The organism is Thiofilum flexile DSM 14609, from assembly GCF_000380185.1.
GTDB classification, from domain to species: Bacteria; Pseudomonadota; Gammaproteobacteria; order Thiotrichales; family Thiotrichaceae; genus Thiofilum; species Thiofilum flexile.
Genome location: NZ_KB904759.1, coordinates 1 through 53,090, shown reverse-complemented (window position 1 = coordinate 53,090; position 53,090 = coordinate 1). Strand labels below are relative to the sequence as shown.

Below are 53,090 nucleotides of genomic sequence, written 5' to 3'. Positions count from 1 at the left end.
GCACCATTTCTACCCCATCATCTGCCCCTGCCAAGGTGGCCGCTAGACCCAGTAATAGGATCTCGGGCAGCGGATAGATCACTTTGGCGAGTTGGCGCGGATCGCGTAGGCTTGCCAGATGTTCCATCAGACGGCTTACGGCATTGGCAGGAGGTGGGCATTGGGTAGGGGGGATAGGAGGAGTGTTTGGCATCTTGACGGCTCTCGGAGTAAAAGCCTTACTTATCCTCTATTTATATAGCAGGGTTCAAGCGATTGCCCTGGGGTGAGTTAGTAGGCAGCTAGTGTGATAGAGCCAGATATTGTATAACAGCGGGAATACCTAGGAGGATTTATGACGATTATTCGCAATATTTTAGCCCTTATTGGCCTGTTAACGCTCATGGGGACGGGTTTTGTTTATCTGCAATTGAATGCGGTGGCCTCGCAACCCGATGACATTGATCTAGTAGCAGAAAAAACGGTGCTAGACCAGTTCGACCCTAAAGCCAAAGCGGTTTATACGACCTTCTGGAAAAAGCTCAAAGAGTTCGGCAATGCCGCTGATGCCACTGCGCTGAAATACCCACTCGCGGACGGTGTTTCGCCCGAAGATGCCGAAGAGGCCATGAAGTTGGTAGCCAATGAGCATAATATGAAACTAGTGGGTGAATTATTCCCTTCGCAACAAGTGAAAGTAGAAACCGGCAAGGAACAGCGTTTTCTCAAGATTTATCAATTTTGTAATCCACAAGTTGCAATGAAAATGCTGGATTATAGCGATGCCTTTTCAGCCTATTTACCGTGCCGGATTGCCATGGTGCAGGATAAAGCAGGTAACTATAATCTCTATGCGTTAGATATGGATATGATGATTTATGGCGGTAAGGCTTTACCTCCAGAGTTATTGGCAGAAGTGACTAAAGTACAAACGATTATGACTGATATTATGAAACGGGGGGCTGCGGGGGATTTTTAGGGGTGAGGCAATCTCGCCCCATAGAATAAAGAAATCAAAACGCTACTTGCTGCAAACGCTCTAATGCCAAACCCAAGTGTGTTTCATCGAACAGCTTTACTTTACGCTGTGCCCACTGTTTTCCAGCTGGCCAGTCAGATAGGCTTTTCTGTAAGGCTGTTTTATCAGGCTCCACCCCTGCTTCACTAAGCAACCAATCCACTGTTGCCAGTAGCTCCATACCATATGGCGATTCAAAGCCATCAATGAGGCGAGCGGTCTTCTGAAGCGCAGGCAACCATGCTTTAGCTTCTGTCCTCAGATAGGTTGTTACTGTACGGTGTTTCTCATCATTGAACCAAATCACATCTAGAGGTGCACAGTCGCTGATACGTTTGTCGCTTTTCAGATAACTACCATCAAGACCATCTAGTAAATGTCTCAGGTTATCAGCATAGGGGCCGTAATTATGTGCCTTGAAGTGCAGTTTAAGCGGATTTTCAAGGTGTTCGGAGTTAATAGCTCGATCCAGAAACCATGCCAGCTTTTGGATTTCTAGGAAGCTGCATTCCATACCCAATACCCAGTAAAGGCGTACTAGCTCGGCAATCATAGCTCTAGCAGGCGTAAGTTTTTCAACACCTTTAGTTTTAGATATATTTTGGTATTTTGCGGTAGGCTCATAAATTAGAATATTGACATTTATTAAATCACCTAATATTTTTTCAATATGAGGTTTGACTTCTGCCCAGTCCAAGCCGCCATTACCCGAACCCAATGGTGGAATGGCTATAGAGTGAATATCATTTTGCTCAATAAAACGCCGCAGATCGTCCAACCCATCAATAATCCACTGTATTTGTGAGCGGCTACGCCAGTGTTGTTTTGTGGGGAAGTTGATAATCCAGCGTGGTCCCATCAGCTCTTTGGTTTCAGTAACAAACATTTTACCAGTTTGTATTTGTTGCTTTTTACAAGCTTCAGCATAAGCGGCCATATTAATGGGGAAGCGTTCCTTGAACATTAGTGCGATGCCTTTACCCATCACACCGACCGTATTGACGGTATTAACCAATGCTTCTGCATCAGCATCCAGCAGGTTGCCTTGTGTGTAAGTAATCATGCCTTTCTCCTAAAAATACCAGCTAGCTCTACAATGGATATCTAACGTTATCCCGATTTGTATTGCCTGTTGCTGTAGTTCTTCTTGTACCTGTTTAGTATAGCAAATTGCACCTATTAATATCTTAAGAGGAGCCTGTTGATAAATTAATGCTTCAGCTTGGTAGCGCTCAATTTTTTCAGGATCAGACAGATCACGCTGGAAATTACGCTGCTGCAATCTTGGCCAATCTATTTCGCTTAACTTATCAAGGTCACGATAGTAGTTTGCTGTTGACAGATAGGCATGACGGTCAGTAAACAAAAACATCAAGCCTAGTTCGGCTACTTTGTATAAGCTAGAAACTAGAATAACTATGTCGTTATTGCTTACTGGTAGCACACCGCCGCACCCAGTATGGATGTTGTACATCATGGGTGAGAATGGTGTGAAGTAGAATGGTACGTAGTCATTGAGTGTACCGCCTGGTGGTAAAGGTACCTTTCGGGCTGCCCTTCGGTTAATCAGTTCTTCATTACCAATATTAATCCATGTAGCTGATCTGATTGGGCTGTTGCCAGAATGTAAACCATTCTCAAAAACCCAAGAGAGGTTTTTTCGATGAATTATCCGCCAGATATAGGCATTTTTGGGGTTGAGCTTTTCGTAAAGCATCAAGTATATCCATTTAAAACCAAGACTTTTCTAAGTTTAGAGGGGATTTCATTTAGGTAAAGAGAATTTTTTAGTGTTTGACACTAAAATACCCCCAGCTCCACTCCAAGAGCCACCGCCTCTCCTAATTCCTCCGCATTCTTTAAAAACTCAGGCTGCCAAGCGCCCTTGAATACCAAAGGTTCTTGGATTAACTTCCAACGTAATCCGGTTAAAATTCGTGTCACACTCTGTACCGTACCTGTGCCATCATTACCTGCTCGCACATACAGTGCCACAGGCAAGCCTTGAGTAGACTCTAAACAGGGGTAATAAATGCGTTCAAAAAAATCCTTTAAAGCCCCACTCATATAGCCAAAATTTTCTGTCGTACCCACTATCACCGCCGAGCTTTGCAAAATATGAAAACTATTGGCCTCTAGCGGGCTTAACACTTGAATAGGTACAGTGCTCTGTTGTGCTCCTCGTGCTACAGCTTCGCGCAGAGCGTAAGTATTCGCGGTGGGGGTATTGGCAATAATCACAATAGGTCGCATAGCCTACTCCTAACCTTATGGGTTGCAGGTGTAATAGGGCTAACTCTATCATGCCGTTTTATCACCTTAACTAGGTTAATACTATGTCCCATCATTTACGTCTGGTGAGTTTTAAACTGTGCCCGTATGTACAGCGCAGTGTGATTGTACTCAATTACTGCAAGATTCCTTATGATATTGATTATATTGACATCATGAACCCACCTGATTGGTTTAAAGCCTTATCCCCTTTAGGCAAAGTGCCGATTGTGCAGGTGGATCATGAGCGTGTGATTTTTGAATCGGCGGTGATTATGGAGCTAGTCTCGGAGCTTAATCCACCGCTCCTGCATCCACATGACCCCATCGACAAAGCCTATAATCGTGCTTGGATTGAATACAGTGGTGCGATGTTAGGTACGCAATATGAATTAATGACGACTCCAGATGAGGCTGTTTTTACTAAAGCATTAAGCACCTTAAAAGAGCAAATGGGTTGGGTCGAGCAGCAGATGCACGCCACGCCCTTTTTTAATGGAGAGTCACTCAATCTGATTGATGCGGCCTATGCCCCCTTGTTTATGCGTTTAGCGGTATTGAGCAAGCACTATGATTTACAAGCCTTTGCTCATACGCCTAAAGTGAAAGCATGGGCAGAGCATCTATTAGCCTTAGAAGCGGTTAAAACCTCGGTAGTAGCCGATTTCGAGCCACTGTTTTATCAAATGCTGCATAATCGCAAGTCCTATGTAGCCCAATTTGTTCCGGCTTAAGCTTTTAGGTATTTAAAACCCTAACAGATGAATTAGCGGTGGCAATACTAGTGAGGCTACGAAAGCCGACAATGCCATCGCTAAACCTGCAAAAGCCCCCATTTCGGACGATACTTGAAACGCGCGTGCCGTACCTATGCCATGTGCCGCTATACCCATGGCTATCCCTTTAACACTATCGTCTTGAATCCCTAATAACTGCATTAAGCGCGTGCCCAGCAAGGCTCCGATAATGCCAGTAATAACCACCAATACCGCCGTTAGCGGTGGAATGCCACCGAGTAATTTAGCAATACTCATAGCAATAGGCGTGGTGACAGATTTAGGAACTAAGGACATTAACACAGGTTCAGAAGCCCCTAATAGCTTAGCGGTATAAAGCGCACTTAAGGCTCCTACTGCACTACCACACACTAAAGTAATCACTAGCGGAATAAAGATTTGCTGGACTTTTCTGAGCTGGCGATACAGCGGAATGGCTAACGCTACCGTAGCAGGGCCTAGTAAAAAATGCACAAACTGTGCGCCCGAAAAATAGTCTTGATAAGAAATATGAGTGAAGAGTAATACCGCAATAATCAGGGCTATGGTAGTAGCGACCGGATTACAGAGGGGCGAGGAGCGCGAGGCTAAATACAAGCGATAGGCTATCCCATAGGCCACTAAGGTTAAGGTGAGTCCAAACAAGGGTGAGGCGGCTAAATAGACCCATAGTTGGGAGAGGGAGGATTCTGCTGGGGTCATGATGAGCGTTTAAAATAACGTTGTAGGATTTGCATTAAAAGCGCACTAAAGCCGAGCGTGACTATCGTACTAACGAATACCGCAATAGTAATGGGCAACCATTCGCGAGCAATATAATCAAAATACACTATTAGACCTACTCCAGCAGGTACAAATAGCAAGGATAAATGCATGAGTAAGCCATTAGCTGCCGCATCTAGTGCAGCCGGTACACCACGATAAAGTAAGAGAGCTAGTAATAAATACCCCATACCAATCACGGGCCCCGGAATAGGTAACTGAAACCATACTCCCGTGATTTCACCTGCTAATTGAAAAATTAATAACAGGGTAATGCCATTTAAAAATTGCACATTGCACCTCAAGCTATTAAAGAAAAGACAGTGCCGTTTAGCTAAAAGTGGCTGTTATCTTAGAAACTTAGCCCCTTACTCTAGCACCTTTGGACTATATACAAAGGATAGGTGATGGTTGTCACCATATCCTCGATGCTGAGGTTAAGGAGAATAGCATGGTTTGGAATTTAGTTAACCCATGGTGGTTGACCTTGGTGTTTGCAGTCTTATTGCTCATCACCCTGCGCTTAAGTCGCGCCCATGTCACCAGCAAAGGACTGTTGTTAGTTACTGCTTTAGCCGTATTACTATTTTCAGCTTACTTAGTTTGGCAGACATTTGGTTATGTACCGACCCATTTTGTTGCATGGGTATTAGGGATGATATTAGCATTTTTGGTTAATGAGCTTATTTTACGTTCGCCACGCGGGGTATTTTATGTCACCAATAAAAAGCGCTTTATTTTTCCGGGCAGCTTAGGCCCGTTTTTTTGTGCGTTAGGTTTGACAGTATGGTATTACCTCTTAAAAGTTGGGCAATTAGAGTCCCTACCTTGGTCAAATTGGCCTTATTTAAATTATATAGGCTCATTTGGCTATGGTTTCTGGGGTGGTTATTTCATTGCATTTTTTGTAGAAACCCTACGCGCTCAAAAAGAGCGACCTATTGGGCAAAGTCAATTGTCTAGAGTATATTGGACAGTAGCTAGCTGATTTTATCCCCGTCCTAATCTAATAGGACGAGGATTTTTAAGGTGGCAAGTTCTACGTATTAATGGGTTTCAGAGTGAGTAAACTAACTTTTAGTTACTTGGCATAATAGTGATTTAAAGGGCGGGAAGCCGCTGATAGGGTCTAAATGTTTATCATCAGTTAGCTCATTAATATTGGCATTATTCCAACCGTGAAAACAATGCACCACTCCGGGCTTCATAATATCCGTCACATCGGCATAAAAGGTTACATGACCACGGGGTGATTTCACCTCTACAGCATCACCCGTTTGAATACCTCGCTCTGTTGCATCGGTGGGGTGAATTTGAATACGGGGGCGGGGGTCGTATTTCAGCATGGCAGCCACATTGTGTTGCTGTGAATGAGTAAAGTACTTTTGCCGCCCACCTGAGGTGAGTACGAGTGGATAGTCCTTCCATAGTTCTGGGGTAGACAATGGACTCTCAGCAGGCTCTTTATACACGGGTAAACCGTCATAGCCCTGTGCTTTTAATTCTTCTGAATCAAACTCTACTTTACCGGATACTGTCTTAAAGCCATATAAGCGCCATTGCCGATCCGCATCTAAATAGCCATGCTCGACTAACTCCTCAATAACCGGACTATAGACCACTACACCATCAGGATTGTTATAAGCCTCCTCGCGTATTTCATCCGGCAAGCCTGAGGCCATTTCTGCCCAAGAGGCCTCTAAATTACCCTGCCAGAATAAATCAGGCATACCTAATTTAACCCCTAACTCTAGGAAAATTTGTCCATCTGCTTTGGCCTCGCCGCGTGGTGCTAGGGCTTGATGGCGATACTTGACCTCACCCTGATAGGCACAGCCCGGATAAGCGATGAGGGCAGGGCGCTCTAAATTGGTAGCAGCCGGTAAGACAATATCTGCTTGTAAAGTAGCAGGATTATGGAAAAAGTCGGACACGGCAAAAAAGTCTAATGCGCCTAACGCTTGCTCCATGCGTTTAGAGTTAGCCCACATGGCGGTATTAATACCCATAGCGAGTAATGCACGTAAGGGTTGTGGTTTACCCTCTAAAATACAATCAGGCATTAGCATACTTTGAGCCGCAGGCCAATATTTTGTCCAAATCGGGAAGGATTCATCACCAATACGCGGCGGGAGTTCATTACGGCACTTATCAAATAGCTCAATTGGCTTCGGTAAAACTTTGTCATTAAAAAAGCGATTGCCGCCTTCACGATCAATATTACCCGTAACAGCAGAGAGTAAAATCATGGCACGATGATTTTGAAAACCATTACTGTGTTGCACGGTAGAGGTCGGTGACATAGCAATTTGCGCGGGTTTTGTAGTGGCAAAAAGCTCGACGGCTGCGCGTAGTTTGGCTTCTTCAATGCCACAAATAGACGCTACTCTTTCGGGAGTAAAGGCTTGAATATACTCTATAAAGGCAGGCAGACCATTAGCCCATTCATCCAAAAAAGCCTGATCTTGCCAACCGTTCTTAAAGATTAAATGATGAAAGCCCAAGGCCAATGCACCATCAGTACCGGGGCGAATTTGTAGGTGAATATCGGCTAATTCAGCGGTTTCGGTACGACGTGGATCGACCACAATCATATGTCGATTTTTTTTGCGCCGATTGAGATGATGGGTATCAAACGGGGGAATGGAGCCAACAGCATTGGTCGACCACACCAAAACGCATTTAGTTTTGGGCGATTCAATGGTCGAGGTGGTTTTAATTTTGTGCCCATAGGTGAGTTTTTCTGCCACCATGGTCGCGGAAAAACAGCAACCAGATTCGGTTAAATAGTTAGGACTACCAAACGCGTGAGCAAGGCGTTGTAACTGGGGGCGAGCTTCTTTGGTATAGCCTGCGAAAAAGCCTACTGCAGGAGCACCATAAGTGGCTTTAGCTTTATTCAATTCCTGTGCGATGGTATCGAGGGCTTCCTCCCAGCTAATACGCTCAAATTGCCCCGAACCTTTAGCGCCTACACGTTTGAGTGGGTAGAGTAAGCGTTCGGGATGGTATTGGCGCTCTAGTTGCATTTGACCGCGTGGGCAGTCAGGTCCTTTTACGGCAGTAGCAATCCCTTGGTCATTCACAGTAACATCAAATAAGCAATTAGCATCGCATTCGTAGCAGGTGGTGCGTTTAGTAGTAGTCACGATTTAGTAGTGGTGAGTAATGAAATTGGGGCGCAGTGTAGCGTATTCTTGGTCAGACACGCATTAGGGTTAGTTGGCTCAGGGAATTGGGGATTAGCTCGGTTTTAAACAGGTTCAGAGAATGCTAAATAAACAAACGATAGTAGGGATAATCCTTGCAATAGTGATAGGTGTGGCTTTGGCTTGGGCCGCCGCAGGATGGCTGGCGACTCCACAACTAGGAGCTACTTATCAGACTCAATACAGCCCCTCTTTATTACCAGAAGGGGGCGACTTTACCCTGAACTCTGATCAAGGCGAGGTCAAGCTGAGCGATTTTAAGGGTAAAGTGGTGGTGATGTATTTTGGCTATACGGCCTGCCCCGATGTCTGTCCTACCTCGATGGGTACTATGAAAGCGGCCTTTAATTTATTAACACCTGAGCAATTAAAACAAGTACAGGGGCTATTGGTTTCCATCGACCCAGAGCGGGATACTTTGCAGCAAGTCAATCGTTATGCGCAGTATTTTCACCCGAATATTCGTGGGGTATCGAGTCGGTCGGAGGATTTAGAACAGATTGCGCGACAATATCATGCTTTTTTTCGTAAAGTACCTCTGCCAGACTCAGCCTTAGGCTATATGATGGATCATACCTCTACCCTATATGTTATTGATAAAGAGGGTAAGGTACAGAAACTAATAGAGCACGCTGTACCACCAGCGGAGTTAGCAGCAGCTATTAAAGCACTGCTTTAGCCGAGTCTTTTGGTGTTGTGATTCTCTGACCCATTTATAGCAATACCCATTTTTTATCAGGGATAACAGCTTTTAGCCTTTAAATAGATAGAATCAGCAAACCAAAAAAAGAAAGGATAGTTAGTGAATATGAAATTATTAGAACCGATGCGTTTGGGCGAATTAAGTCTTGCTAATCGTGCCATTATGGCTCCCTTGACTCGCTCTCGTGCCGGGTTGGAGCATGTGCCCAATGCGCTCATGGCTGAGTATTATGCTCAACGGGCCAGTGCAGGGTTGATTATCACCGAATGCACCATGATTCTACCAAATACCTCGGCGTTTATTGCCGAACCGGGTATTTACACTGAGGAGCAAATGCAGGCATGGAAGCAAGTCACCCAAGCAGTACATGCTAAAAATGGTAAAATTTTCCTCCAAATTTGGCATGCCGGACGTTCTGCTCACCCTGATATGTGTAATGGGCAACAACCGATTTCAGCCAGTGCCATTGCGATTGAGGGCGAAACGCACACCCCCAAAGGCAAATCAGCATATGTCGTACCGCGTGCGGTAAGTGATGATGAAATTCCGGGTTTAGTGCAGGCCTTTGCTCAAGCCGCCCGCTATGCCAAGCAAGCCGGTTTTGATGGTGTTGAGATACATGGTGCCAATGGTTATTTAATTGATCAGTTCTTACGTGATGGCTCCAATAAGCGTACGGGTAATTATGGCGGTTCGATGGAGAATCGTGCCCGTTTCTTATTTGAAGTGCTTAAAGCGGTTTCTGCTGAAATCGGTAGCGAGCGTGTGGGTTTACGGTTATCGCTATTAAATAGCTATGGCAGTATGATCGATAGTGATCCGATTGGTTTAGCGCGGTTCTTAGCAGAGCGCCTGAATAGTTTCAAGTTAGCCTACTTGCATATTATGCGTGGTGACGTTTTTGGACTACAAAAAGGTGATGTGCTAACACCAATGCGCGAGATTTATAATGGCACGATTATTGGCAATATGGGCTATAGTGCAGACGAGGCTGAGCGGGCTATTCAAAACGGGCAACTCGATGCGGTGGCGTTTGGTACAGGGTTTTTAGCGAATCCAGATTTGCCGGAGCGCATTCGCACTCAGGCCCCTTGGAATGCACCTAATCCACAGACTTTCTATACACCTGGAGCGACGGGTTATACCGATTATCCTTTTATGAGCTAAGGTGATTTAGCCGCAGACTCTAGCACCTAAGATAAGTTAACCTACTTGTCTTAGGTGGAATAAAACGAATTATTTAAAAGCTTCTCCGGGTTGATAACCCATCTTTTTTAGCAGCAAGGCGAGTGGACAAAAGCCTGTAAAAGCTGATTGTAATAAGTTAAGACCTACGAATATCGTGAGCCAAATCCAGAGCGGATTCACATATGCGGCTAAGGCTACTGACAGCAAAATCATTATGCCTGCAAAGGCGAGTACCATACGATCAATACTCATTGTAAACACCTCCATCCATTATCAGAGACGATAATTATTAGTTCTTAGGGCTGGGGTGTAAAGTATTACCAGAGTGATAGGCTTAGCCGCAGATACCGTTGTCAAAGACCCAGTATTCTGTTGTTTCATTAGGTGTTGCGGGCGTTGAGGTAGCTGTAGCAGTGGCTTCTTCAAGAGCTTTATCAGTGTATAGCTCAAGATCGGTGTCATATTGATAAGTTTGAGTATCCATAATGTCGCGTCTTCGCTGTTTATTACTTCAATGTGTGGCTAGGCTACCTCTATTCTTAAATCTTGAAAAACGATATAATTAGATAATTATATCGGGTTATTTAATATGAAACTTTTTCAACTGCAACTACTCAAGACACTGTATTACAACGGACTCAGTGTCTCTCGTGCCGCAGACCAACATTTTGTAGTGCAATCGGCGGTGAGTCGGCAATTAGCCTTATTGGAAGATGAGCTGGGTATGCCTCTGTTTGAGCGTAAGGGTAAGCGCTTAGTAGGAGCAACACCTTTATGCCAAGCAATAGTACAGCAAATCGATACTATTGATCAGACCATGGAAAATATTCGCGCGATTGCAGATGATTTTCGCATGACTACTAGTGGTGAAATTCGGATTGCGACTACTCACACGCAGGCCAAGTATTTTTTACCCGAAGTGCTGCTCGAATTTCGCCAGCGTTACCCCAAGGTCACTATTCACCTATTACAAGGTAATCCCGCACAGCTCGTGCAAATGCTACGCGATGGGGTGGCAGATATTGCGGTGTGTACCGAGGAGTTAGCGACTGCTCCCGGCTTAGCTAGTGAAAAATGTTATGATTGGAATCATGGTTTAGTCGTTGCGGCGGGGCATCCATTAGAAGAAGGGGTTTTGACGCTAGAGCGCATTGCTCAGTATCCCATTCTAACCTACGTCTTTGGCTTTACCGGACGCGGCAAAATTCAACAAACGTTTCGTGATCAAGGTTATGAGCTAGATGTAAGCTTTGCCGCGACCGATACCGATGTCATTTTGAGCTATGTGCGCTTAGGGTTTGGGGCGGGTATTATTGCTAAAATGGCCTATTCGCATATTCATGATGATGATTTAACCCTACGTGATTTAGCCCATTTATTGCCCGTTTCCACCACACGCGTGGCATGGCTCAAAAATAAGTATTTAAAGCGCTATGTATCGGAGCTGGTTGAATTATTGACGGAATATGGTGCGAGTGAGGAAGATTATGTGTAATAGGATGAAGCAATGAAAAGGAATATAGGGCTGCTAGTGGCTATAGTAATAGCGGGTCTAGTAGCTTGGGGAGTTTTTACTCCTAGAACCACTACGATCACAGTAGAGGATTTACCGTGGCAAATACAAATATCGCCAGAGGGTATAACGCAGGTATTTGGCGTGTCGGTGGGCAAGGTTACTTTGCGCCAATTAGCGGAACAATTGCGTAGTGTGCCGGAGGTAGCGGTATTTGAAACGCCTACAGGTGAACGTACTTTAGAGGGCTATTACGGTAAGAAACGCTTGGGCGTGTTTGAGGCTAAAATTGTGGGCGAATTACAAGCTGATAAGGCGACGATTGAGCGTTTTGTCGAGGCACATACCGAGCGCAAACCACAGCCTACAGGGACTTGGCGTTATGAGTTAGCTGAAAAAAATGTGCTAGAGGCTAATAGTTTTCTGATCAAGTATTTGGTCTATATTCCGGTGGTGGATTACTCCAGTGAGCAAATTCAAACCCATTTTGGCACCCCTATGAATACGGTTAAAGCGGATGAGCGTGTCACTTGGTGGCTGTATCCCGCTAAAAATTTGATTATTATGCAAGATAATCAGGGGTCAGAAGTATTTTATTACAGCACGACCGCAGACTATCCTGCTTTAGAGCAGCGTCTAACTACTATGAAAACGAGTCCAAATACACATGAGTGAATCAAATCTGCCTTGGTGGGAGGCTATACCGCTCTCCGATATGAATCGTGAGCAATGGGAAAGCCTTTGTGATCAGTGTGCTAAGTGCTGTCTAATTAAGCTGGAAGATGAAGACGATGGTACGGTTTATTATACTGATGTGGCCTGTGACCTATTGGAGTGCGAGACCTGCCGCTGTAGCGATTATACCCAGCGTGAGGTCAGAGTACCGGATTGCTTAAAACTCACCCCCGATAATTTAGAGGCTTTATATTGGATGCCGCCGAGTTGTTCGTATCGACTCTTGCAAGAAGGGCATCCTTTGCCGCCTTGGCATCATTTAATTACTGGCGACCCTAATAGTATTCACGAGGCGGGTGAATCCATTAAAGGGCGCTTTGTCTACGCCGCACGCGTAAAAGAGGACGAATGGGAAGAGCACGTAGTGGAGTGGCCACTCCTTCTGAGCCAATCACTGAACAACGCTTAGATAAATGGCTATGGGCAGCACGTTTTTTTAAAACACGAGCGCTGGCTACCGAAGCGATTAGTGGTGGGAAAGTTCATGTCAATGATGAGCGCGTTAAACCCTCCCGCTCGGTACACATGGGTGATCAATTAAAAATCACCCGCGACATGGATACTTGGCTAGTAACCGTGTTGGGCTTAAATGAACAACGCCGTCCCGCTAAAGAGGCGGTATTGTTGTATCAAGAAGATGAGCATCAAAAAGCCGCCCGTGAAGAGCAACAAGAAATGCGCCGTTTGCATGGTGTCATTATGCCTAAACATAAACCGGATAAACATGAACGACGTCAATTGGAACAATTTAAAGAGCAGTGGGGCGAATAGCTTATGCGTTTTGGGTCTCTTATTAGTCAGCTCAACTATTAGGGCTGACTATTTACCCGGCGATTTGCCCGATGAAAATGTGGCTACCCTTGACTATCCCTCTCAGCAAGGTATTAAAGGCGAGACGTATTCGTTTGCTAAATCTAAATATGCCTTAGCTAAACAAGTGTATAGCGATTACTTCATCGATTTTTATGGGGGCTGTCAGTATCAAATTAAAGAAAAGCTATTAGTTCCGGTTTGGAGTAGTTGTGGTTTTACCCCGCGCAAAAATCCCGAACGCGCCAAACGCATTGAATGGGAGCATATCGTTCCAGCCTGGACTTTTGGGCATCAATTACAATGCTGGCAAAATGGGGGGCGGTTAAATTGCCGCAATACTAATGCTAAATTCCGCCAAATGGAGGCGGATATGCATAATCTAGTGCCTGCCATTGGTGAGATTAATGGAGATAGAAGTAATTTTGCCTATGGCATGATTACGGGAGAATCCCGTCCTTATGGCAAGCCAAATGCTGAAATTGATTTTAGTGCTAAATTATTTGAGCCAGATGATAAACGTTTTGGTGATATAGCCCGTGCTTATTTATATATGAGCGAACGCTATGGTTTTAAGCTGAGCCGTGCCGATGAAAATCTAATGATGGCATGGAATAATCTTGACCCAGTCGATGAATGGGAAAAGAAACGTAATACTCGCATTGCAAACATACAGGGTAATGATAATCCCTATATTAGCAACTATAAGCATTTACAGCGTGAAACCAATAGTTCAACTCAGTCAGAGCAAAATACCTTACCGGATAATAAGTTAGGACAAGGTGATTGGTTTGATAAGCTTTATCAATGGGTAGGTGAGCATGAGAAAACATTACCTTTTCCAATAGTATTAATGGTAGCGGTGTTTTATTGGTGGTTTAGGGGGCGTAAAAGTACGAGTAAATCGACTAAGAAAGCGAGTACTTCAAGCAGTAAAAAAAGTACTACTAAAAGCAAATCAAGTTAATAGTGATAAGTAGAGTCTATAAAGTTCTCAGAACATGTCTAACTAGTAAGGCTTTATTGAGAAGGGTAACTATTACCCTTCTTGCATTTCAGTTAAACCCCTAATCCAGCTCTTGGATTAAAAGGTAAGTCTTTTGCCATTAGCTCATAAATTTCTTTAGCTCTTTCTGTATCGGCTGGGGGTAGGGCAATATCGAGTACAATATATAAATCACCCGTTTCGGTTTTTCCTGCTAGTCCCTTACCTCTTAAACGCAGCTTTTTACCGGAGTGTGAATTAGCGGGGATTTTCATTTCTACACTGCCGCCTTGTGGTAAAGGTACAGGTACGGTTGCACCTAAGGCAGCCTCCCACGGTGTAATAGGTAATTTTAAGGTTAAATCACGTTCATTAATTTGATATAGCGCATGTGGGTTAAACTCAATTTCTAAAAATAAATCCCCATTGCCCGCACGTCCGGGAGCACCTTGACCAGAAAGGCGGATTTTTTGCCCTGCTTTAACGCCTTGCGGAATATTGACGGTTAAGGTGCGTGGCGCTTCGTTTCCGGTGCGTAGACTGATGCTTTTCTTGGCACCATTGAGGCTATCCTCAAGATCAATCGCTAACTTGACGGTTTGATCATCACCTTTACTAGGTTGAGCATTGCCACCAAAGCCACCGCCAAATCCGCCAGTATTGCCACCTCTAAAACCACCTCCACCAAATAGGCTTTCAAAGAAGTCACTGAAATCAGCACCCCCCGCACTGCCGCCCGTATAGAAGCCACCACCTGCACCGGCACCACCGCGTGATCCAAATCCACCCCAATCGGGTGGTGGGCGGAAATCTTGCCCATTTTTCCAATTAGCGCCTAATTGATCATAAGTTGAACGCTTCTCAGCATCTTTTAGTACTTCATAAGCCTCGCCGACTTCTTTAAAGCGAGCTTCCGCATCGGGCTCTTTGCTGACATCAGGGTGATATTTACGGGCTAATTTGCGATAGGCCTTTTTAATATCATCCTCGCTAGCACTTCGCTCCACGCCTAAGATTTTGTAATAGTCTTTGTATTCCACCGAATAATCTCCTTTACCCAACGAAAGTGGGCTAACTCCTGATCTGTATGGGGATAAGTATTACGTTTTCAAGTATGGTCTAAAAATAAAAAAAGTAGAAAATTTTTTACAAAAAAGCTTGAAGTGAATCAAGTCGTCCCTATCTTAGTTTCAAGACAATATAACCGATACACTCATTGGAGTTTAACTATGTACGGATCGTTATTAAATTTTGCAGATGAATTATTTTCAAATCTAGATCAATGGCAACGTCAATTAGAAAGCCGGGGCGCTGCCGCTAATATTCGCCAAGTGACACAAAATACCTTTCCACGTATTAGCTTGGGGAGCACGCCTAATTCAGTCGAGGTATTAGCTTTTATACCCGATGTGGATACTAAGCAATTAGCATTAGAAATTGATAAAAATGTTCTAACTCTACAAGGTGAGCGGGTCATTACTCCGCCTAGTAATGAAGAAAGGGCTACAGTCTACGCGCAAGAACGCTTCTCTGGCAAGTTCAAGCGAGTGGTATCGTTACCAGATGATGTGGATGTGAATCATGTAAATGCTATTTATAAGGATGGTGTATTACGTATTTCTATCGCTCGTCGAGAAGAAACGTTACCGAAACGCATTGAAATTCAATAAGGAGAAATAAAATGAGTGTTCAAGTAGTTCAAAAAAATGCTAATGATGGAGTTAAAACAATGAATAAAGCTAATAATCAAGAACGTATACTGACCCCTTTAGTTAATATTATTGAAAATGAAACCGGATTTACCCTAACAGCTGAAATGGCAGGGGTTGCTAAAGAGAATATCCAAGTTAATGTGGAAAATTCTTCCCTAGTTTTAGAGGGTACAGTTACTTTAGATTTGCCGGATAATTTCAAACTTAATTATAGTGAAATGCCAGCCGTGACCCGTTATCGCCGCGTATTTGTGCTTAATCGTGATCTGGATGCCAGTAAAATCGAGGCAGTGCAAAAAAATGGGGTACTGACCGTATCGATTCCTAAGGCCGAACATGCTCAACCGCGTAAGATACAAGTACAAGTCGGCTAGTATTGACTACTAGAGTGCTACCTATGCTGGGGCGGCACTCATAAAATCAAAAAAAGTTAAATAGTGGTGAACCTTTTTGGGGTTCATCATGACTTATCTACCGTGAGCCTTGCTCACGTTTTGTGAAGGATGAGTAGGACAAGGATGTCCGCCTTTTCATCAAATTTCTTTCCCTTTTTTCCCCCTCTAATTTGTTCATCCTCTACCCAAACCTACCTAGAATGCTCTATAGTCCCTAGTAATTACGGTTGAGTGGAACAATGATGCAAAAAAGATTCACAGCCAGTGACTTAATTTTATACCTAATTTTAATCACTTTAGTCGCTTTACTGATAAATCTCATGTACCAAGTGGATCGTCAATGGGATGAATTGAAAACGATTCAAACCACCTTGGCGAATCAAACCAAAGAATTAAAAGCGTGGCGCAGTACCGCCGCTAGTGTGCCTATGACGAGTCCAGCCCAGACAGGCATGGCCTCTAATACAACCATGGCTACAGCACCGTCGCATAAGAATGATTCATTAGCGCCAGCATTCCATCGCGCCTTGGCAGCAACTCAGAAGCCAGATTACGCTCAGGGAGACTGGCAGGTCGATGCCTTTGGGCAAGAGCTAAAAACGCTAACCCCCCTCGTTTCGAGTGATGCCTATGCATCTGAGATTCAAAGCTATATTTTAGAGAGCCTAGTTAATCGTGATCCTGACACTTTAGAGTGGCAGGGATTAATAGCCAAGAGCTGGACGGTTAGCCCTGATGGTTTAACATTCACATTCAATCTGCGTGATGATGTACATTTTTCTGATGGTGTACCACTCACGGCAGAGGATGTTGCCTTTACCTTTGCTTTTATTATGACTGAGGATATTGCCGCAGCACGAGATCGGTCTTATTTGGAAAAAATCGCCACCGTCAAAGCACTGGATAAATACACCGTCGAATTTGTATTTAAAGAACCCTATTTTGAGGCATTTGCGTTGGCAGGTGGGTTAAGTATTCTGCCTAAGCATATTTATGAGCCTTATCTGAAAAAGCCGCTCGAATTTAATGAATCTAAAGCCATTTTAGTCGGCAGTGGGCCGTATAAATTACCGGATAATACGCAATGGTCACCGGATAAGGGTACAGTTGAGTTAGTACGCAATGAGCGCTATTGGGGCTTAGCACCGAATTATGATCGGTTGATGTGGCGTATTATTAAAAATGATAGTGCGCGTTTGACCACCTTCCGCAATGGTGAGGTGGATAGTTATGGCGCACGGCCTAAGGAATATCAAACGCTTAAGGCTGACCCACAAATTATGGCTAAGAGCCAAAATTTTGAATATATGCCACCCGTAGCAGGCTATAGCTATATTGCATGGAATGAATCCATTAATGGTAAGCCGACCCTATTTGCGGATAAGCGCGTGCGCCAAGCCATGACCTTGATCACAGATCGAGAACGTATTATTAAGGATGTGTTTTTAGGTTATGGTGAAATAGCGGTGAGTCCTTTTAGCCCCACCAGTAAGCAACATAATCCTACCATTGATCCTTGGCCTTATAACTTAACTCAAGCTCAAGTACTATTAAAAGAAGCAGGGTTTAAAGATAGCAATAAAGATGGTGTATTGGATAAAAATGGTAAGCCACTGGAGTTTAAGCTTGTTTACAGTGATTCCAATGAAGATACTAAACGTATGGTCTTACTGTTAAAGGATTTATATGCCAAAGCGGGCGTGCGTTTAATCCCCTCACCTCAAGAGTGGCCTGTGATGCAAGAGGCGCTAAATAAACGTAACTTTGAGGCGATTACCCTAGGGTGGACAAGTGGCATTGAAACCGATATTTATCAAATGTTTCATGGTTCACAAACCAAAACAGGGGGCGATAACTTTATTAACTATCAAAGTGCCGCACTGGATAAGTTGATTGATCAAGCGCGGGCAACGGTGGATGAGACCAAACGTATACCGCTATGGCAAGAGGCCGAGGCTATCTTACATGAGGATCAACCCTATACCTTTTTATTTAGGCGCAAGTCATTATTGTTTATAGACAAACGTATTCAAAATCTGCAAATGACCAAGCTAGGTCTGAATGCAGGTTCGATTCCGGTAGAGACTTACGTTCCTAAGCCGATGCAGCGTTATAGCCAATAAGGGAGAGAGTTGGGCATGCTGACCTATTTAATGCGTCGTATTCTATTGATGATTCCGACGCTATTGGGAATTACTGTGGTGGTGTTTGCTGTAATGGCAGCCTCACCCGGCGGTATTTCACCACAGTCACTCATAGAAGGAGCTATGAAGCCCAACGAGAGACAGGCACTACTAGATTATTACAATAAACGTTATGGTTTAGACGATCCTGCCCCAGTGCAGTATTTGCGTTGGCTCAATAATGTGTCACCCATCGGGTTTACACTGAATGAGCAGCATAAGGTGGATGGCTTTTCTTTAACTAAAGGCTCCGATTTAGGTACTAGCTTTACTTATAACCGCCCCGTCTCAGAGGTATTGGCAGAGCGTATTCCTATCACTTTACTGCTAAATGTTATTACTATCCCCCTGATTTATATCGGAGCCATTGTGCTAGGGGTGAAGGCGGCGAATGAAAGTGGCAGTAAGTTTGATGTGAGTTCTAATGTCATTATGCTGGCACTGTGGTCTATCCCGGTAATGTTAGCGGGGGTGTTGCTCTTAGGCTTTTTCGCTAGCGTACAGCATTGGCAATGGTTTCCTACCGCAGGCATAGGGAGCCGCGCCGCGCAGGATATGCCCTATCTGCCGCACTGGGGGTCAGCCTTAGATGCCTTGAAGTTCTTTGGCGGTATGATGCTAGGGACTTTATTGATGATCTGGCTGAGTCGTTGGCCTGAAACCAAGATTCGCATGGCAGTGGCGGCCTTATTTGGTTTGGTGGCTGGGGTTGCGGTGGCACAAGATCATGGACAGCAATCCACTATAGTCTGGGTATTAATGCCCCTATTAGGAGCGCTGTGTGTGGGGGGGATTGCCATGATTGATTATGCTCCGCTACGAACCATGGGCTTAGCCTTATTTGGTTTAATCGTAGGAGGCGCTTTGGCTTATCAAATGCTAGATCAGGGATTTGTGCGCGGGTTCTTAATGGATCGAGCTTGGCACTTAGTCTTGCCAGTGATTTGTTTAACCTATGGCGCAGGAGCAGGGTTGGCTAAAATTACCCGTTCTTCCGTTTTGGAAAATCTACACGCCGACTATGCCCGTACCGCAAGAGCAAAGGGCTTGGGACAAAAAGAAGTCTTATGGACACATGTGTTTCGCAATAGCTTATTACCCTTAATTACCATTATTGCTGGGCTGTTGCCTAGCCTATTAGCTGGCTCGTTAATCGTAGAGAATATTTTTAGTATTAATGGCATGGGGCAATTAGCGATTGAGGCGGTAAAAAATCGCGATCGAGAAATGGTTTTGTCGATTACCTTAATCAGTGGCTTTTTGACTTTAATTGGCTATTTGATTGCCGATATTCTTTATACCTTTGCTGATCCACGGGTGGTGTATGATTAAATTACTCCAACGCTGGCGCAAACCCGCTCCGAAAAAACTTCGCGTCAATCGCCCCGTTTTTGATAAACAAGAACCGATTGCTCAAGTCAAAGTAAAATCTCATGAGACACTAGCACGCCGCATATTCACCAAAGCCTTAGGTGGCATGGGGGTTAAGGTAGGTTTAGTGTGGGTGGGTATCTTAGTATTAGCAGCCGTATTTGCCCCCTTCTTAGCTAATAGCATGCCCCTAGTCATGAGCTTAAATGGGAAGATTAGCTTTCCCGTGCTGGAGTATTTAACGGTTGAGGATTGGGTCGTATTCAGTGCGTTTGTCGTGATACTGCTGATTAGTGTGCTGCCCATTAAACATCATCTGCGCATAGCCTTTATCGTATTGTTAACGGTCTGTACTACGGTTGGGGTCGTGGCGCATCTTTATTTTCCTACCAAACCTTTGGTGGTTTATGATCAATTTCGTGAGGCTCCCTATACAGAGGCCTCATGGCGCATTATGCCTCCCATTCCTTATGCCCCAAAAGATTATTTACGTGATTATGGTGATACCGGACTAGAAGCGCCATTGGCCTCGACTGAGCGTACTCATTTAATGGGGACAGAAGAAAATGGGGCGGATGTGTTGAGTCGTATGATTCATGCCTCGCGTATTTCACTCAGTATTGGGATTGTAGCGACCAGTATTGCCATGATTTTAGGGGTCATTATCGGTGGCCTAATGGGTTATTTTGCTGGCTGGGTCGATATGCTGGGGATGCGCTTAGTTGAGATTTTTGAAGCGATACCGACCTTATTCTTACTATTAACTTTTGTGGCTTTCTTTGGCAGCAGTCTGTATATGATGATGGTGATTATTGGTGTCACTAGTTGGGCCGGTTATGCGCGTTATATTCGGGCTGAGTTTTTAAAGCTACGTAAGCAAGATTATGTACAAGCGGCGGTGGCCTCCGGTTTACCCTTACGCTCTATTTTGTTCCGCCATATGTTACCGAATGGGGCTGCACCATTATTAGTCGCGGCGAGCTTTGGGGTGGCCTCGGCTATTCTAGCGGAAGCGACCTTAAGCTTTTTAGGTCTGGGCTTAGTCGATGATCCTTCATGGGGACAAATGCTAGATCAAGCGGTGAAATCCTCTACCTTTAATTGGTGGATGGCAGTCTTTCCAGGAGGAGCGATTTTTATGACGGTATTTGCTTATAACTTAATCGGTGAAGCCTTCCGTGATGCGATTGATCCTAAAATGTCACGCCGGGCGGGGGTTAATACATGAGCTTATTAACCGTGCGTAATCTACGCACCTATATCAATACCCATCAGGGTAGTGTGCAAGCTGTCGATGGTATTAGTTTCAGCATTAATCAGGGCGAAACGCTGTGTCTAGTCGGTGAGTCGGGTAGTGGTAAGTCGATTACAGCTTTATCCATTTTACAGCTCTTTCCTGAGGGCTTAGTCACTCACCCCACCGGAGAAATTGGTTGGCAAGGTTCCGGGCTGGAAGTGAATACGCTCACGACACCTGAAACCGAACTCGCGGCGAAGCGTTTAAGTTATGCCAAGCGTGCAGTGAGCTATTACCGGAATGAAGACGAGGATAGTAGTGATGCAGCAGAAGATAAGGATAGCGTTGATCTATTGCAATTAAGCGAAGAGCAGCTATGCCAGATTCGTGGCTCACAAATCTCGATGATTTTCCAAGAGCCGATGACCTCCTTGAATCCAGTCTTCACCGTGGGTGATCAAATTGCCGAAACGTTGCTGATTCATGAGCCAACGCTAACACCGCAAGAGGTGAATGAGCGTGTTCTGGAATCCCTACGACAAGTACAGTTACCCGACCCCGAAGAGCGCATGAATGCGTATCCGCATCAGCTATCGGGCGGACAACGTCAGCGCGTGATGATTGCAATGGCTTTGATTTGTAAGCCGCGCCTATTGATTGCCGATGAGCCAACGACTGCACTCGATGTGACGGTGCAGGCTGAGATTTTAAAGCTCATGCGTAAGCTGCAAGCTGAAACCGGCATGGCAATGTTATTCATTACCCACGATTTTGGCGTGGTAGCAGAAATGGCGCATCAAGTCGGTGTGATGCAGCATGGGCGACTGGTGGAGTTGGGGACTAAGGAGCAAGTGCTCACGTATCCCCAACACCGCTACACTAAGCAACTCCTTGCGGCTGTACCCGATAATCTGATTAAGCAAAAATCAGTGGTGGTAGCGTTTAAATCTCCCCAACAGCGTTTGGCACTGGATTTAAAAAAAGCAGCGAATGAGCCAAAGCCGCTAATTCAAGTTAAAGACTTAAGTGTCTGGTTTCCAGTTAAAAAAGGTCTATGGCGGCGCACGGTTGATCATATCAAAGCCGTTGATAATGTTAGCCTCAATGTGGCTCAGGGAAAAATTGTTGCTCTAGTAGGCGAGTCGGGTTGTGGGAAAACCACCTTAGGCCGCGCCATTATTCAATTAGAGCGTGCGACTTCGGGTAAGGTATTGCTAGAAGGGCAAGAGCTAACCGGATTATCTCAGCGTGAATTGCGGCAATGGCGTCCGAAAATGCAGATTGCTTTTCAAGATCCGCAGTCCTCACTGAATCCGCGTCTCTTGGTTGAAACAACTCTGACGGAGCCGATGAAAGTACATCGCATAGGTGCTAATCAAGAGGAGCGGATTGAACGCGCGGCGCAGATTCTGGAGCAGGTGCAGCTAAAGCGTGAGTATTTGTGGCGTTATCCCCACGAGTTTTCGGGTGGGCAGCGTCAACGCATTGGTTTAGCGCGTGCTTTGGTGCTGAATCCGCGTTTTATTGTGTGTGATGAGATTACTAGTGCTCTCGATGTGTCCGTGCAGGCGGAAATATTAGAGCTATTGTTAGCCATACGCGCCCAGCAAAACCTGACTTTATTATTCATCACGCATAATATTGGTGTGGTTGAGTATTTAAGTGATGAAACCGTGGTGATGTATAAGGGTAAAATAGTCGAGCAGGGTGAGACCGCTCAGGTCTGTGGTGCGCCAACACATGCCTATACGCAGACGCTACTTGCTGCTGTGCCGCGCTTAAAATTAGCTTAGGAGGCGATGGATGCGTGTTTTAGTCTCCGTTATTGGCGGGGCATTATTAGTCTTACAGTCGACCCAGAGTATGGCTTGGTATACACCATGGAGCCAAGGTGGATTTGGTGGGTTTAATAGAGCCTCTTCGTGGAGTATGCCTTATTACAATATGCTGAGTCCGTGGGGTAGTGATTTTACTAGCCGGGGCTTTAATGCTTGGCCTAATAGTTCACGGTTTAATGCTTGGAGTGGTTTTCAGCCGTGGGGAGGATTTAATACCTTTCAGCCTTGGAGTAGTGGTTGGGGTGGGGGCAATCCTTGGGGTGCTTGGCAGGGAAATTATGGGGGTAATCCTTATAATTATCCGCATTGGCAGGCGTTTAGCCATCCCGCGAGCTATCAGCAAGGCTATCAGCCCTCTACTAGTGGTTATAATCCATGGGTGAATAATCTGGCGCAGCCAAGTAGTGCCTATGCGGTAGCGGCTGCGATTACTGCCAGTCCGCTGGCTCCACTTTATAACAGTAATATAGCCAAGGTTGTGCAAGAGCATAATGTTGTGGGTAAGTCAGAGTCGGGTTTAATTTATCCCGATGATCTTGGAGAAGGGTCAGCGCAGCCTGCCGTGTGGAATGCTCCGCAGCCGCCAGTGCCGCCTATTGAGCCAAGCTATCAACTACCCGCGCCACCCTTAGCACCTTTGCCGCCGATGGCTCCTAAGCGTCCGCGTTTTCATGCTATGCCGTCTAGTGAGCCGGTTTTACCAGAATCTTCGATAGCGGCGGGTAAGGTTTTTGCGCCGTTTTGATATAACGCTTATCTCAATGCAGCGATTGCGGCTGTCATTAAGCTTGCAATTGTTCCTCCATTTTCCATCGCAAAGCTAGCAATTTCAGTGCTTGTTTTGGTGAAGTCTACTGCTTCTTTAAGGCCATTCCAGACTGTACCTAGCAGGTTGCGTGATTCGGGTTTTTCTGGTGCGGCTAGGGCTTGATTTACTAATGCCACGGCGGGTAAATCGTTAGGGTTCAGTGTTGCCGCATTCTTCAACAGCTCGCCGACGATCATTGATAACTGCTGGCGTTGGTCAGCGCTGATTTCGACAGTGTTATTGTCCGAGTTATTTTTCTGGGTATTATTATTGCCAACGATCACTTGACCATTGGTGACGTTAATATTTCCTGTGCTAGCCATCTTTTTTACCTCTTGGATTAATTGCCCATAATTCTTGATTTGCCCCAACACCTCTACTAATGTTTCGGCGGAGTGTACGGAAAATACCTGCTGATCTAGTACCACGGACGGCACAATCTGCTCTTCTCGCATGCCTTGTCCTTCTAGTAGAACAGCTTTCAGGTTGACTAATAGGGTATTGAGTAGCTCGGATAGGTCTTGCCAATTACTGCCATCTAGTACTAGTTCTACTATGCTTTTGCGTGTCAGGTAGTGAACTACGGCGGAGCTTTCACCTCGGCGCAGGATGAAACCTTGCCGCCAAATGTCTTGTTCATTTTTGATACCATCGGGTGATTTGAATAGTTTTTTGATCAGCCTAGCATGGAAGCCTAATGGTAGGTAGGGTAGGTCGAAACGGACTTTTAGCCCATTTGCTGTTTCCTGAAGGATTGTACTTGCGTCTTTTGGTTCATCCGCTGGGGCTGCATCAGGGAAAAAGTAAGTGGCATCCTCTTCCTCTTGGTCTCTGTTCAGATCACAACACAGCGAACGTGTCTCTAAAAAATCGACTAGATAGCGTGTGTAGTTTCCAAGCAAATCTTCAAATTTGTCCAGCAAAGCATCGAGTGTCAGCACTCCATCGGCATCGCGTAGGATTTTTGAATATAGCACCTTATAGGCGTTATCTACTGCCCATTCTGGTTTTAGACAGTAATGCGCCCTTTTTCTATCTACCTTGACCAAAAAACCTAGCTGCTGCAATTTATCGACAACCACCTTAGGCTCGCTATTGGCATTGCTTTTAATAATATTGCGGAGCTTTGTTGCATCCAGAAATATATCCTGCTGATAGTGCCGTTTCAGAGCTTCATGTACTTTTAGCATTTCTTTCAAGACCATACGTTGACTGTCGAGGCTAGCCTTCTCAAGTGCTTCTACAAATGTTTGAAAATTTGGTTTATCTGGCTCATGACAGGAAAAGTAAAAGAAGCAGTTGGTATCCAGTATATCGGGGAACTCACGTAATAAACGGGTTTCATTCTGGCGAGTTTCACATCCTTCATACCAATTGGTCACTAATAGTACCTTTGTTCGTCCACCTGTTAGGTGTCGAATCTGGTGCAGCCATTCATCTGGGGCTTGTTCATGGCGACTGTCGACCACTAGCACATACACACAGTTTTCATGCAGAAAGGCACTGTGTAGACCGTGGAAGATAGTCTGTCCGCCAAAATCCCATAGGTATAGATCTAGTTTTTTATTTTGGCTCAGGTAATTGAAATTATTGTGTAAATTTAGAGGTTGGTGGTTTAGGTAGTCTACTCCTACGGTAAGCTTTTTTACCAAGTTGACAGGCTTGCCCTGCAAGCGGTCAGCTAGTGAGCTTTTTCCGGCTCCACCTGGGCCTAGTAACAATACCCGCACGGCATGAATAGATTCTCCTTCACCCTCTAGAATGATGCGACGCAGGGCAACAGGGTTGTTGAGTTCAGCCTCGGAAATATTTTTCAGGTAATTGATAGCATGAAGGCCTAATGGTTTGTTTTCAAAAATATTTTTTAAGTCATCCGCTAAGAATTTTAGATCTAGATCTCGTAGTTGTCGATCAAAAGCCTGTTGATCTTGTTTTATTAAGGTTGCTTCACCTACAGCTATTTTTTGCCATAAGGGGTGTTTATACCACCTTGTAGTGATGGGAATATGGTTTTCTTTTAGTAGGTTATAGTCAATCCAAGCAGTGATCGCGTAGTCAGGATTCGCGGTGTTGGTAGCAGCTATCACCGCATAGTCAATATTCGCAGCGGTATTGGTAGCTGCATTTGTGGTATAAATGGCATAGGTGGCCTGTGTGGTATTGTTAGCATTAGCGGCTTTAGTGGCATCAAAAGTGGCGGCATTGATGGCAGTGTTGGCTGCGTTAGCCTCTTTTGGAGCATTTGCCCACTGAGCCAATATCAATGGTACACGACATATTGCCACTACATGCCGCACAGTATTTTCCGCCCAAATGCTCCGGATAGAGCAATGTCCTAAAGCTGGCAAAGCTCGCAATGCATTACGCCATGCATACCATACCAGCGCATCATGTCCTTTTTGATAATAAAGTGCTCTCAGATCTTTTCTAGTAGGAGGTGCTACCATAGCTATTGGGTTTGTGACTGGGGAGAACAATATTCTGACACAAGAAAATTGTAAATGCAGTATATACCTGCAAGCTATTCACCTACACGAACATTATTATGCTGTGCTATCTACTCACTAGTTTCCGCTTTGCGTAAATGCTTACCGACCGCAATCCATGCCCCAATCAAACCCAAAAACACACTCGCCACTAAAATATTAATCGTCATAGAAGGCGCTAAACCACTTAAACTAAACGTACTACCATATTGAGTCGCAAGCTTTTCCACCGGAGCAATTAAAAACATAAAAGCCAACTGCACAATCGCTAAACTCAATACCCCACCAAATAAACCAAACCAAACACCACCATATAAAAAGGGGCGGCGAATATAAGCATTAGTAGCCCCAATTAACCGCGTGACTTTAATTTCCTCTTTGCGATTCTCAATATCCAGCCGAATCGTATTACCAATCACCAGCAAAACCGTAAGACCCAATAACACAGAAACCACCAAAACAATACGCTCAGCAATATTGAGCATAGTACGTAAGCGTTGCACCCACTCTATATCAATCTGAACATTATCCACCTCAGGATAGGCTTTTAACTTACGCGAAAAACGATCTAAAGCCTCATCTGAATCCCCTAAAGTATCTAACTTAGGTGTCACCACTAATACATGTGGCAAAGGATTTTCATCCAGCGTTTCTAAGGTTTCTGCAAACCCCGTGATTTGCCTAAAATCAGCTAATGCCTCATCACGAGTAATCACCTTAACCTGCTGTATCTCCGGTAGCTCTGAAAGTAATTCAGCCCGATCTTTAGCTTGTTGCTCATTAACCGATTTTTTTAAAAATAAAGTAATGGTGGGAATTTCCCGTTTATCATCCGTCAACGTTTCTAAATTTTTTAAAAATAAATGCATGCAAGTTGGTAAAGATAAGGCAATGGCAATAGTTGCTAACGTAATCCACGTAGAAACCGGATTAAACCATAAACGATGTAAACTAAATTGCAGGGCATGTAATTGTTGATTCTGCCAAGCGGAAAAGAACCGTGAACCAGAAGGGCGCGTTTGACGGCGTGGTTTTTTTGTTTCAGGCGTAGTAGTACTAGCAGGAGGCGTGGCAGGAGTAGACTTATTTTGACGTTTAGCCATTTATTGGGCGACCTTTTGCAACACAATGGTGCGTTTTTTCATCCGTTCCACTAACTGATGGTCATGGCTAGCAATCAGGACTGTAGCACCTAACTCATTGAATTGGGAGAAGGTATACATAATATCTTGTGCCAGTTCAGGGTCAAGATTACCCGTCGGTTCATCGGCGAGAATAATCGTCGGGCGATTCACCATGGCTCGTGCAATCCCGACCCGTTGTTTCTCTCCGGCAGACAGCATGAGGGGATAACTGCGCTCTTTATCGAGTAAGCCCACTTTATCTAACGCAGCATGAGTGCGGCGGCGAATTTCTGTTTGACTCATTCCAGAAATCACCAATGGCAATGCGACATTATCGAAGACATTGCGATCTTGTAATAGATGTGGGTCTTGGAAAATAAAGCCAATCCGGCGTCGATAGGCAGGGATATGGCTCGGACGCATTTTGCTTAAAGGCGTATTGCTGACAATAATTTCTCCGGTAGTAGGGCGCTCTAACATGGCAATTAATTTTAACAGCGTACTTTTCCCCGCCCCGGAGTGACCCGTAATAAAGATCATTTCACCCGCGTCAAGTTGCAAATTAACATTATACAATGCCAATTGTCCGGTGGGATAACGCTTGCCTACCTTAGTAAACTCAATCACTTGGTATTAGCTCCAGCGAGTAAAGCTTGGGTAAAATCGGTGGCATCAAAGACCTGTAAATCATCAATACTTTCACCCACCCCAATATAGCGCACCGGAATTTTGAGCTGTTGGGCGATAGCAAATAAAATCCCACCCTTAGCCGTGCCGTCAAGTTTCGTTACCGTTAGCCCCGTGACCCCTAAGGCTTCATTAAATTGCTTGGCCTGTACTAATGCATTTTGCCCAATACTGGCATCTAAAATCAGCATTACTTCATGCGGCGCGTGGGCATCAATCTTTTGCAGCACCCGTTTTACTTTCTTCAATTCTTCCATCAGATTGGATTGAGTATGTAAACGCCCGGCGGTGTCGGCGATGAGTATATCAATATGACGCGCTTTAGCGGCTTGTACGGCATCAAAAATCACCGAGGCCGAATCCGCGCCAGAGCCTTGGGCTATGACCGGAATCTGATTGCGCTCACCCCAGATTTTTAACTGCTCTACTGCTGCCGCACGGAAGGTATCCCCGGCGGCTAGCATGACGGATTTGCCTTCTTGCTGGAATTTTTTAGCGAGCTTGCCGACTGTGGTGGTTTTGCCCGCCCCATTAATCCCCACCATCAGAATTACAAAAGGCTGATGCTCTGCTTTAATCTGTAAAGGTGCTTGGCAGGTTTTGAGTACATCGCTCATGAGCACTTCAAGCGCCTGCATTAAGGCATCCAGATCCGCCAGTTCATTACGACTCACGCGCTGAGTGAGGTTTTTCATAATCGCGCTAGTGGCTTCCATCCCCACATCAGCCATTAAAAGGCGTGTTTCTAACTCTTCGAGTACCTCTTCATCAATCTTCTTTTTACCCAAAAACAGCGTGCCCATGCCTTCGGTAATGGAGCTACCCGTTTTGGCAAGACCGCGTTTTAGACGGGCAAACAGCCCTTCTTTTTTGATGGGTTCCTCGACTTGCGGCGTCGATGAGGCGATACTAGGCTCAATTTCGGGCGAAACTGAGTGAGTTGAATCCTGCTTTTTTTTCTTTCCGAAGCCAAACATTGTACAATCCAGATTAAATTTTTATCCGCTAAACAAGCTAGAATCACAAATGCAAAGAATACTATCACTTGCCAGCGAAAACATTAAGACCAGCGCCCTACTAAGCTCTTTATCCAAGGTAGCTCTAATGATGGGATTAAGCTGGGTGATGCCCCTCTCTCACGCAGCGGAGCGCATTCAAGCGGCTGAGCCAATTCATGAGTTTAACCTTAATAATGGGTTGAAAATTCTAGTAAAGCAAGACAAGCGTGCGCCTGTCGTGGTGTCCCAATTATGGTATAAGGTCGGCTCAAGCTATGAGCATGGCGGTATTACGGGTATTTCTCATGTCGTTGAGCATATGATGTTTAAAGGCACTCAGAAATATCCTACCGGCGAATTCAATCGTATCATTGGTGAGAATGGTGCCGAGGATAATGCTTTTACCGGACAAGATTATACGGCCTATTATCAGGTATTGGCTAATGATCGTTTAGCTGTTGCGATGGAATTAGAGTCGGATCGGGTGAGGGGTTTAACTTTACCCCCCGATGAATTCAAAAAAGAGCTGAAAGTCGTACAAGAAGAGCGGCGTTGGCGTACTGAAGATGATCCGAATGCGCTCACCTATGAGCAATTTATGGCAGCCGCGTTTGTGAATAGCCCCTATCATAATCCGGTGATTGGCTGGATGACCGATTTGGAAAATCTTCAGGTAGAGGATTTACGGGCGTGGTATGAGCGCTGGTATGCCCCGAATAATGCGGTATTAGTCGTGGTAGGGGATGTAGAACCGGCTCAAGTCCTTGAGTTGGCGAAAAAATACTATGAGCCATTAAAGCGTAGTGATCTCTTACCTCAAAAGCCCCAAACAGAAACCGTACAAAAAGGCTTGCGTACCATTCAGGTCAAAGCACCCGCAGAAGTCCCCTATATTATGCTGGGTTATAAAACCCCTGCTTTAATCAACTCTAAACCCGAAGATAGTTGGGAGCCTTATGCCTTAGAGGTATTAGCCAGTATTTTAGATGGGGGCAGTAGCTCGCGCTTAAGTCGTGAATTAGTCCGAGGTAAGGAGTTAGTAGCCTCGGCGAGCGCTTGGTATAACGGTTTTGGGCGTATGCCGCATTTGTTTGTAATGAATGGAACCCCAGCTAAAGATGTGAAAATCGATACCGTCAAGGCCGAGCTATTAGCGCAAGTCGAACGCCTGCGTAAAGAGCCAGTCTCTAAAGAAGAACTCGCCCGGGTTAAGGCTCAGGTGATTGCTAGTGAGATCTATGAGCGTGATTCTATTCAACATCAAGCCACGGTCTTAGGCTCATTAGAAACGGTAGGCTTAGGCTATAAACTGATGGATGACTATGTGGATAAAATCTTAGCGATTACACCAGAGCAAATTCAGCAAGTCGCCACCAAGTATTTCATCGAAGATCAGCTAACGATTGCCGAATTGCTGCCACAACCGATTGATCGATCTAAACCACGTGCTGCACCCAATTTTGTGCGCTAAGTATTGAAGCTTGAGGGCTAAATAATAAATGAAGATGACCAAACTATGGATAGGGATGCTGCTCTTAGTCGTAAATGGGCTAGGTGCTTTCAATGCGTGGGCAGCACCTAAAATCGAACAGTGGACGACTCCAGAGGGGTTAAGAGTTTACTTTGTCGCGGCACCGACATTACCCATGTTGGATTTACGTCTGGTATTCAATGCGGGCTATGCGCGTGATGGCGAGCGTCATGGTATGGCAGGGTTTACCAATGGTATTTTGGATCAAGGGGCGGATGATCTGAATGCCGATCAGATTGCAGATGCCTTTGAGTCAGTAGGTGCTATTGCCAGCAATGGCGCTGGTTTGGATATGGCATGGCTGGCTTTACGTACCATCACCTTACCCGAACAACAACAAAAAGCCTTGGATACGTGGCTGAAGGTATTAGGTAAGCCTACTTTTCCCGCAAAAGAATTTAAGAATTTTCAAAAGCTTACCTTAGTGAGTTTAGCGGCTGAGAAGCAATCCCCAGAGTCTATTACTAGTAAAGCCTTTTATAGTAATTTATATGGTACACATCCCTATGCGAACCCTAAAAATGGTACCGAAGATAGTATTAATGCTTTAACAATTAATGATTTAAAAGAGTTTTATCAGCAATACTATGTGAATAAAAATGCCATTCTAGCGATTGTGGGGGCGGTGACTCGTGAGCAGGCTGAGGGAATCGCGCAACAAGTGGCAGCCGTATTAGGCAAAGGGGAGGCCGCAGCACCGATTCCTGAAGTACCTGCACTCACCGAGGCTAACGCGGTGAAGATCGATTTTCCTTCCGGGCAGTCTCATCTCTTGATCGGACAACTCGGCAATAAGCGCGGTGATGAAGATTATTATGCCATGTATTTAGGCAATCATATTCTGGGCGGTGGTGGCTTTACCTCACGCTTAATGAAAGAGGTGCGTAATAATCGTGGTTTGAGTTATAGCGTGTATAGCTATTTCATGCCCTTAGCGCAATTAGGGCCGTTTCAAGTAGGCTTGCAAACCAAGCAAGAACAAACCGAAGAGGCCATTAAGGTGGTGCGTGAAACCTTAAAACGTTTCCAAGACGAAGGCCCAACCGAGGCTGAGTTAGTTGCCTCCAAGAAAGATATCACAGGCGGTTTTCCGCTACGCACCGCTAGCAATGATGATGTAGTGGAGTATTTAGGCGTCATTGGTTTTTATGGTTTACCCCTAGATTATTTAGATACCTTTACGGATCAGGTGAATGCGGTCACGCGTGAGCAAGTCATGGATGTATTTAAGCGCCGTTTAGATCTAGATAAAATGATCACAGTAGTGGTAGGGCCTCAAGCTAAAGCAGAAGCGGCTAAGCCAGAATCTGCCGCCGAGGCACCGAAATCTGATACGCCGGAATCTAATCCACCTGCTGACGCTAAATCGGAAACACCTAATCCTGAAGCACCTGCTAGTTCAAATCCAGAGCCAAAAGCGGATGAGCCAAAACCAGCCTCCTAAAACCCACGCGGGGGCGCATCAGCTCAGGATTATTGCTGGGCAATGGCGTAGTCGCCGTTTGCCCATTTTAGCGCTAGAGGGTTTACGACCCACACCTGATCGTGTGCGTGAAACACTGTTTAATTGGCTACAGTTCTCGGTGCGCGAGGCACGCTGTTTGGATTTATTTGCCGGCAGTGGGGCATTAGGTTTAGAAGCCTTATCGCGGGGTGCTGCCGAGGTGGTTTTAGTGGAAAAACACCCTAAGGCAGCGCTTACCTTACAGAACAATGTCAACACTTTAAAAACCAGCCAAGCCTATGTTTTGAATCAAGATGCTATCAGCTATTTAGAGCAAGACACCAACCCCTTTGATATTATTTTTCTCGATCCCCCTTTTCATCAGGCATGGCTACCTAAAATATTAGATTTGATTGAACAAAAGCAGCTATTAAAACCCAATGGCTATATTTATCTAGAGTATGAGCGCGAGTTAGTATTGGATTTAAATCATTGGCATTTAGCGATGCACCGTGAATTAAATGCCGGACAAGTACGCTGTGTATTGGCTCATCGAATAGAGTATTAAGTAGACACTCAAAAGTAGTCTGGTATTTCTGGAGCAGTCTTGGCGGCAAGGATGCCGCCTTGTAGCGTACAAGGATGTATTCACAGCGGCTGCGGAAGTAATACCAGACTACTTTTGCTTCAGTACTTAGCGTTTCATACAGGCTTGATAGCGGTTATTGACATTGCTAGCAAATTTTTCTGTGGTTAATATCCGTGAAGTCTTTTCGCTGCTTAATCTAATATTCGGGATCACGGCATTGAGTGGTTTGCGTTTGGTTTGTTTTTGATAAATATTACGCACAGCTTGATAGGTTTGCGTGTCTTTAAAGCTTTGGGATTTTTCTAACATAAGATCACTACGGATTTTCTTTTCTGTTAATCCCATAGCGTATTTTAGATTTAATAAGCGTAAGGCGTTTTCAGTTTGGCTTAGAGTGCCTGTGACTGTACCCGAGGAGCTATAAATTAATAAATCACCGTCGAGTGCTAGTTTTTGTGCGGTTAGCTCACTGATAAGCATCTGAAATGCAGCATTACGGCTGGCATAGCGCCCGGCATTAAAGTCAGCAAAGCGATAGATTTTACGGTTATAGCCGGTTTCATAGCCTAGTAATAATAATGTGCCGTAAAATAGGCCACCTTTGCGCGTATAAAGCTTATCGCGGACTTGATAAACCTCTTCTAAGGTTAAACCTTTTCCCCGGCGTTGTTCCCTTTCATATTGTACCGCAAAACTCACCGCTACCTGCATAGAGCCTATGGTATCAATTTCATTTTGCCCCTCAATTAAATTACGCGCGAGGCTGTTTTTTAATAGAAAGTCAAATTTATAACGTTTGGATAGTTCAGCTACTAAATCTCGATAGGCCAAATCTAGATCACGCTCAGTATGGGCATTGCGAATACGTGTCATAAAGCTTTTTTTCGGGTCGGGAAAGTTATTAAGAAACTTTTCGGCTTGTCCACCTAATAATGGGATTTGATTGAGTTTATTAATCACTGCTTTTTCAGAAAGCTTACCTAAGTTAGGTACGGCGGGATTGGCTACAAAGCCAGATTCTTGATCAACAACGGCAATAATGGAGCAGACATTTTCTTTGCTTTGAGCAAGTCCATGTTGTTTTAAGACGTCGAGCATATCAATCGCCCATGCCTTGGGTTCTGGGCGCTTGGGTTCGGCGGCTTTAATCAGTCCCGTGACTTGATTGAGCGAAATCGCGGGTTGTTGGGGACTATTGGTTTGTTGGGTAGCGGCTAAATGGTCTTTAATAGTGGGATAAGCCCAAAACCCTAGCCCAATAAAACTGGCGCTGAGCACCCATAGGATAATTTTCCTAACCCCTTCAATAAGATCATCTAACATGCGTTCAGCCTATCGCTTTACTTTAATATAGTATGGGATAGGCTAGTGTAGTTGAGTTTGGTTTGAGAGGGAAATTTAGCATGTTTCCCTCCCTATAAAACGCTTAGAAATGAGGCGATGTACTCCGCACTCAGCCATATAAGTAGGCATACCGAAGTCATCGAGTATTTCCTCCGCAGCCGCTGTGAATACATCCTTGTACGCTACAAGGCGGCATCCTTGCCGCCAAGACTGCTCCAGAAATACCCGATTACTTTGGCTCAAGTACTTAAGCGCGTTAGGTTAGTGGCCTGAGTGATGGCAAAATTGCTGAAATCCAGCCGGAGTATTGGGGAAGTTTTTTTGTTTAGCTAATTCCCAAGGACGTTCGCATTGATTAGTGCTAGCACACCAAGCATAGCCAGCACTACTGAGGCAGCCGTGCGCATCACGTGCGCCACCGACTTGAGGTGGTTTGGGAGCAACGGGAGGTTTCTTTGCTGGGCATTCACCCCGAAAGAGTGCCCATTCTTCACAGCGTGCCCCATTCGGTAATTGGCAGTAACCCACCTCACCTATAACCTTGAGTTTGCCACCTTTTTCAAGGCAATTAATAGAGGCGGGATTCCCCATAGCAAAGGCCGCGCTGGATAAACTGAGCAGAGCTATGACCGCCAAAGTGCTAATAGTTTTGAACATAATGTACTCCTGTTTTAAAAAGACAATAACTGGGTTTATCAGTTTCACCGTAAAACCCCGTCGTTCACGGCGGGGATATCAGTCAAATCGGTTACAAACCGATGATTCGGTCATTTACTTGAGATAGAATAGCAGTATGACAATCTCCACGGCCTCTTCTTTTCTCAAAACGCTAAAAGTACGAGTCAAGGATAAGCACACGCCTATTCTGGAGCGCATGGCGTTTGAAGTGAATCAGGTCTGGAATGCGGCCAATGAAGAAACGGCCTATTATGCACATTTACCGATTCCTGAGATTGGTTGGCTTCATATATATCTGAGTGCTTACGATCTTGCCAAATCTCAAGCCGCTTTGCGTAAAGAACGTGGGTTTCTCATTCACTCCCAAACGGTTCAAGAAGTGACGGAAGCCCACGAGAAAGCCCGCAAGCAATTCAAGAAAAGTAAATTGTGCTGGCGTGTCTCTAGTGGCTCTAAGCGTTCCTTAGGCTGGATACCCTTCAAAAAAGGTGCAGCCGTTTGGAAGAATGGACAAGTTCGCTATGCGGGTCACTATTTCAAGGTATGGGATAGCTATGGACTCTCTCAATACGAATTTCGTTCAGGCTCATTCTCTCAGGATGCTAGAGGCCGCTGGTATTTCAACGTAGTAGTCGAAGTCGCTGGTATTGAAACTACAGCACAAGGACAAGTGGGCATTGATTTAGGTCTTAAAGATACGGCTACCTGTAGCAATGGCTTAAAGCTTGAATCCAAACAATTCTATCGAGAACTGGAATCTAAACTGGGTATAGCTCAAAGGGCTAATAAGAAGCAACGAGTCAAAGCGATTCATGCCAAGATTAAAAATCGTCGCCTAAACTCCATTCATCAATTCACGACCCAAGTTGTTAAAGATAACAGCTTAATCGTCATTGGCAATGTGAGCAGTTCTGCCTTAGCTAAAACTAAAATGGCAAAGTCTGTTTTAGATGCAGGCTGGTATATGCTCAAGACACAACTGAAATATAAAGCAAGTATGCGGTCAGGTGTGTGTTTAGAAGTCAATGAATCGTACACGACCCAAGCTTGTTCGAGTTGTGGCTGTATTAGTCCCAACAGTCCGAAAGGTAGAGCTGGCTTGCGAATAAGAGAATGGTCTTGCTCTGAGTGTGGGGCGCTGCATGATAGAGATGTCAATGCAGCTAAGAACATTCTCGCGCTCGGACATGAGCGTCTGGCAGCAGGAATCCCCGTCCTTTAGGTCGGGGAGGATGTCAATATGCAATAAAAAACCTACTAAAAAGTAGGTTTTTTAACCACACCAGTAAGGTGTGTATTGTCACCAGAGTACTTATGCTCTTTATAGGGTAGAATAAGTTAAACCCACACTATAGCTATCCACATCCGTTTCATAATTGGAGTCTGAGCCGACATTAAAGGTATGCTCCCACTCAGCCCGTAGGTGAACATTAGGACTCATACGAAATTGTGCTCCGACTCCCACCAGTGGGCTTTGACCATGGTCATTACTCGTCTCCGTAATGAACTTACTATTGGGAATAGTAGTGGTGGTGTCTGGTGTAGTGCGTTCGGAATCGCGTTTCCAAAAGGCTACCCCCGCCTTACCGAAACCCTCAAGTTGAGGCGTGATAGGCATATAACCCATCCCGGCTAAGTTAATACTACTGACTTCATTACGCATTGCGGCAGGATTACCATTTTGACTGCCGCTCATACTGGATTCGCCAAGTTCATTGTAGGAGATTTCCGCACCGAACATAGGGCTAAAACGAGCACCCGCCATGACCTTCCAGTTTAGATCGCCATTCGAGCAAGTCCCTGTAAAAAAGGGATCGTTACAAATATCGCCTTGTTTAGAGTAGCCCGCACTCACACCCGCATAAAGCTTAGAGCCATTACTAAAATCATTAATCGGATTACCATAACCAGCATTAGGATTCGAGCCTATAACCATCGGTAGAGGATTACGCACAACCCAATCGGCCTGTGCTAATGAAGCTAATGTGCTTAAGCAAAAAGCAGTCAATAGTCTAGAGTATTTCATAGAGATAGCCCTTTGTTATTATTTTTTATTGTTGAATTTTTAATGAATTAAATAATAAATTGCAAAAATTAACCAAGCGTTGAGGATAAACCGAAAAGTAGTTTATCCGCGCTGCTTGTTATGATTTAGAGTGATGACATAGAAACGCCAACACTTAATACATCAATATTACGGTCGCTGAGTTGTTCACTACCTACATCCGAATAGCGTTCCCATTCGGCACGCACCCCTAAATTGCCATTGAGCCTATAATCCGCACCAACGCCATAAAAAGTCGACTTACCATCCACTTCTTGGCTTTGATTATTGTGGGTTTCTTGGCTGTTCCACCAGAGCATACCTCCTTTACCATAGACGTGTAGATCATCGCCGACAGGTAGTGTTAGGACACCCGCTGCGGTATAGCCGCTGCGTTTAGCCTTGGTTGTAGTGCCATCGGATTGAGTACCTTGTTGCTCGCCAAACTTGACATAAGCACCATCGAGGAGCAAACCCTTTTGAACGGGCACGCCAACATACACTTTCCAAGTATTACTACTGGTATCACAATCTTCTAAACTGGAACAAAAGCCCTCTGCCGTGGCTGAGCCAATACTAGCACCCAGATAGTTAGCATTAGCGCGTGAGCCTGTGGCAGTTGCCTTAGAACTGGAGTTAGTCTGAAACAGCCCCATTAAACTATCAAGGGGAGAAGTAGTGCCAGCAGCAGAGGTGGGGTTAGACAACAACATTGCTGCGGGTATGACGACCCATGCAGCCCAGTGTTGATGTGTGGTTTTCATGTAATCAGTCCCTCTTAATTTTTATTCTATGGACATAAATATCTATCTCAGCATCTAAGACTATACAAGACGAACCAAGTTCCCGCCGCTTTTAGCCGCCAATCGGTTATTTAACATGCTGTTTGCATTCAGAATGATCGAGAATTGATCATTTTCGCCCCACTTATTTCATGAGGGTTCAGATGAGCCTTCTTGGTGCATAGAGAGTAGGCGGTAATGCCTGTTTTATTAGGCAAAGGCTCTATATACGGCAAAAATCTATTGGTTGGCATTTTTCTTGCTTGCATTAAGCATAAATACATTTATTGCCTACCCTAGGATTAATCCGTATGAGTTTTTTCAAAAAATTACCCCTTATTCTCGCTAGTACACTATTGCTGACTGTGGGCGCGGCCTCCATCGTAGCGGCAGATAAGCTGGATGATATCGAAAAGTTCGGCACACTTAAGGTAGCAGTGCCACAAGATTTCCCACCGTTTGGCTCAGTCGGAGCGGACTTGCAGCCACAAGGTTATGATATTGATATGGCGGGCTATTTAGCTGAGAAGCTCAAGGTAAAGCTGGAATTGGTGCCTGTGACTAGTGCTAACCGTATCCCTTATCTACAAACCGGAAAAGTAGATTTGGTCATTTCTAGTCTGGGTAAAAATCCAGAGCGGGAAAAGGCTATTGATTTTACCAAACCCTATGCCCCGTTCTTTCTTGGCGTATTCGGGCTGAAGGATATCAAGGTTGGTACGGCTGCGGAGCTAGCGGATAAAACCATTGGCGTCACTCGTGGTGCGGTGGAAGACATTGAACTCAGTAAACTGGCTCCTGCAAGTACCACTATCAAACGCTTCGAGGACAATAATACGACGCTTTCTGCTTTTCTATCGGGTCAGGTTGATTTGATTGCTACGGGTAATCAGATTGTGGCGGCTATTGCCGAGCGTAACCCTGAGCGTATGCCGGAAACCAAATTTTTGCTGAAAAACTCTCCCTGTTATATCGGTGTATTGAAGGGTGAAGCCCGCCTGACCGATAAGGTGAATGAGTTGATTAAGGAAGCTCAGACCGAGGGTAAATTAGAGTCATTATCTCAACAATGGCTGAAAGCTTCTTATCCGGCTGATCTGGTCTCTATGTGAAATGACTGGTTCAACTAGGTCAGAGCAGGATTTTATGCTCTGACTGACCCCGACTGATCCCTATCTGGCTACAGAAAATGAGTTATGAACTGAATTTTAGTGCTTTGTTGGAGTATCAGGATATTCTAGTAGCAGGGCTGTGGATGACGGTTAAACTCACGGTCATCACAACTCTCCTCGGTATTCTGCTAGGTATTCTTGGTGCTGCTGCTCGCAGGCATCGCAATCCACTGTTGCAGTATGGTGCTAAAGCCTATGTCGAGCTGATTCGCAATACGCCCTTTATTGTGCAGCTTTTTTTCATCTTTTTTGGTTTGCCTGCTATTGGCATTAAGCTGAATGAGATTGAGGCGGGTATGCTGGCGCTAACCATTAATCTAGGAGCCTACCTCACTGAAATCATTCGTGCCGGCATCGATGGTACACCTAAAGGGCAGGTTGAAGCGGCTCGTACCCTAGGGCTATCAAATCGCCAAATTTTCACCCGTATTATTCTGCCTCCCGCCTTTCAACGGGTGTATAGCTCGATTGTGAGTCAGTGCATTATTGTAATGTTGGGTTCTGCGGTGTTGTCGCAAATCTCAGTGCAGGAGTTAACTTTTGCGGCTAATTTCATTCAGTCACGTAACTTTCTCAGCATTGAATCCTATCTAGTGGCTGCGTTGCTCTACCTCATGTTGGCGTTTTTGATGCGCTTCATTTTTAACCGTATGGGCGCTTGGGCTTTTTCCCGTAAGGAGAAGCATGTATGAATACATTTTCCGATTGGGATATCTTGCGTAATCTATTGCTAGCCACCCGCTGGACTATTTTGTTATCCCTGATTGCCTTTAGCGGAGGGGCTATTGTGGGTCTACTGCTAACCTTTATGCGTATCAGCCGCCGTCCGGTATGGGTCTGGTTTACCAAAATCTATATTGAACTGTTTCAGGGTACGCCCTTACTGATGCAATTATTTATTGCCTTTTTTGGTCTTGCGTTGTTGGGTATTGATGTGTCGGCTTGGACAGCGGCGGCATTAGCTCTCACCCTGTTTGCCAGTTCATTTTTAAGCGATATCTGGCGCGGTTGTATTGAGTCACTGCCTAAGGGACAGTGGGAGGCTTCTCGTTGTCTTGGGCTAAATTATTTTCAGACCATGCGCTACATCATCCTACCGCAGGCATTACGGACTGCTATTCCTCCCACCGTTGGCTTTTCGGTTCAGATTGTTAAGGGGACGGCTTTGGCATCTATTATCGGATTTGTTGAGCTGACCAAGGCAGGTACTATGCTGAATAATGCCACCTTCGAGCCGTTCAAAGTATTCGCTATGGTCGCTATGATCTATTTCCTGCTGTGTTATCCACTCTCGCGAGCCAGCCAGTATCTTGAGGAGAAATTAAATGTCACTCGTCAGCATCAATGATGTACATAAGTATTTTGGAAAGCTGCATGTTCTGAAGGGTATCGACCTAGACATTAATGCCGGCGAAGTGATCTCCATTATCGGTCGCAGTGGTTCGGGTAAAAGTACTTTGCTACGTTGTATGAATGGTTTGGAAAGCTATGAGCAGGGAACCATCATGCTGGATGGCTTGCGGGTGAGCAATGATGAGGCGCAGGTACGCAAACTGAGCCAAAGTGTTGGTATGGTGTTCCAAAGTTTTAATCTGTTCCCGCACCTGACGGTGGGTGAAAACATTATGTTAGCACCGCAGTTGAGCCGCAAGATAGAGAAAGCCGAGGCCAAAGCTTTAGCCATAGAAATGCTGGGGAAAGTGGGGCTGCTGGATAAATTCGGTCAGTATCCAGAGAAACTCTCAGGCGGACAGCAGCAGCGGGTGGCGATTGCTCGCTCTTTGGCTATGAAACCGAAAGTGCTGTTGTGTGATGAAATTACCTCTGCATTAGACCCTGAGCTGGTGGGTGAGGTATTAAAAGTGCTGGAGCAGCTCGCCGCAGAAGGTATGACCCTGATTCTGGTTACGCATGAAATGGGGTTTGCCCGTGATGTAGGAGATCGAATTGTGTTCATGCATCAAGGCAAAGTACATGAAACGGGCAATGCCAAAGAGGTGCTGGCTAATCCGCAAACCCCAGAACTGCAGCAGTTTATGGGGGCAGTACTATAGGGATAATCGTCCAATAGTATTGAAAAAAGGCAAAGCACAGAAAAATCCGCTGCCTGTGGTGGCGGATATGGCTCTGCCTGTGATAAGGGCAGTGAGCTGCTATGTATCTGAATTAAGCTGCACTGACTGGCTCAAAACTAAGTCGAAGTGATGAGTTCGGAGCTTAGATGGATACAGGTTTAACTCTGCCCCATTTGATCTAACACGTTCATGGTTTCTTTGACCGAAGCGGCTGATTTATGTACTAGCTCCATTTCGGCATCATTAAGCTGGAGTTGAATCACGCGTTCTACCCCATTGCGTCCTAGTATAACGGGCACACCGAAATAGATATTGCTCAGGCCATATTCGCCTTCAAGCCATGCACTGGTGGGTACGATTTTGCGTGAACCACGTAGGATGGTTTCTACCATGTAGGCCGCTGCAGCCCCTGGGGCATACCAAGCGGAAGTACCCATTAGATTAACGATCTCGGCTCCACCATGAATAGTGCGTTGCACAATCGCTTCAATACGTTCAGCACTCATAAGTTCAGTCAAAGGAATACCGCTGATAGTAGTATAACGGGGTAGTGGCACCATGCTGTCGCCATGTCCACCCATTAGTGTGGCGGAAATTTCCTTAGGAGAAACATTCATTTCCATAGCAATGAAAGACTTAAAACGAGCAGTATCAAGCACCCCAGCCATACCAAATACTTGATTGGAAGGTTTATGAGCCGCTAGATAGGCCGCGTAAGTCATAACATCTAGTGGATTCGACACCACAATAATCTTGGCATCAGGCGAATAACGGATGATTTCACGCGTGACTTCTTGCACGATAACCGCATTCGTGGTGATGAGATCATCGCGGCTCATGCCGGGCTTGCGTGGCAGACCGGAGGTAATGACCACCACTTCTGAACCACGGGTTTTTTCATAGTCACCCGTGTAACCGTTGATACGGGTGTCATATAGCTGGACGGCAGAGGTCTGCCACATATCCAGCGCTTTGCCTTCCGCCACGCCCGGTTTAATATCGATCATAACGAGGTCTGAAGCGACTTCACGATTAGCCAGCGCTCTGGCACAGGTAGCACCGACATTACCGGCGCCGACAATAGTTACTTTCATTTGCTTTGGGATGCTCTGGTGGTGAAATATCGAATTCTAACCTGAATATCTGATCCAAGTAAAAAATGAGGCTATCTTCTAGTAGACATCATGAAGGTGATTCAATAAGTTACCTATCCTATTCAAGACAGCCTTAAAGCAAGAGGAGTACCTGATGATGTTTAGGCTCACGGTGGATGATGAAATCAGTCTGTATCTTATCAGTGAAACATTCGTAGCTCGGTATGTGGAGCTGGTTGCTGCCGATGAGTCATACTTGGCTCAATGGATGGAATGGCCTCGGCATTGTAAGACGGAAGAGGAATTTAAGCAGTTTGTGAAGAGTTCTTTGCATCACTATGCGGAGGGTCAGAGCATGACGTGTGCTATTGCCTATTATGATGAAGTTGTGGGCAATGTAGGTTTCAATACTATCAATCATACTTTGAAAGTTGCTGAAATAGGTTACTGGCTGGGGCAACAATACCAAGGCAAAGGGATAGTGACACGAGCCTGTCGCTATCTCATTGATTATGCGTTTAAGGTGCTGGAGCTAGAAAAAGTACAGATTTCAGCCGCAGAAGATAATCTACCGAGTCGAGCAGTCTGTGAGCGTCTTGGTATGCAGCTGGAAGGTATCATCACTAACCGTGAAAAGGTCGGTAATAGAATTCTCAATCATGCTATTTACGGTATTCATAAAAACAAATAGCCCGCGCCACTATAAAATTTTACGAGCTAACGCTTAATCATTGCCATAATTCTTATACCAAGAGATTTTTACTCAAACAGGAGATATACCATGCTTATGACCACTACCTCTGTGATCGAGGGTAAACGTATTAGCAAGTATTGCGGCATTGTCGCAGGTGAAACCATTCTGGGAGCCAATTTATTTAAGGATCTATTCGCGGGGATTCGAGATATTGTCGGCGGACGCTCCGCTACCTATGAGCGGGAGCTGCAAAAGGCGCGTGATATTGCCATGGAAGAGCTGCAACAGCGTGCTAAGGACATGGGAGCCAATGCCATTATTGGGATTGATATTGACTATGAAGTATTGGGGCAGGGGAATGGCATGCTCATGGTAGCAGCGAGTGGTACAGCCGTGGTGGTAGAGCCGATTTAGGGGGTAAATAGCCTGAAATTTTCCGACTAATCGGGTAAAAAAGGGATTAATCAGTATTGCTTTCCGACGAATGGATTACTGGTGGGGATAGGAGGCGGGTTGTAACGCCTCTAGGTCTGCTTATTTAGACTACACTGACAGAGTCAGACCTGAATAGAGGCTGAATTTACATCCCAATATAAAAAGGAATTTTGATTATGGATATCAATGGAGCCAGTAGATCCAATCGGATGGATCAGGCTACCTCTACCCGAAATCCCCTCACTACCGCACCCCCTTCTAGTATAGATAGCAGTGCCTTTGATAGGGCTATGAATATCGCAGAGGAGATTAATGGCATAGGTGATGATCAGAGTAGTGCTAGCACTAAACTAACCGATGTAATACCTGTAGATGCGTGGCAACAACTGATTCAGTTAATGCAGCAGCTTTTGCAGATAGTACCCTGGGGTAATATGGGGGGTGGTGGAAACACCCGTGGGGGTAGTACTACAGGGCCAAATGGGAGCGTTATTCCAATAAGAGGCTCAGGCGTAGGGGGAAGTGCCGGTCAGAATGAGCTAATCCCCCGGCCAACCGAATATATTAAGTTACTGAGTTTGGGTGATAAACCTGTCACAGTGGGAGGGGATGGTACGAGTTCGGCTGAAGAGGTCGCCGCCACCGCTAATCAAATTCAATACCTGTACGATAATAGCCCAACCTTTAAAAGCATGATCGACAACTCATCCGATCCCGCGTTTGAGGTCTCAGTAGGACGACGCCCAGACAATACTAGCTGGGGCAATACCGATGGACGGGTATTCATGAATATTAATAATGTGAATCCCGGTAATAGTGACAACTTCCAGTCCCTCATGGGACATGAGTTTGCTCATGCGTCCATTGATGTATTGCATGGTAGTCGTATGGAACAACTTCAGAGCGCTGTAGCACAGGAAGCCTAATTCTAAAGGGACAGACTTCGAGGGCTAGCGCTATACATTAGGGCGATTGAGGATAGTGAGGGATATCCTGATTCAAGCAAGTCCACGGTTGAGCACTAGCCGTCCAAATATCCAGCATCGGTTGAAACTCCACCGTATTATCCAAAGTAGTAAAGCGTACCGAGATGAACTGAGGATTGTTCTCTCCGCGTGTAAAGAGTGGTGTTCCGCATTCCGCGCAAAAACTACGGGTCACGGTACTTCCATTATCGGTACGGACTGAGAAGGTCTTAGGTGTGCCGGTAATGTGAAGGTCTGATTCCGTGACAATAAAACCAGAGGCAAAGGGCGCTCCACTAGAGCGCTGGCAATCAAGGCAGTGACAATTGAGCATCGCAATAGGGGCTTGTGAGCACTCGTAACGAATTGCTCCACAGACACAACCACCTGTAACAGGGAGAGTAGTCATAAATTTCCTTAGATGAAAGTACTTAGGCCAGTAGCGCTAAAACGAGGGCAATCATGCCCGGAAGTGCTTGAACATATAGAATCTTGCGGCTGGCAGTGACAGCACCATAAATACCCGCGACTACCACGCAGACTAAACAAAATAGGATAAGCTCTTGTCCCGCAGCACCGCGTAGTATGCCCCATATCAGCCCCGCCGCTAGAAAGCCATTATAAAGTCCCTGATTAGCAGCAAGCACTTTGGAGGCGCTGGCAAATTCTGCACTAGTTCCAAAAGCCTGACGACCTTTCGGGGTATCCCATAGAAACATTTCTAAAACCAAGATATACACATGAATAGCAGCAACAAAGAGAACAGCAAGGATGGCAAGAATCTGCATAGTTGAACTTCGCTTAGTGGTGTTTAAGGTTAAAATAACTTATGGCTTGTTAGACATAAGAATCTAGTTTGACGAAATCGTGTTACAGCATTATAAGGAGAACGCTGTTGGGATGAAATCATTAAACAAGGCCAGAAGGATTTTGGGTCAATATGTCACTCTATCTGTTTGCACCGCTTATCTACCTATTGATTGGCTTCGGTTTAGGCCGTACCCGCTTTGAAATTAAGGGCAGAGCCTCTGCCTTATTGACTAAGTGGGTCATTCCCTTGGTGCTTATTTATAATATCGCCACTCACCAGCCCGGTGTGTTTGTGATCATGTTGGGTATGGTGGTCATGGTGGCGATCATGCTGTTGTTAAGCAGGGCTTTTACGCCTGATCCGGTGCAAAATCTGTGTTTTTGCTACTTGAATATTGGCTGGTTGGGGCTGCCAGTGGCTAGTACTTTGTTTGGTGATGGGGCAGCAATGGTGATTATTGCAGCCTATGTTGGGAGTTCGCTATGGGGTAATTCAGTCGGGGTGGGGCTGATGGCACAGGGTCAAAATCTGAAATCCCGCCTACTTCAGACCTTGAAAGCACCTCCCGTTTGGGCTTTGATCGTGGGACTTGCTTGTATTCCGTTTGCCACACAGATTGAGCACTATGCTCGTCCTGTCTATGAGGTGCTAAAGTTCCTGATGGTTTTTCTCGGTATGGCGATTCTAGGTATTTGGCTATCAGAGACTCCCTTGAAAATAGCCGACTTTAAATTGGCCTTGCAGCCATTTTTTGCACGTTTGGTGACGGTATCGGTATTGGTCAGTATTTTTATTGCAATCTGCCAATACTATGATATTGCGCTGGTTATTGAAAACAAACCCACACTATATATGATTGCACTATTGCCACCTGCTGCCAATATTGTGGTGCTGGAAACGCATTATATGAAAACAGGGCGCTCTGCTAGCATGATTGCCAGTGGTACTTTCCTTAGCATTATAGCGATTGCCCTGTATGTGGGAGTGGTTTTGTGGCTACGTTTGTGAGTTTTAGCTCCCAGTTCTTTGGGTCTTTTGTCGGCAAACAGAATCTATCCCATAAATGGTAATACACCCTGCGGCATACATCAGAATATCAACCCAACTGAAACTAGTGCCCAGAATAACACGCGCCCAACCGCTTAGCTGTAGGATATCCGCTAGCTGAAACCACTGCGCTAGCTCAATCACACAAGAGAACACAAAAACCCCTATTGCCAGTCGTCTAGGATTCACATCCCAGAAAGCCTGAATGGTGCAATACACCAATATGACGACCAGAAAGTCGCCGAAATAGGCGCGGATAAAATGGAAGTGATTGAGTCGAGTAGCAATGATAGCTTCAACGACAAACAGGACAATAGCGGCACCTAACATAGGCCAAGATAAACGCATAAGAATAACTCTTTGGTCGGATACGGGTAGGGCTGGATAGTAGCAAAAGTACCATACCTCAGACATGCTGAAATGAGTCAATCGCTGCTACGATTTTGGCGCTACCATAATACTGATCTGTTTCCTCAAGAGTCGGGTGGTTCTTGCTGGTCTGGAGCGCTTCCCGTATCTTCGGGTAGAAGGGACTATGATTACACGGGTCTTGATAACTTAATGATGAATGAGAGCCTAGTATGCTGCGACTATTTAAACTAGATGGTGGATTTATTCGAGAAATCAAAGTTGATAAAAGCCAATTAAACCATCAGCTCCAAGAGGCACAATGGATTGATATTTGTGAGGCAGAGGAAGATGAGTACTCGCTATTAGAGAAGATGCTCCATACCGATCTGCCCGAATTTGATGATGTAGAAGAGATCGAGTCCTCTGCTCGCTGCTTTGTGGATCAGGCTGGCATTCATGTGCATTCCTTATTTATGTATCAAGAAGAAAACCGCTATAGCACGGTATCGGTCGCCTTTATTTTGCAAAGCGAGCGCTTGATCACGATTCGGGATGAAAAGTTAGCCGATTTTAGATTATTCCGTTTACGAGCCAGACGCGGGCAAGTGAAATGTGAGCATGTCGCTGATTTATTAGTAACTTTATTAGAGCAAAAAGTCGAAAATCACGCGGACTATTTAGAGGATATTCATCATAAGCTCGAAGATGTTGGGCATTCTGTTCTGGAGGAGGAAGAGTCTGAACTCGAAGAGGCTATTAGTGATCTGGCGAAGCTAGAAGATCGTAATGGTAAAATTCGCTTATGTCTAATGGATACTCAGCGCGGGATTTCTTTCCTATTGCGCCATTTACGCAGTTATCAAGATTCACATGAGACGCTACGCGAAGTTATGCGCGATATTGAGGGCTTAATGTCACATACGGCGTTTTTATTCGACAAAATTAACTTCCTAATGAGTTCCACCCAAGGCTTTATCAATATTAAACAAAATCAGATTATTAAGATTTTCTCGATTGCGGCAGTGGTGTTCTTACCGCCCACCTTGGTGGCGAGTATCTATGGGATGAACTTTAAACATATGCCGGAGTTGGAGTGGTTATTAGGTTACCCTTGGGCATTGGGATTAATGGTTTTGGCAGGGGTTGCGCCTTATCTGTTCTTTAAACATAAGGGTTGGCTCTAAATTTAAAGGAGTAGAGGATGCGTTTATTGCTAGTCGAAGATGATCCCATGATCGGCGAAGGCTTAGAAGAGAGCTTACGCAATGAAAATTATGCGGTGGATTGGGTCAGAGATGGGCATAGTGCGGAGCTGGCTTTATTACAAGACTATGATCTGGTGGTATTAGATTTGGGCTTGCCGAAAAAAAAGGGTGAGCAGGTATTACTGGATTATCGCAAACGTCAGGGACAAGCAGCGGTGTTGATTCTAACCGCTCGCGACTTAGTCACGGATCGCGTGAAAGTATTAGATAGTGGTGCGGATGACTATATGGTTAAACCTTTTGATTTAGATGAGTTACTAGCTCGTATTCGTGCCTTATTGCGGCGTAAATCGGGGCGCACTCAGGCTGAACTGTCTGCGCGGGGTTTAGTATTAAATCCTGCTACGCATGAGGCTTATTTTCACGGGGAGCTATTACACCTATCCGCGCGTGAGTTTGGGGTATTACAAGTTTTGTTGGAAGTGCAGGGACAAGTGGTTTCTAAGACAAAATTAGAAGATAAGATTTATGGCTGGAATGAGGAAGTGGAGAGTAATACGGTAGAGGTTTATATTCATCTATTACGTAAAAAACTCGGCACTGATTTTATTAAAAATGTGCGGGGTGTGGGTTATAAAATTACGGCTGAGCGATGAGACGTAGTATTCAGTGGCAGCTTATTATTAGCCTCAGTTTAGGACTATTAAGTGCTGCAGGTTTGGCAGGCTGGGGGATTTATGCGGCTTCTCATCAAGAGGCGAATAAGTTATTTGATTATTATCTGCATCAAGCGGCTCTATTTACACCCTATCATTTGGATGAGGATGCAGAGTATTCAGATAAAGAATTATTAGGCGATGATATTTTTGTTGAGGTATGGAATCCAGAGGGAGAGTTAATTTACTCCTCGAATAGTGCTTTTAATATGCCGCGCTACACTAAATTAGGGTTTCAAAATGTCCAATTAGCGGGTGAGGAATGGCGTATCTATACCACTTCACGGCGCGGGCATTATGTGCAAGTCGCTCAACCCGAAACCAAGCGCGATTTACTCGCTAAAAATTTAGCGCTCCGATCCTTAACCCCTTTTATGCTGCTGATCCCTTTATTATTAATCCTAACAGGCTGGATTGTGAGGCGTAATTTTATGCCCTTAAAGCAAATGACGGCAGCCATTACCCAACGCAGTTCCACGGATTTAACCCCCATTTCTCTTCAAGACCAGCCTCAAGAATTAGCCCTTATTACCCAAGCGTTAAATGACCTCTTAGCCCGACTAGAGCACACGCTTAAAGCCCAACATACCTTTATTGCCGATGCCTCTCATGAACTACGCTCACCGCTCACTGCATTAAAATTACAAATCCAACTAGCCGAGCGGGCTAAAAACGAGCCACAACGCCTACAAGCGATTCAAAAGCTGCGCGAGCGTATTGAGCGTGCGATTTACTTGGTCGAGCAGCTCTTAACCTTGGCACGCCATGATATGCCAACGGTAGAGCTGGAGTGGATACAACTCAATGAGTTAGTAACCTATCTCACCGAGGACTATCAAACCATAGCGCAAAACCATGAGTTAGCGTTGAAGCTAGAACTGCCGGAGCAGACTTTGACGGTATTAGCGAATGAGTCATCTTTGGCTATTTTATTAAAGAATTTATTAGATAATGCCATTAAGTACACCCCAGCCGGTGGGAGCATACATGTTGGTCTAGGCGTGACGCCTGTGCATATGGAGTTATGGGTTGAGGATACGGGAATTGGTATTCCTGAAGAGGAGCAGGCGCATGTGTTTGAGCGCTTTTATCGTGCCTCTAACCATCAAGAACAGGGCACGGGGCTAGGGTTAGCGATTGTACACAATATCGCTCAGCAGCTAGAGGCTAAGGTGCTGCTGATGACGCCCACGTCGGGCAAAGGCTTAATGGTCAAGGTTCAGTTTCCACATTTATTAGCACCTTTATCGTTTGATTAATTTTTTAATTCTTTTAAGTCGTTTTTAATTTTCGGCTTGCTAACCTAGCGTCAACGATTAGGGGTAAGCAAATAACTAGTCGCTTTAAGACAAATAATGAGTAAAGATTTAAGGAATTGATTATGCGTATGAAATATTCAGTATTAATTTTAGCATTAGCAGCTAGTTTAGGCATAGGAGCTGTTCAAGCTGCAACGGCTACTCCGGCTAAACCTACCGCAGTAGCCTCAGCGACTAAAGCTAAAGCCGCTACCGTAAAGAAAAGTCATGCTAAGAAAACACATGCTATGAAGAAAAATACGGTTAAAACTCAAAAGCTAGTTAAAAAAGCAAAAGCAACCCCTAAAAAACCCGTACAACATAAAAAAGTAATGCCTAAAGTATCGTAAGTTTTTCGAGCCATTCACTGATCTATTGTTAGAGTTGATTTGTTTCTCCACTTATGGAAGCTTTTAGGCTTCAAGGACGAAGCCTTGGGTAATAGTTAGAGTAGTTACTATTACCCTCATCTTTAAAGTGCTTCATTCCTCGTTTAAGTCTGCCAACCGGACTATTGGCAGACTTCCTTTCTCCATGACATGATGTTAAGTTTATTGACAGCTTTGGAGTCTTTCATGTCACATACTCCCCCCAATGCCACGTTTAAATCCATTAATATTGCCGTATTAACGGTGTCCGATACCCGTACTGAAGACAATGATACGTCAGGCCACGTGCTGTGTGAGCGTATTAAAGCCGCAGGCCATCAGGTCGCCGCTAAGCACATTTCACCCGATAATATTTATGCGATTCGTGCCATTGTGTCGCAATGGATTGTGGACGCCGATATTCATGCCGTGATTACCACTGGAGGTACGGGTCTAACGGGACGTGATGTCACACCCGAAGCCATGAAAGTGTTATATGACAAAGAGATTGAGGGCTTCGGCGAACTGTTCCGCCAGATTTCTTATAACTTGATCAAGACTTCAAGCTTGCAGTCACGCGCGATTGCGGGATTGGCAAATGGTACGGTCTTGTTTAGTTTACCCGGCTCACCCGGCGCGTGTAAGGATGGCTGGGATCATATCATCGTGCATCAACTCGATAGCCGCCATAAGCCCTGCAATTTAGTCGAGTTAATGCCACGGTTTTTAGAGGTGTGAAGAAGTTTTAGTACTTTGAAACATCCGTTGATATTGCATAGTTAATTTGATTTAATCAACTTAATTATGAATTTTTAACGATTTTATCCATGCCTAATCCAGAGCAGCAAATCAAGGCGTTTGGTAATATTCCCATACTGCACCCCACTCTAATAGCGGTATTAAGAGATTACAAAACGCCTAATAACAAAATTTTCCGTTGGGTTGAAGAAGGTGTGTTGCTGCCTGTTAAGCGAGGGATGTATGTGGTATCGCCAACGCTTACAGGTAAGCCGGTCGAGCGTTTGCTGATTGCAAATCAGCTCTATGGGCCATCGTGTGTGTCGCTAGATTATGCCTTGTGGTATTACGGTTTGATTCCAGAGCAGGTGATGGAAGTGACCTCAGTCACGCCCCGACGTAGCCAAGTGCAGGAAACGGGTATGGGACGTTTTTCCTACCAGCATCTACCTGAAGGGTTGTTTCCACTAGGTTTGGAGTCGGTTGCAGTAACGGGCGGGGGATATGCTTTGCTAGCGTCTCCTGCTAAGGCTTTATGTGATCGTTTGGTACTGACCCGTCAATTACGTATCCATTCTATCCAAGCCATGCAGCGTTTTTTGCTAGATGATTTGCGTTTGGATGCAGATGAGGCAAACCTGATTGATCTAGAAGTTATCGCAGCCTATCAGCAGTCTGGTCATAAAGCTGAATTACTAGGGCATTTGTACGGAGCAATCAAACAATGGCAGTAAATTTGTTGGATCAAATGTTGAGCCGTTATCCATTGAGCAATGCTGAGTTGCAGGAACAAGCATTGCGCGAAGTGATGCAGGAAATCGCTCTAGCTGGTTTATACCGTGCAGGCTTTTTTGAAAAAGCAGCTTTTTATGGTGGTACTTGTTTGCGAATTTTTCATGGACTACCTCGCTTTTCCGAAGATCTGGATTTTTCCCTCTTACAAGCCGATGCTGATTTTTCCCTACAGCCGTATTTCAAGGCAATGGTTACTGAGTTCGAGGCCTTAGGGCTGCAAGTGGAAATCACCGCTAAGCAAAAAACCATGCATAGCCAGATTGAGTCGGCTTTTCTGAAAAACACGACTCAGATTTTCAGTCTGAATATTCAGGGCAGTCGCAAAATCAAAATTAAGTTTGAAGTGGATACCTTGCCACCCTTAGGGTTTGATACCGAGGAAAGGCTGTTGCTGCAACCCTTTTCATTTTATGTCAAGTGTTTTGCCCTACCAGATTTGTTTGCGGGCAAGCTGCATGCGCTACTATTTCGCCAATGGAAGAATCGGGTCAAGGGGCGTGATTGGTTTGATTTTGAGTGGTATGTGCGTCATGGTATTGCTCCTAACCTGACACATTTTGCTAGGCGAGCTGTTGAGAGTGGGGATATTCAACAGGAAATACTATCAAAAGCTGAGCTACAAACATTATTACGTCAGCGTATTGAAGAGGTCGATTTTGCGGCTGCTCGACAAGATGTGGTGAAGTTTATTTCTGATGCAAGCACACTGGATATTTGGTCGCAACGTTACTTTTTGCTATTGGTGGAAAAGCTGCCATGATCATGGCAATTGAGAGATTCATAACGTTGGAGTGTTGTCCGTTGTGATGTTTTCAGGTATTAGATGATAGTCTGGAAGGATGAAAATAGGGGAATTTTTAATGAGTAAAGCAATTGAGAATCTACAAGCTGCCATGCAACGCGCTATGGCCAATCGACCTAAGGTGGGTGGGTTTCCCCATCTGGCTGAAGCACTGCGTAGTGCTGGAGTGACGCGCAATCTCTGGTCGTTGCCTTCCTGTCAAAGTGTGTATGTGACTACACTAGGCTCAGTCGTGATGCAGGGGGAGGCACTCGTGAGTGGTATGGCAGAGGTGCCACGTTTTGACCGTGCTGCACTGATTACCGCCTTACGCACAGATCAGGCGGGGAATAGTACCTTTCCTGAATTCCTAATGGCTACGTGGAAAGCTGGTGTCGTGAGCTACGATGTGGATTTTGAGGCTAGAACCGTTACTTATTACGGTGTGGAGGATGAGAGCTATACTGAGTCTTATCCGGCTGTGTGAAATAGAGGATACATAAATGACGGCGCGTAAGAAACTTCCCATTGGTATTCAGACCTTTCGTGAAATTCGTGAGGATAATCATTACTATGTGGATAAAACTGCATTAGCGCTCTCTTTAATTCAGACAGGGAAACATTACTTTCTTTCCCGTCCGCGCCGCTTTGGTAAAAGCTTATTTCTAGATACCCTGAAAGAGTTATTTGAGGGTAATGAGTCGCTATTTCGTGGTTTAGCTGTTCATGATCAGTGGGATTGGTCTATAAAATATCCTGTTTTTCGTTTTAGTTTTGGTAGTGGCAATTTTGCAGAGGCAGATTATTTACCGAAAAGCCTTGCGGATCAATTGACTGTATTCGAGCAAAACTGGGGTATCACTAACTCCTTTGAGACACCATCAGGGCGACTTAATGCACTCATTCAACATGCTGAGCAGCAAACAGGTCAGTCGGTTATCATTTTGATTGATGAGTATGATAAGCCTATTTTAGATGCACTAGAAGATCGAGCAGTAGCTCAGGTGAATCGGGATTTTTTACGTGGATTTTATAGTACGATTAAAGATTACGATGCTAAAATCAAGTTTAGTTTCCTCACTGGTGTCAGTAAGTTCTCTAAAGTGAGTCTTTTTTCAGGCTTAAATAATCTCAAAGATATTACTCTTGATAAGCGCTACAGTACGCTATGTGGCTACACCGACTATGATATAGATACCGTATTTGCTGCTGAATTGATGGACTTAGATCGAGACAGTATTCGTTACTGGTATAATGGTTATAATTGGTTAGGGGAGGGGGCCTATAATCCTTTTGATGTCCTTAATCTATTTGATCGTCGTGAGTTTAAAAACTACTGGTTTGA

Annotated in this window: 60 protein-coding genes; 38 read left to right on the top strand and 22 right to left on the bottom strand. The window is 45.0% G+C overall.

The genetic code is table 11. The annotated features are described in order from the left end of the window. Positions 1 to 193: transposase family protein (locus tag A3IK_RS0107890; protein ID WP_020559439.1), on the bottom strand; the 193-nt coding region annotated here is incomplete at its 3' end. Positions 194 to 334: 141 nt separating this feature from the next. Here A3IK_RS0107890 and A3IK_RS0107885 point away from each other — a divergent pair. Next, a complete protein-coding gene (locus A3IK_RS0107885; protein ID WP_020559438.1) occupies positions 335 to 958 on the top strand; it encodes a DUF302 domain-containing protein in 624 nt (207 codons plus the stop codon). Between the two features lie 34 nt (positions 959 to 992). On the opposite strand, the gene darG is transcribed toward A3IK_RS0107885, so the two are convergent. The 3 genes from darG to A3IK_RS0107870 all read right to left on the bottom strand — a co-directional run bounded on the left by darG (position 993) and on the right by A3IK_RS0107870 (position 3,250). Then, the gene (darG, locus tag A3IK_RS0107880; protein ID WP_020559437.1) at positions 993 to 2,060 is read right to left on the bottom strand and encodes a type II toxin-antitoxin system antitoxin DNA ADP-ribosyl glycohydrolase DarG; all 1,068 of its coding nucleotides are present in this window, start codon (positions 2,058 to 2,060) and stop codon (positions 993 to 995) included. A gap of 9 nt (positions 2,061 to 2,069) precedes the next feature. Next, on the bottom strand, positions 2,070 to 2,714 hold the full coding sequence (gene darT / locus A3IK_RS0107875; protein ID WP_020559436.1) for a type II toxin-antitoxin system toxin DNA ADP-ribosyl transferase DarT: 645 nt from the start codon (positions 2,712 to 2,714) through the stop codon (positions 2,070 to 2,072). Between the two features lie 83 nt (positions 2,715 to 2,797). Continuing rightward, positions 2,798 to 3,250: a flavodoxin family protein gene (locus A3IK_RS0107870; RefSeq protein WP_020559435.1), complete on the bottom strand. Its 453-nt coding sequence runs from the start codon at positions 3,248 to 3,250 to the stop codon at positions 2,798 to 2,800. Between the two features lie 83 nt (positions 3,251 to 3,333). Between A3IK_RS0107870 and A3IK_RS0107865 the strand changes: the two genes are divergently transcribed. Beyond that, positions 3,334 to 4,002, top strand: coding sequence for a glutathione S-transferase family protein (locus A3IK_RS0107865; protein ID WP_020559434.1), 669 nt, complete (start codon positions 3,334 to 3,336; stop codon positions 4,000 to 4,002). Between the two features lie 12 nt (positions 4,003 to 4,014). Here the strand turns inward: A3IK_RS0107865 and A3IK_RS0107860 are convergent, their stop codons facing one another. Further along, a complete protein-coding gene (locus A3IK_RS0107860; RefSeq protein ID WP_020559433.1) occupies positions 4,015 to 4,746 on the bottom strand; it encodes an LrgB family protein in 732 nt (243 codons plus the stop codon). After that, complete coding sequence (locus A3IK_RS0107855) at positions 4,743 to 5,099, bottom strand: CidA/LrgA family protein (protein ID WP_020559432.1); 357 nt, start codon at positions 5,097 to 5,099, stop codon at positions 4,743 to 4,745. Before A3IK_RS0107855 ends, A3IK_RS0107860 begins: the two co-directional genes overlap by 4 nt. A 158-nt stretch (positions 5,100 to 5,257) precedes the next feature. Between A3IK_RS0107855 and A3IK_RS0107850 the strand changes: the two genes are divergently transcribed. After that, a complete protein-coding gene (locus A3IK_RS0107850) occupies positions 5,258 to 5,794 on the top strand; it encodes a hypothetical protein (RefSeq protein ID WP_020559431.1) in 537 nt (178 codons plus the stop codon). 82 nt (positions 5,795 to 5,876) lie between these two features. Here the strand turns inward: A3IK_RS0107850 and A3IK_RS0107845 are convergent, their stop codons facing one another. After that, positions 5,877 to 7,955 carry a molybdopterin-containing oxidoreductase family protein gene (locus A3IK_RS0107845; RefSeq protein WP_040848872.1) on the bottom strand — a complete coding sequence of 693 codons (2,079 nt, stop codon included), beginning with the start codon at positions 7,953 to 7,955 and terminating at the stop codon, positions 5,877 to 5,879. A 121-nt stretch (positions 7,956 to 8,076) separates the two neighbouring features. On the opposite strand from A3IK_RS0107845, the gene A3IK_RS0107840 reads away from it, so the two are divergent. Further along, on the top strand, positions 8,077 to 8,694 hold the full coding sequence (locus A3IK_RS0107840) for an SCO family protein (protein ID WP_020559429.1): 618 nt from the start codon (positions 8,077 to 8,079) through the stop codon (positions 8,692 to 8,694). A gap of 129 nt (positions 8,695 to 8,823) precedes the next feature. After that, a complete protein-coding gene (locus A3IK_RS0107835) occupies positions 8,824 to 9,885 on the top strand; it encodes an alkene reductase (RefSeq protein WP_020559428.1) in 1,062 nt (353 codons plus the stop codon). Between the two features lie 69 nt (positions 9,886 to 9,954). Here the strand turns inward: A3IK_RS0107835 and A3IK_RS0107830 are convergent, their stop codons facing one another. Next, positions 9,955 to 10,158 carry a YgaP family membrane protein gene (locus tag A3IK_RS0107830; RefSeq protein ID WP_020559427.1) on the bottom strand — a complete coding sequence of 68 codons (204 nt, stop codon included), beginning with the start codon at positions 10,156 to 10,158 and terminating at the stop codon, positions 9,955 to 9,957. Between the two features lie 82 nt (positions 10,159 to 10,240). Then, positions 10,241 to 10,390 carry a hypothetical protein gene (locus A3IK_RS21290; RefSeq protein WP_020559426.1) on the bottom strand — a complete coding sequence of 50 codons (150 nt, stop codon included), beginning with the start codon at positions 10,388 to 10,390 and terminating at the stop codon, positions 10,241 to 10,243. A gap of 105 nt (positions 10,391 to 10,495) precedes the next feature. On the opposite strand from A3IK_RS21290, the gene A3IK_RS0107825 reads away from it, so the two are divergent. The 5 genes from A3IK_RS0107825 to A3IK_RS20780 are packed head-to-tail and all read left to right on the top strand — an operon-like array spanning position 10,496 to position 13,931. After that, entirely contained in the window at positions 10,496 to 11,401 is a 906-nt protein-coding gene (locus A3IK_RS0107825) for a LysR substrate-binding domain-containing protein (RefSeq protein ID WP_020559425.1), read from the top strand. Positions 11,402 to 11,413: 12 nt separating this feature from the next. Beyond that, a complete protein-coding gene (locus A3IK_RS0107820) occupies positions 11,414 to 12,094 on the top strand; it encodes a hypothetical protein (RefSeq protein ID WP_020559424.1) in 681 nt (226 codons plus the stop codon). Further along, positions 12,087 to 12,563, top strand: coding sequence for a YcgN family cysteine cluster protein (locus A3IK_RS0107815; protein WP_020559423.1), 477 nt, complete (start codon positions 12,087 to 12,089; stop codon positions 12,561 to 12,563). Before A3IK_RS0107820 ends, A3IK_RS0107815 begins: the two co-directional genes overlap by 8 nt. Continuing rightward, a complete protein-coding gene (locus A3IK_RS0107810; protein ID WP_051081555.1) occupies positions 12,503 to 12,925 on the top strand; it encodes an RNA-binding S4 domain-containing protein in 423 nt (140 codons plus the stop codon). The genes A3IK_RS0107815 and A3IK_RS0107810 overlap by 61 nt, the downstream gene beginning before the upstream one ends. Next, positions 12,879 to 13,931 (top strand): endonuclease, encoded by a 1,053-nt coding sequence (locus A3IK_RS20780; RefSeq protein ID WP_083915695.1) that lies wholly within the window; start codon positions 12,879 to 12,881, stop codon positions 13,929 to 13,931. Before A3IK_RS0107810 ends, A3IK_RS20780 begins: the two co-directional genes overlap by 47 nt. A 92-nt stretch (positions 13,932 to 14,023) precedes the next feature. Here the strand turns inward: A3IK_RS20780 and A3IK_RS0107800 are convergent, their stop codons facing one another. Further along, complete coding sequence (locus A3IK_RS0107800) at positions 14,024 to 14,989, bottom strand: DnaJ C-terminal domain-containing protein (protein ID WP_020559420.1); 966 nt, start codon at positions 14,987 to 14,989, stop codon at positions 14,024 to 14,026. 189 nt (positions 14,990 to 15,178) lie between these two features. On the opposite strand from A3IK_RS0107800, the gene A3IK_RS0107795 reads away from it, so the two are divergent. The 7 genes from A3IK_RS0107795 to A3IK_RS0107765 all read left to right on the top strand — a co-directional run bounded on the left by A3IK_RS0107795 (position 15,179) and on the right by A3IK_RS0107765 (position 23,430). Continuing rightward, on the top strand, positions 15,179 to 15,619 hold the full coding sequence (locus A3IK_RS0107795; protein WP_020559419.1) for an Hsp20/alpha crystallin family protein: 441 nt from the start codon (positions 15,179 to 15,181) through the stop codon (positions 15,617 to 15,619). An 11-nt stretch (positions 15,620 to 15,630) separates the two neighbouring features. Beyond that, positions 15,631 to 16,035, top strand: coding sequence for an Hsp20/alpha crystallin family protein (locus A3IK_RS0107790; RefSeq protein ID WP_020559418.1), 405 nt, complete (start codon positions 15,631 to 15,633; stop codon positions 16,033 to 16,035). 260 nt (positions 16,036 to 16,295) lie between these two features. Further along, positions 16,296 to 18,179: a peptide-binding protein gene (locus tag A3IK_RS0107785; RefSeq protein WP_020559417.1), complete on the top strand. Its 1,884-nt coding sequence runs from the start codon at positions 16,296 to 16,298 to the stop codon at positions 18,177 to 18,179. Between the two features lie 15 nt (positions 18,180 to 18,194). Continuing rightward, entirely contained in the window at positions 18,195 to 19,571 is a 1,377-nt protein-coding gene (locus tag A3IK_RS0107780; protein ID WP_020559416.1) for an ABC transporter permease, read from the top strand. After that, positions 19,564 to 20,838 carry an ABC transporter permease gene (locus A3IK_RS0107775; protein WP_020559415.1) on the top strand — a complete coding sequence of 425 codons (1,275 nt, stop codon included), beginning with the start codon at positions 19,564 to 19,566 and terminating at the stop codon, positions 20,836 to 20,838. The genes A3IK_RS0107780 and A3IK_RS0107775 overlap by 8 nt, the downstream gene beginning before the upstream one ends. After that, positions 20,835 to 22,640: an ABC transporter ATP-binding protein gene (locus A3IK_RS0107770; protein WP_020559414.1), complete on the top strand. Its 1,806-nt coding sequence runs from the start codon at positions 20,835 to 20,837 to the stop codon at positions 22,638 to 22,640. The genes A3IK_RS0107775 and A3IK_RS0107770 overlap by 4 nt, the downstream gene beginning before the upstream one ends. A gap of 10 nt (positions 22,641 to 22,650) precedes the next feature. After that, positions 22,651 to 23,430: a hypothetical protein gene (locus tag A3IK_RS0107765; RefSeq protein WP_020559413.1), complete on the top strand. Its 780-nt coding sequence runs from the start codon at positions 22,651 to 22,653 to the stop codon at positions 23,428 to 23,430. An 8-nt stretch (positions 23,431 to 23,438) separates the two neighbouring features. Here the strand turns inward: A3IK_RS0107765 and A3IK_RS0107760 are convergent, their stop codons facing one another. From A3IK_RS0107760 to ftsY, 4 genes are all read right to left on the bottom strand, one after another. Next, positions 23,439 to 25,940, bottom strand: a complete 2,502-nt coding sequence (locus A3IK_RS0107760; protein WP_020559412.1) for an ADP-ribosylation factor-like protein — start codon at positions 25,938 to 25,940, stop codon at positions 23,439 to 23,441. A gap of 110 nt (positions 25,941 to 26,050) precedes the next feature. Beyond that, positions 26,051 to 27,082, bottom strand: coding sequence for a permease-like cell division protein FtsX (gene ftsX, locus A3IK_RS0107755; protein ID WP_020559411.1), 1,032 nt, complete (start codon positions 27,080 to 27,082; stop codon positions 26,051 to 26,053). Beyond that, a complete protein-coding gene (ftsE, locus tag A3IK_RS0107750; RefSeq protein WP_020559410.1) occupies positions 27,083 to 27,730 on the bottom strand; it encodes a cell division ATP-binding protein FtsE in 648 nt (215 codons plus the stop codon). After that, positions 27,727 to 28,767 carry a signal recognition particle-docking protein FtsY gene (ftsY, locus tag A3IK_RS0107745; RefSeq protein WP_020559409.1) on the bottom strand — a complete coding sequence of 347 codons (1,041 nt, stop codon included), beginning with the start codon at positions 28,765 to 28,767 and terminating at the stop codon, positions 27,727 to 27,729. Before ftsY ends, ftsE begins: the two co-directional genes overlap by 4 nt. A 127-nt stretch (positions 28,768 to 28,894) precedes the next feature. Between ftsY and A3IK_RS0107740 the strand changes: the two genes are divergently transcribed. From A3IK_RS0107740 to rsmD, 3 genes are read left to right on the top strand one after another with little or no spacing between them, the layout of a single operon-like run. After that, entirely contained in the window at positions 28,895 to 30,259 is a 1,365-nt protein-coding gene (locus tag A3IK_RS0107740; protein ID WP_020559408.1) for a M16 family metallopeptidase, read from the top strand. A 28-nt stretch (positions 30,260 to 30,287) separates the two neighbouring features. Beyond that, positions 30,288 to 31,763, top strand: a complete 1,476-nt coding sequence (locus A3IK_RS0107735; RefSeq protein WP_245539464.1) for a M16 family metallopeptidase — start codon at positions 30,288 to 30,290, stop codon at positions 31,761 to 31,763. Then, entirely contained in the window at positions 31,741 to 32,331 is a 591-nt protein-coding gene (gene rsmD, locus A3IK_RS0107730; protein ID WP_020559406.1) for a 16S rRNA (guanine(966)-N(2))-methyltransferase RsmD, read from the top strand. The genes A3IK_RS0107735 and rsmD overlap by 23 nt, the downstream gene beginning before the upstream one ends. Positions 32,332 to 32,457: 126 nt before the next feature. On the opposite strand, the gene A3IK_RS0107725 is transcribed toward rsmD, so the two are convergent. After that, the gene (locus A3IK_RS0107725) at positions 32,458 to 33,675 is read right to left on the bottom strand and encodes a DUF1615 family protein (protein ID WP_020559405.1); all 1,218 of its coding nucleotides are present in this window, start codon (positions 33,673 to 33,675) and stop codon (positions 32,458 to 32,460) included. Positions 33,676 to 33,957: 282 nt separating this feature from the next. Further along, entirely contained in the window at positions 33,958 to 34,353 is a 396-nt protein-coding gene (locus tag A3IK_RS20270; RefSeq protein WP_020559404.1) for a putative hemolysin, read from the bottom strand. Positions 34,354 to 34,489: 136 nt separating this feature from the next. Between A3IK_RS20270 and A3IK_RS0107715 the strand changes: the two genes are divergently transcribed. Then, positions 34,490 to 35,596 carry an RNA-guided endonuclease InsQ/TnpB family protein gene (locus A3IK_RS0107715; RefSeq protein ID WP_026220865.1) on the top strand — a complete coding sequence of 369 codons (1,107 nt, stop codon included), beginning with the start codon at positions 34,490 to 34,492 and terminating at the stop codon, positions 35,594 to 35,596. A gap of 99 nt (positions 35,597 to 35,695) precedes the next feature. On the opposite strand, the gene A3IK_RS0107710 is transcribed toward A3IK_RS0107715, so the two are convergent. After that, positions 35,696 to 36,400, bottom strand: a complete 705-nt coding sequence (locus A3IK_RS0107710) for an outer membrane beta-barrel protein (protein ID WP_020559402.1) — start codon at positions 36,398 to 36,400, stop codon at positions 35,696 to 35,698. 125 nt (positions 36,401 to 36,525) lie between these two features. Further along, on the bottom strand, positions 36,526 to 37,182 hold the full coding sequence (locus A3IK_RS0107705) for an outer membrane beta-barrel protein (RefSeq protein ID WP_020559401.1): 657 nt from the start codon (positions 37,180 to 37,182) through the stop codon (positions 36,526 to 36,528). Positions 37,183 to 37,511: 329 nt separating this feature from the next. Here A3IK_RS0107705 and A3IK_RS0107700 point away from each other — a divergent pair, with 329 nt between their 5' ends. The 4 genes from A3IK_RS0107700 (at position 37,512) to A3IK_RS0107685 (ending at position 40,426) form a co-directional block, all read left to right on the top strand. Further along, a complete protein-coding gene (locus tag A3IK_RS0107700; RefSeq protein WP_020559400.1) occupies positions 37,512 to 38,312 on the top strand; it encodes a transporter substrate-binding domain-containing protein in 801 nt (266 codons plus the stop codon). Between the two features lie 77 nt (positions 38,313 to 38,389). Further along, entirely contained in the window at positions 38,390 to 39,064 is a 675-nt protein-coding gene (locus A3IK_RS0107695; RefSeq protein WP_020559399.1) for an amino acid ABC transporter permease, read from the top strand. Next, positions 39,061 to 39,720, top strand: coding sequence for an amino acid ABC transporter permease (locus A3IK_RS0107690; RefSeq protein ID WP_020559398.1), 660 nt, complete (start codon positions 39,061 to 39,063; stop codon positions 39,718 to 39,720). Before A3IK_RS0107695 ends, A3IK_RS0107690 begins: the two co-directional genes overlap by 4 nt. After that, a complete protein-coding gene (locus A3IK_RS0107685) occupies positions 39,698 to 40,426 on the top strand; it encodes an amino acid ABC transporter ATP-binding protein (RefSeq protein WP_020559397.1) in 729 nt (242 codons plus the stop codon). Before A3IK_RS0107690 ends, A3IK_RS0107685 begins: the two co-directional genes overlap by 23 nt. Positions 40,427 to 40,605: 179 nt before the next feature. On the opposite strand, the gene mdh is transcribed toward A3IK_RS0107685, so the two are convergent. Then, positions 40,606 to 41,541, bottom strand: coding sequence for a malate dehydrogenase (mdh, locus tag A3IK_RS0107680; RefSeq protein ID WP_020559396.1), 936 nt, complete (start codon positions 41,539 to 41,541; stop codon positions 40,606 to 40,608). Between the two features lie 154 nt (positions 41,542 to 41,695). Between mdh and A3IK_RS0107675 the strand changes: the two genes are divergently transcribed. The 3 genes from A3IK_RS0107675 to A3IK_RS0107665 all read left to right on the top strand — a co-directional run bounded on the left by A3IK_RS0107675 (position 41,696) and on the right by A3IK_RS0107665 (position 43,596). Continuing rightward, on the top strand, positions 41,696 to 42,232 hold the full coding sequence (locus tag A3IK_RS0107675; protein WP_020559395.1) for a GNAT family N-acetyltransferase: 537 nt from the start codon (positions 41,696 to 41,698) through the stop codon (positions 42,230 to 42,232). Between the two features lie 90 nt (positions 42,233 to 42,322). Next, the gene (locus A3IK_RS0107670; RefSeq protein ID WP_020559394.1) at positions 42,323 to 42,649 is read left to right on the top strand and encodes a heavy metal-binding domain-containing protein; all 327 of its coding nucleotides are present in this window, start codon (positions 42,323 to 42,325) and stop codon (positions 42,647 to 42,649) included. A 197-nt stretch (positions 42,650 to 42,846) separates the two neighbouring features. Continuing rightward, on the top strand, positions 42,847 to 43,596 hold the full coding sequence (locus A3IK_RS0107665; protein WP_020559393.1) for a hypothetical protein: 750 nt from the start codon (positions 42,847 to 42,849) through the stop codon (positions 43,594 to 43,596). A 37-nt stretch (positions 43,597 to 43,633) separates the two neighbouring features. Here the strand turns inward: A3IK_RS0107665 and A3IK_RS0107660 are convergent, their stop codons facing one another. Next, positions 43,634 to 44,044, bottom strand: coding sequence for a GFA family protein (locus A3IK_RS0107660; protein WP_020559392.1), 411 nt, complete (start codon positions 44,042 to 44,044; stop codon positions 43,634 to 43,636). A 22-nt stretch (positions 44,045 to 44,066) separates the two neighbouring features. Then, positions 44,067 to 44,423 (bottom strand): DUF1304 domain-containing protein, encoded by a 357-nt coding sequence (locus tag A3IK_RS0107655; RefSeq protein WP_020559391.1) that lies wholly within the window; start codon positions 44,421 to 44,423, stop codon positions 44,067 to 44,069. A gap of 152 nt (positions 44,424 to 44,575) precedes the next feature. Here A3IK_RS0107655 and A3IK_RS0107650 point away from each other — a divergent pair, with 152 nt between their 5' ends. Further along, positions 44,576 to 45,454: an AEC family transporter gene (locus tag A3IK_RS0107650; protein ID WP_020559390.1), complete on the top strand. Its 879-nt coding sequence runs from the start codon at positions 44,576 to 44,578 to the stop codon at positions 45,452 to 45,454. 3 nt (positions 45,455 to 45,457) lie between these two features. Here the strand turns inward: A3IK_RS0107650 and A3IK_RS0107645 are convergent, their stop codons facing one another. After that, a complete protein-coding gene (locus tag A3IK_RS0107645; protein WP_020559389.1) occupies positions 45,458 to 45,841 on the bottom strand; it encodes a ribosomal maturation YjgA family protein in 384 nt (127 codons plus the stop codon). 233 nt (positions 45,842 to 46,074) lie between these two features. On the opposite strand from A3IK_RS0107645, the gene corA reads away from it, so the two are divergent. The 9 genes from corA to A3IK_RS0107600 all read left to right on the top strand — a co-directional run. Next, complete coding sequence (corA, locus tag A3IK_RS0107640; protein WP_020559388.1) at positions 46,075 to 47,028, top strand: magnesium/cobalt transporter CorA; 954 nt, start codon at positions 46,075 to 46,077, stop codon at positions 47,026 to 47,028. Between the two features lie 17 nt (positions 47,029 to 47,045). Further along, the gene (locus A3IK_RS0107635; RefSeq protein WP_020559387.1) at positions 47,046 to 47,705 is read left to right on the top strand and encodes a response regulator; all 660 of its coding nucleotides are present in this window, start codon (positions 47,046 to 47,048) and stop codon (positions 47,703 to 47,705) included. Beyond that, positions 47,702 to 49,024 carry a sensor histidine kinase gene (locus A3IK_RS0107630; RefSeq protein ID WP_020559386.1) on the top strand — a complete coding sequence of 441 codons (1,323 nt, stop codon included), beginning with the start codon at positions 47,702 to 47,704 and terminating at the stop codon, positions 49,022 to 49,024. Before A3IK_RS0107635 ends, A3IK_RS0107630 begins: the two co-directional genes overlap by 4 nt. Positions 49,025 to 49,146: 122 nt before the next feature. After that, the gene (locus A3IK_RS0107625) at positions 49,147 to 49,413 is read left to right on the top strand and encodes a hypothetical protein (RefSeq protein ID WP_020559385.1); all 267 of its coding nucleotides are present in this window, start codon (positions 49,147 to 49,149) and stop codon (positions 49,411 to 49,413) included. Between the two features lie 225 nt (positions 49,414 to 49,638). After that, on the top strand, positions 49,639 to 50,169 hold the full coding sequence (gene moaB / locus A3IK_RS0107620) for a molybdenum cofactor biosynthesis protein B (RefSeq protein ID WP_020559384.1): 531 nt from the start codon (positions 49,639 to 49,641) through the stop codon (positions 50,167 to 50,169). Between the two features lie 89 nt (positions 50,170 to 50,258). Further along, on the top strand, positions 50,259 to 50,903 hold the full coding sequence (locus tag A3IK_RS18855; RefSeq protein WP_020559383.1) for a type IV toxin-antitoxin system AbiEi family antitoxin domain-containing protein: 645 nt from the start codon (positions 50,259 to 50,261) through the stop codon (positions 50,901 to 50,903). Continuing rightward, entirely contained in the window at positions 50,894 to 51,724 is an 831-nt protein-coding gene (locus A3IK_RS0107610; RefSeq protein ID WP_020559382.1) for a nucleotidyl transferase AbiEii/AbiGii toxin family protein, read from the top strand. The genes A3IK_RS18855 and A3IK_RS0107610 overlap by 10 nt, the downstream gene beginning before the upstream one ends. A gap of 100 nt (positions 51,725 to 51,824) precedes the next feature. Next, positions 51,825 to 52,232, top strand: a complete 408-nt coding sequence (locus A3IK_RS0107605) for a DUF1398 domain-containing protein (RefSeq protein ID WP_020559381.1) — start codon at positions 51,825 to 51,827, stop codon at positions 52,230 to 52,232. Between the two features lie 16 nt (positions 52,233 to 52,248). After that, positions 52,249 to 53,090 (top strand): ATP-binding protein (locus A3IK_RS0107600; protein WP_020559380.1); only part of this gene is annotated, 842 nt, incomplete at its 3' end.

Bases quoted from the DNA above. Each gene is read 5' to 3' on its own strand.
- A3IK_RS0107885 (WP_020559438.1), top strand. From the start codon at position 335: ATGACGATTATTCGCAATATTTTAGCCCTTATTGGCCTGTTAACGCTC.
- darG (WP_020559437.1), bottom strand. From the start codon at position 2,060: ATGATTACTTACACACAAGGCAACCTGCTGGATGCTGATGCAGAAGCA.
- darT (WP_020559436.1), bottom strand. From the start codon at position 2,714: ATGCTTTACGAAAAGCTCAACCCCAAAAATGCCTATATCTGGCGGATA.
- A3IK_RS0107870 (WP_020559435.1), bottom strand. From the start codon at position 3,250: ATGCGACCTATTGTGATTATTGCCAATACCCCCACCGCGAATACTTAC.
- A3IK_RS0107865 (WP_020559434.1), top strand. From the start codon at position 3,334: ATGTCCCATCATTTACGTCTGGTGAGTTTTAAACTGTGCCCGTATGTA.
- A3IK_RS0107860 (WP_020559433.1), bottom strand. From the start codon at position 4,746: ATGACCCCAGCAGAATCCTCCCTCTCCCAACTATGGGTCTATTTAGCC.
- A3IK_RS0107850 (WP_020559431.1), top strand. From the start codon at position 5,258: ATGGTTTGGAATTTAGTTAACCCATGGTGGTTGACCTTGGTGTTTGCA.
- A3IK_RS0107840 (WP_020559429.1), top strand. From the start codon at position 8,077: ATGCTAAATAAACAAACGATAGTAGGGATAATCCTTGCAATAGTGATA.
- A3IK_RS0107835 (WP_020559428.1), top strand. From the start codon at position 8,824: ATGAAATTATTAGAACCGATGCGTTTGGGCGAATTAAGTCTTGCTAAT.
- A3IK_RS0107830 (WP_020559427.1), bottom strand. From the start codon at position 10,158: ATGAGTATTGATCGTATGGTACTCGCCTTTGCAGGCATAATGATTTTG.
- A3IK_RS21290 (WP_020559426.1), bottom strand. From the start codon at position 10,390: ATGGATACTCAAACTTATCAATATGACACCGATCTTGAGCTATACACT.
- A3IK_RS0107825 (WP_020559425.1), top strand. From the start codon at position 10,496: ATGAAACTTTTTCAACTGCAACTACTCAAGACACTGTATTACAACGGA.
- A3IK_RS0107820 (WP_020559424.1), top strand. From the start codon at position 11,414: ATGAAAAGGAATATAGGGCTGCTAGTGGCTATAGTAATAGCGGGTCTA.
- A3IK_RS0107815 (WP_020559423.1), top strand. From the start codon at position 12,087: ATGAGTGAATCAAATCTGCCTTGGTGGGAGGCTATACCGCTCTCCGAT.
- A3IK_RS0107810 (WP_051081555.1), top strand. From the start codon at position 12,503: ATGGGAAGAGCACGTAGTGGAGTGGCCACTCCTTCTGAGCCAATCACT.
- A3IK_RS20780 (WP_083915695.1), top strand. From the start codon at position 12,879: ATGAACGACGTCAATTGGAACAATTTAAAGAGCAGTGGGGCGAATAGC.
- A3IK_RS0107795 (WP_020559419.1), top strand. From the start codon at position 15,179: ATGTACGGATCGTTATTAAATTTTGCAGATGAATTATTTTCAAATCTA.
- A3IK_RS0107790 (WP_020559418.1), top strand. From the start codon at position 15,631: ATGAGTGTTCAAGTAGTTCAAAAAAATGCTAATGATGGAGTTAAAACA.
- A3IK_RS0107785 (WP_020559417.1), top strand. From the start codon at position 16,296: ATGATGCAAAAAAGATTCACAGCCAGTGACTTAATTTTATACCTAATT.
- A3IK_RS0107780 (WP_020559416.1), top strand. From the start codon at position 18,195: ATGCTGACCTATTTAATGCGTCGTATTCTATTGATGATTCCGACGCTA.
- A3IK_RS0107775 (WP_020559415.1), top strand. From the start codon at position 19,564: ATGATTAAATTACTCCAACGCTGGCGCAAACCCGCTCCGAAAAAACTT.
- A3IK_RS0107770 (WP_020559414.1), top strand. From the start codon at position 20,835: ATGAGCTTATTAACCGTGCGTAATCTACGCACCTATATCAATACCCAT.
- A3IK_RS0107765 (WP_020559413.1), top strand. From the start codon at position 22,651: ATGCGTGTTTTAGTCTCCGTTATTGGCGGGGCATTATTAGTCTTACAG.
- A3IK_RS0107760 (WP_020559412.1), bottom strand. From the start codon at position 25,940: ATGGTAGCACCTCCTACTAGAAAAGATCTGAGAGCACTTTATTATCAA.
- ftsX (WP_020559411.1), bottom strand. From the start codon at position 27,082: ATGGCTAAACGTCAAAATAAGTCTACTCCTGCCACGCCTCCTGCTAGT.
- ftsY (WP_020559409.1), bottom strand. From the start codon at position 28,767: ATGTTTGGCTTCGGAAAGAAAAAAAAGCAGGATTCAACTCACTCAGTT.
- A3IK_RS0107740 (WP_020559408.1), top strand. From the start codon at position 28,895: ATGATGGGATTAAGCTGGGTGATGCCCCTCTCTCACGCAGCGGAGCGC.
- A3IK_RS0107735 (WP_245539464.1), top strand. From the start codon at position 30,288: ATGAAGATGACCAAACTATGGATAGGGATGCTGCTCTTAGTCGTAAAT.
- rsmD (WP_020559406.1), top strand. From the start codon at position 31,741: ATGAGCCAAAACCAGCCTCCTAAAACCCACGCGGGGGCGCATCAGCTC.
- A3IK_RS0107725 (WP_020559405.1), bottom strand. From the start codon at position 33,675: ATGTTAGATGATCTTATTGAAGGGGTTAGGAAAATTATCCTATGGGTG.
- A3IK_RS20270 (WP_020559404.1), bottom strand. From the start codon at position 34,353: ATGTTCAAAACTATTAGCACTTTGGCGGTCATAGCTCTGCTCAGTTTA.
- A3IK_RS0107715 (WP_026220865.1), top strand. From the start codon at position 34,490: ATGACAATCTCCACGGCCTCTTCTTTTCTCAAAACGCTAAAAGTACGA.
- A3IK_RS0107710 (WP_020559402.1), bottom strand. From the start codon at position 36,400: ATGAAATACTCTAGACTATTGACTGCTTTTTGCTTAAGCACATTAGCT.
- A3IK_RS0107705 (WP_020559401.1), bottom strand. From the start codon at position 37,182: ATGAAAACCACACATCAACACTGGGCTGCATGGGTCGTCATACCCGCA.
- A3IK_RS0107700 (WP_020559400.1), top strand. From the start codon at position 37,512: ATGAGTTTTTTCAAAAAATTACCCCTTATTCTCGCTAGTACACTATTG.
- A3IK_RS0107695 (WP_020559399.1), top strand. From the start codon at position 38,390: ATGAGTTATGAACTGAATTTTAGTGCTTTGTTGGAGTATCAGGATATT.
- A3IK_RS0107690 (WP_020559398.1), top strand. From the start codon at position 39,061: ATGAATACATTTTCCGATTGGGATATCTTGCGTAATCTATTGCTAGCC.
- A3IK_RS0107685 (WP_020559397.1), top strand. From the start codon at position 39,698: ATGTCACTCGTCAGCATCAATGATGTACATAAGTATTTTGGAAAGCTG.
- mdh (WP_020559396.1), bottom strand. From the start codon at position 41,541: ATGAAAGTAACTATTGTCGGCGCCGGTAATGTCGGTGCTACCTGTGCC.
- A3IK_RS0107675 (WP_020559395.1), top strand. From the start codon at position 41,696: ATGATGTTTAGGCTCACGGTGGATGATGAAATCAGTCTGTATCTTATC.
- A3IK_RS0107670 (WP_020559394.1), top strand. From the start codon at position 42,323: ATGCTTATGACCACTACCTCTGTGATCGAGGGTAAACGTATTAGCAAG.
- A3IK_RS0107665 (WP_020559393.1), top strand. From the start codon at position 42,847: ATGGATATCAATGGAGCCAGTAGATCCAATCGGATGGATCAGGCTACC.
- A3IK_RS0107660 (WP_020559392.1), bottom strand. From the start codon at position 44,044: ATGACTACTCTCCCTGTTACAGGTGGTTGTGTCTGTGGAGCAATTCGT.
- A3IK_RS0107655 (WP_020559391.1), bottom strand. From the start codon at position 44,423: ATGCAGATTCTTGCCATCCTTGCTGTTCTCTTTGTTGCTGCTATTCAT.
- A3IK_RS0107650 (WP_020559390.1), top strand. From the start codon at position 44,576: ATGTCACTCTATCTGTTTGCACCGCTTATCTACCTATTGATTGGCTTC.
- A3IK_RS0107645 (WP_020559389.1), bottom strand. From the start codon at position 45,841: ATGCGTTTATCTTGGCCTATGTTAGGTGCCGCTATTGTCCTGTTTGTC.
- corA (WP_020559388.1), top strand. From the start codon at position 46,075: ATGCTGCGACTATTTAAACTAGATGGTGGATTTATTCGAGAAATCAAA.
- A3IK_RS0107635 (WP_020559387.1), top strand. From the start codon at position 47,046: ATGCGTTTATTGCTAGTCGAAGATGATCCCATGATCGGCGAAGGCTTA.
- A3IK_RS0107630 (WP_020559386.1), top strand. From the start codon at position 47,702: ATGAGACGTAGTATTCAGTGGCAGCTTATTATTAGCCTCAGTTTAGGA.
- A3IK_RS0107625 (WP_020559385.1), top strand. From the start codon at position 49,147: ATGCGTATGAAATATTCAGTATTAATTTTAGCATTAGCAGCTAGTTTA.
- moaB (WP_020559384.1), top strand. From the start codon at position 49,639: ATGTCACATACTCCCCCCAATGCCACGTTTAAATCCATTAATATTGCC.
- A3IK_RS18855 (WP_020559383.1), top strand. From the start codon at position 50,259: ATGCCTAATCCAGAGCAGCAAATCAAGGCGTTTGGTAATATTCCCATA.
- A3IK_RS0107610 (WP_020559382.1), top strand. From the start codon at position 50,894: ATGGCAGTAAATTTGTTGGATCAAATGTTGAGCCGTTATCCATTGAGC.
- A3IK_RS0107605 (WP_020559381.1), top strand. From the start codon at position 51,825: ATGAGTAAAGCAATTGAGAATCTACAAGCTGCCATGCAACGCGCTATG.